Genomic DNA, 57,671 nt, shown 5'->3' with positions numbered 1-57,671 from the left:
GACACGCCTAAAGCGGGGCAGCCGATTCGTGTAAGACCGGCTTAGGTGAGCTCGGGTCCGTGTCTGCCACACCGTCGAAGGAATGCCGACTACGCCGTCGACCAGCCGCCTCGCCGTGCGCAACAGCGCGGCGCTCGGCACTTCAGGCCGCTGCGGGCTTCCGCCGGGCGCGAGCGCCAGGGAGGTCGCGTCGACGGTGCTCGGGAAGCACCTGAAGGAGCGCGCAAGGACATCTAATATTCTTATCGCGCTGCATCGGCTCGGCGTCGGCCCGACACTTTTCTGCCAGAATGGAGGGCGCGAAGATCCCCCCACATCCGCCCGTCTCATGAATCCAGGAGCAGAAGCAAATGGATAAGCGTCAGTTTCTAGCCAGCGCGGCCGTGCTCGGCGCCACCGCGGCTCCTGCGTTCGCCAGCAAGCGTGCCGGCAGTGCAGCGTGCGCCGCATCCCCCGTTGTCCTAACCATTGCGGGCGCCATCAAGCGCAGCAATCGCGGCGCGCTCGATCCGGCGTTCGATCAGTTGCTGGCCAAGCATCAGGTGAAATTTTCGCAGGCATACGGGGTCGATCTTCCGTTGATCGCCAGCATGCCGGTTGTGACGATCAAGCCCACCATCGAATACGACGCCCGGCCGCATACCCTGAGCGGCCCGTTGCTCGGCGATCTGCTCGCACACGTCGGTGCGCCGGCTGCCGGGAGCACCCAGATTGTCATGCGCGCGGTCGACGGCTACGCCGTCATGACGACGCTCGACAAAGTGCACGACTACCGCATGATCGTGGCGACACACATGGACGGCAAGCCGCTACCCCTCGGCGGGTTGGGACCGCTATGGGCCGTCTACGATCCCGACCGCATCCCCGAACTGGCGAGCAAACCGCTCAAGGATCGCTTCGTGTTGTCGCCGTGGGGTTTGTATCAGATGCAGGTAACCGAGGCGTAATAGCCGTGCGCTCGGGCATCGGCCAACCCATGTTGGAGTGGGCGATCGCAGCGTGCCCGCCACGCGGCGGCGCGCTCGTGCAACTCACCACCGGCAAGGGCCGCGGGGATGCGCAGCGGTTCGATGAAAAACGCGGCTTCGTCGCGAGTCACGAGAGCAACAGGATCATTTTCTGGTGCTGCGGCGCTCGCTAGTGGTCTCTACGGCGAATCGCTCCACACACGCCTGCCTCACTCTCTCGACCGTCACGGACCAGCTTTCGCCCATCGCCCGGCGGAACAGCCGCAGCGTGTGCGGATACCACGGCGAGTCGCTGCGCTCGTGCATCCAGCGCCAGTCGATGTCTTTTTCCGGCAGCATCACCCAGCACGGTTTGCCGAGCGACGCGGCCAGATGCGCCATTGACGTATCCACGCAGATCACCAGATCGAGCTGCGCGATGATCGCGGCGCTGTCGGCGAAATCGTTCACCGTCGAGCCGAGTTCGAGCAGCGGTTGACCGGCGGGCGGATGTTGCGCCTCATCCTCCCCCTGGCCTTTTTGCAGACTCACGAAGTTCAGGCCCGGCACGCTCCAGAGCGGCGCAAGCGTGGCCAGCGTGGGGATCGACCGGTTCGCATCGTTATGGTGTTTCGCATTGCCTTTCCAGACCAGCCCGATCTTGCGGCCGGCGGGCAGGGTCTCGAGCATCGGCCGCCACTTATCGACGAGCGACGGCTCGGCCGCGAGACGAACTGCGCGCGGAATCGTGTCCACCGTGGTGCGCAAGTGCAGCGGCGCGCTCAACAGACTTGTCCAGCAGTCGTAGGTGGATGCGGCTACGCCGGTCAATGCCGTATCGTGATCGAGCACGGCATCGACGCCGTCCACGGAAGCCATCAGCCGGTGCAAGGCAGGCACGCACGCGAAGGCGATATGCGTGGCCCCTTGCGCCTTGAGCAAGGCGAAATAGCGGCTGAATTGGACCATGTCGCCGAGTCCGTCCTCCTGCCAGACCAGCAAGGACTTGCCGGCGAGCGTGCCGCCTTGCCATTGCGGACAGCTCAGCATGGCGCGCGTTTTCTGATGCACGAAGCCCGGCTGTTCATAGCGGCACTCGTACAACCGCCAGCCCTCGTCGAAGCGGCCCATGCCGAGCATCAGCACGGCCAGACCGAATCTGGCGTCGCCGTAATCGGGCCGCAGGGCGAGCGCCCGAAGGTAAGCGGCTTCGGCTTCCGGCAGCCGCTTGAGTTGCGCCAGGGCGGCCCCGACGTTGTAGTGGGCCTCGGCCAGATCGGGACAAAGCGCGAGCGCCTGGGCGAAGGCATCGACGGCTTCAGGCAAACGGTCGAGCAGGCGAAGCACGCAGCCGAGATTGTTGTGCGCGTGAACGATGTCGGGCCGAAAGCGAATCGCCTCGCGGTAAGCCATTTCGGCCTCGGGCAGACGCTCGAGGCTGGACAGCGCGAGGCCGAGGTTGTAGTGCGCCTGAGCATAGTCCGGGCGATGCAGGATGGCCTCCCGGTACGCCGCTTCCGCCTCGGGCAGCCGCTGGAGCTCCGCCAGCACCGCACCGAGGTTGAGATGCGCCTCCGCGTAATCCGGGCGAATGGCCAGCGCGAGCCGGCAAGCCAGCTCGGCCTCGGGCAGGCGATGCGTCGCCTTCAGCACGCCGCCGAGGTTATTGAGCGCCTCGGGATACTGCGGCTTGATGGTCAGCGCCTGCCGGTATGCGGTGTCCGCATCGGCAACGCGGCCGAGTTCCATGAGCACGTTGCCCAGGTTGTTATGCGCCTCGGCATGCTCGGGCAGCCCGATCAGCGCCTCGCGATAGGCCGCTTCCGCCTCATGCAGGCGGCGCAGCTCGTGCAATACGATGGCGCGGTTGTAGTGCGCCTCCGCGTAGTCGGAGCGGATCGCGACCGCCTGACCATACGACGCCTCCGCCTCGTCCTTGTAGCCCATTCCGTAGAGCACGGTGCCGAGATTGTTGTGCGCGTCGGCGTGGCTGGGGCACAGCGCGACCAGTTGCCGGTAAACCGCCTTGGCCGCCGACAGGCGCCCATGCGATTTGAGCAGCATGCCGAGACTGCTGTACACCTCGGCGTAATCGGGTTTTGCGCGCAGACACTGGCGCCAGTAGGTTTCCGCGTCGGACACGCTGCCCATGCCGTACCAACAGGCGCCCGCAATGTTCAACGCGTCGGCCCGCGCGTCTTCCGCCACCCCGGCGCGCGGTTCGAGGACCGGCTGAACCAGCGACCATGCATCGGCGAATTGCCCGCTTTTGCAAAGCAATGCCGCCTGCTGGTTGATGTCGGTTATCGAGGGGGCGCGCGTCTGCGGGGCGGTCATGAGTCGTGGTAGCTGGGGTCGGCGGCGCTCAGGCCAGGTCAATCGAATGTTTCGCACCCGGTCCGGCGTTTTCGCGACGCTGCGCATCCGCGCAGAGGGGTCGACGCGCCGACAAGGAAAGCGGGACATTTACCACACAGCTTACGGGAAACGGCAAGGCTGTAACGCCCCGAAATGAGCGGGTTTCGGCCTTCTGATCGAATGCTATAGACGGAATCACACGAGAAACGGGTGCGCGGCGATGCTAGAATCGCCCGCTTCTTTACCTTCACCACCATGACTCCACGCTCCCGTAACCGCATGACCGCATGGCTTGGCCTGATCGCCATGTGGCTCGTCGTGTTCGCGCCGATCGTGAGTCAGATGCTGGTATCGAGCCGCGCGCACGAGCCCTTCGCGGCGCTCTGTTCTGCGCTCCAGCCGCCTGGCCAGAGCCTCGCGAGCCAATCCACGCAGGGTAGCCCCGCACCCGTCCATCTCAGCCACGACGACGCCTTCGGCGCATGCGGCTACTGCCATCTGCTCCAGCATCACGTGGCCATGCCGAGCGTCGCGGCCATCGAACCGCCGGCCGCGCTCGTGCTTGCCGGCACGGTGCCGCCCGCCCTCTCCACCCGCTTCACGCCGCTCGGCGCATTTCCGTCCGGACGCCCAAGAGGCCCGCCCGCCGTTTCCTGATCGCTGTTGTTCCTGATCGCGCATCTAGCCGCACCCGTCGAGGGGGCGCGCGATCGCCTGTTCAATGCATCAAGGAAACATTCATGTTCAACTTCGCCTTGCGAAGGCTGCCCTTTTGCGCCCGCGACGGCGCCCGGCGCATTCGATCCGGCCGGCGGCCGCTGCCGTATTTTCCGGCGCGCTTCTCTGTGCGCTTCTCTGCCCACTTCTCTGCCCACTTCTCTGCCCGCTTCTCTGCGTGCTTCTCTGAGTATTTCCCCGCACGTCTCCCGACGCCTCTCCCGACGCACCTCCAGTCGTATTTTTCCGCGTTGATTCCGGCGCTCGTGCCGGCATTCGTCGCCTCCCCGGCGCACGCGGACAGCGCGCCCGCCGACGCCACGTTGCCTGCGGTCAGCGCCAACGCCGTCGCCACCCCGCGCGCCGTCGACCCTAACCTGCCGGCCTCGGTCGAGACCGTGACGCGCGACCAGTTCGACAACTGGAACGTCGTCAACACCGAAGACGTGTTGAAGTACATGCCGAACCTTGCCGTGCGCAAGCGCTTTATCGGCGATCTGAATTCGATCATCGCCGTGCGCGGCACCAGCAACACGCAAAGCGCGCGCGGTCTCGTCTACGCGGACGGCCTGCTGCTCAGCAATCTGCTCGGCAGCAGCTATTCGTTTCCGCCGCGCTGGTCGATGGTGTTTCCCGATGAGATCCAGCAAGTCGACGTGATCTACGGGCCGTTTTCCGCGCTCTATCCCGGCAATTCGCTCGGCGCCACGGTGCTCGTCAGCACGCGCATGCCGAAGAAGTTCGAAGCCGACGCGGACGTCAAAGCCTTCACCCAGCATTTCAGCCTGTTCGGTGTGAACCGGAATTTCAACGGCACCGAGGCGAGCGCGTCGATTGGCGACCGGATCGGCAAGCTCTCGTATTTTCTGGGCGTGAATCACCTTGAAAACACGAGCCAGCCGCTGCAATTCGCCACGCTGGCCAAGTCGGGCACGCCCGCGAAAGCCGGCGACACGCCGGTGACCGGCGCGACCTTCTACAACAACCAGACCAGCACGCCGACCGCGGTGCTCGGCGTAAACGGCGAAGGAATCGAGCACACGGTGCAGGACCAGTTCAAGCTGAAAATGCAGTACGACTTCACGCCGACACTGCAGGCCGCCTTTACGCTCGGCTACTGGCACCAGACCTACAACAGCGACACGTCGAGCTTCCTGCGCGATGCGAACGGCAACCCGGTATACAGCGGCAAGGTTGCAATCGGCGGCTACGAGTACACGATTCCGGCTGCCGCCTTCGCCCCGAGTCTCGGCCACAGCGAGAACTGGCTATACGGGCTCACGCTGAAAACCCGCCATGCCACCGGCTGGAACGGCGAAGCGATCGCCTCTTACTACGACGTCGGCAATAGCGTGGCGCGCACCGCAAGTTCGGGTGCGCCGGGCAACGGTCCCGGCACGGTGATCTTCGGCGACGGCACCGGCTGGAAAACGCTCGATCTGCGCACCACCTACACCCCCGTCGCGCCGCAGGCGGGATTGGCGAATCACGCGCTGAGCTTCGGCTATCGCTACGACAACTATTTCCTCGACAACCAGAGCTACAACACGCTGAACTGGCGCGACGGCGCGGCCACGTCGTTTGCCAATTCGTTCGTCGGCAAGACGCAGACGCAGGCGCTGTATGCGCAGGATGCATGGCGCTTTCTGCCGCGCTGGAAATTGGTCTACGGCGTACGGTACGAAGACTGGCAAGCCTATGACGGCTCGCAGACGCTGCCCGGCAAAGCCTTCCCGTACAGCAACGCGAACCAGCATCATGTCTCGCCGAAAGCCTCGTTGTCGTTCGATGTCACCGACGATCTGAGCTTGCGCGCGTCCATTGGCCGCGCCTACCGGTTTCCGACCGTGGGCGAGATGTTCCAGGGGCAAATCAACGGCTCGTCGATCATCAACAACAACCCGAATCTGAAACCCGAAGACGATCTCTCGAAAGAGCTGACCGCCGAATGGGCGCACTGGAACGGCGTGTTCCGCTTCTCGCTGTTTCAGGACGACGTGAAGAACACGATCTTCAGCCAGACCGATACGACCGTGATCCCAAATGTGACGAACTTCCAGAACATCGGCAAGGTGCGCTCGCGCGGTGTCGAAACGAGCTACTCGGGGCAGGACGTGTTCATACGCGGCCTGGATCTGCTGGCGAGCGTGGCGCACACGCAGTCGAAGATCATCGCGAACGCGCAGAACCCGGCGACCGTCGGCAAATACTTCTATCGGATTCCGCTGTGGCGCGCGAATCTCGCCGCGACGTATCGCTTCGACGAACGCGCGGCGCTCACGCTTGCCGCGCGCTACTCCGGCCGCCAATACAACACGCTCACCAATACCGACACGAATCCCGACGTATTCGGCGGCACCAGTTCATACACCGTGGCCGACGCGAAGTTCACGTTCAGGCCGACCAGGCTGAGTGAGGTCGGCATCGGCGTCGACAACCTGTTCGACGCGCGCTATTTCGTCTATCACCCGTATCCGGGCCGCACGTTCTACGTCGAAGCGAAGTTACGCATGTGAACACGCGATTGGTACACGCCGTTTGTACTCACCATGTACTCGCCATGTACTCGTCCTGCATTCGATGGTCTCGATGCGAATCGATGTACCCGATGCACTCGCGAGTGGCAAACCGGCGCGTGCCTCGCTGCGCAAACCGATCGACTCACTATTTGCTTCAGGAGGATCGAATGTCCACCACCACCGCTCAACGCGCGAGCTCGGCAACCGGCACGGCAAACGCCGGCTACCGAACGCTCTGGCGCTGGCACTTCTATGCGGGTCTCTTTGTGATGCCGTTTCTGATCGTGCTCGCGATCACCGGCACGCTGTATTGCTTCCAGCCGCAAATCGAGCCGCTGCTTTACCCGCACCGTCTGATCGTCGAACCGCAAGCCACGCCCAGGCTGACTGAAGACGCATTGCTCGCCAAAGCCCGCGCGGCGATGCCGGCCGATGCGCGCGCGGTGACCGCGCCCATCGCTCGCGCACCGGATCGCAGTACCGAGTTCATCTTTCGCCTCGCCGATGGCGAAAAGCAAAGCGTCTATCTGAATCCATACAGCGGCGAAGTTCTGGGCACGTTAAGCGTCGAGCGCCGCTTCATGCAGGTGGACCGCATGCTTCACCGCAAGCTGCTGCTCGGCAAGCCAGGCGAATTGCTGATGGAACTGGCCGCGTGCTGGACGCTGGTGATGATCGGCACCGGCGTCGCGCTCTGGTGGCCGCGCGAAAAAACCACCGCACGCGCGGCGCTGGTGCCACGTTTCTCGCTACAAGGCCGCGCGCTCTGGAAGAACCTCCATGCCGTGATGGGCATCTGGCTCGCGCTCGGTGCGCTCGTTTTCGTGCTGAGCGGCCTGCCGTGGACGGGTTCATGGGGTAAGCAGTTCAAGGCGCTCGCGAGCGCCGCCAATCTTGGTGCGCCGCCGGGTTCGTGGGGTGGTCTGCCGTTACGCTCGACCCTTCCGGGCATCCGCGCCGATAAGCACGCGGGCACGGTAGATGCAGCCGCCGAGACGCAATCGGCTCAAGGCGCACACGCTTCAGCCAATGAAGCATCGGCCAAGGAACACGACGCGCACCCGCCGAGCATGGACTCGATGCCGGGCATGGTGATGGACGACCTGCCGTTGCCGCTCACGCCATGGGCCGTCGGCAACACGCCCGTGCCGCAATCCGCCGACGCACACGCAGCACACGCGCTGCCGCTCGGACGCATCGTTGCGCTGGTCGCCTCGCTCGGCGTCCCGAACGGCTACGACATCGTGCTGCCCACCTCCGCCACGGGCGTCTACACCGTCTCTTACTTTCCCGCCGACCCGCGAGACGAGCGCACGCTGTACATCGACCAATACAGCGGCACGGTGCTGAAAGACATTCGTTACGGCGACTACGGCGCGGTGTCGAAGGCCGTGTCGTACGGCACATCGTTGCATATGGGCCGCTATTTCGGCGTCGCCAATCAGATCCTCTGCGCCGTGATGTCGCTTGGGCTCGCGGGAATGGCCGTGACCGGCTGCGTGATGTGGTGGAAGCGGTGGTGGAAAGATCGGCCACGGCGCTCGCTCGGCGCACCGTCGCGCGAACGTGCCGCACCGCCCATGCGTGGCTGGAAAACCGGCCTCGTTCTGCTCGGCCTCGTCTTTCCATTGATGGGCGCCACGCTGCTCGCGGTGTGGCTTGCCGACCGCACGATTGTTGGCCGCGCCACGCGGCAGGCTGTTTAAAGCCTCATCCCCACTGACAAAACCAGGGAGCCCACCATGAAGACGTCACGCAAACTTCTCCTCGTCGCCTTGTTGTGCGGTTCCTCCATTCAGGTGTTCGCGGGCGGCGCGGCAACCATGAGGGTCCGGATGCCGGCCAAAAGACGGTGAAACGCGTTCGGCCGCCCCGTCCCATGTGCCATTTGCACCACTCGCTCGTTTACGATATATTTTGCTCGATTATGATCGATTTGCAATCAGGCAAGGTGGAGCCATGCAACGAACGCGACAGGATGCAATGGACGGGCTTCTGCCCGAAGAACGGGAGCGGCTGATTCTGGAACGGCTGCGGGCGCAGGGTCGCGTATTGGCGTCCGAACTCGCGGCTGAATTTCAGACTTCCGAGCACACGGTCCGCCGTCATCTGCGCGAGCTCGCCGAGCAGGGCCATTGCAAACGTGTCTACGGCGGTGCGCTGCTGATCTCGCCCTCCGGCAAAAGCGCGCAGGTCCGCATGAGCGAAGCGGTGGACCGCAAGGCCCGTCTTGCCGCCGCCGCTGCGTCCATCGTCCGGCCGAAGCAGATTGTTTTGCTGGACACCGGGTCGACCAATGTCGCCATCGCCGCGGCGCTGCCGGACAACGCGGATCTCACCGTCGTCACGAACTCGCCGGAGTTGTGCGCACGCCTCATCGACCGGCCGGGCTTCGAGATCATCCTCATCGGCGGGCGCATCGCCCGGAGCGCGGCCGGCGCCACCGGCGCCACCGCCTTGCTGCAGATCCAGCAGATCAAGGCCGATCTTTGTTTCCTCGGCGCGTGCGCGTTCGATCCCGATGAAGGACTGGCCGCGTTCGACACCGAAGAGGCCGAACTCAAACGGGCGATGCTGAAGGCAAGCAGCCAGGTGGCCGTCGCCATGACGTCGGAAAAGCTGATGACCGCCGCGCCGTATTGCGTTGCGCCGGCGCGCGCCGTGGACTATCTGTTCGTCGAAGCGGACGTGACGGCCGAGCGGCGCGCCCTGCTCGAAGCGGTCTGCGACAACGTGAGGGTGGCGCGCTCATGAAGGCACTCGCTAATCCGCTCAATACGCCGCTCGTAAAACCAGTCAAGGAGCGTGTGGCCACCCTCGGTGTGTTTCTCGCCAACGGATTCGGAATCGGCGCCTGGGCGGTCGAAGTGCCGCGCATCAAGGAGAGCCTGTCGCTCAGCGACACCTCGCTGGGCATCGCGTTGTTCGCCTTTGCGCTGGGCGCGATCGTGGCAATGCCGCTGGCGGGACAGTTGGCGCCGCGCTTCGGCAGCGGCCGGGCCACGGCGCTGCTCGGCGCCGCATTTGTCGTCACGCTGCCGCTGCCCGCGTTTGCGCCGAATCTGGCGACGCTGTGCCTCGTGCTCCTCGCCCTCGGCGCGGCGAACGGCGCGCTCGACGTCTCGATGAACGGGCACGCCAGCACGATCGAAACACAGTGGAAGTCGCCGATCATGTCCTCGTTTCACGCGGCGTGGAGTGCGGGCGGCCTGCTCGGCGCGGCGACGGGCGCCATGCTCCAGAAAGACGGCGTCGGCGTGATCGGCGGTCTCGCACTGCCGAACCTGCTCATCGCCGTGCTCATGGCTGCCGCCGCGCTGCTGGCGTTGCGCGATCTCGGTCCGCGCGCGGCCGCGTCCTCCGGCGGCTTCGCGTTGCCCAACGCCAAAGTGATGAAACTCGCCCTGCTCGCGTTCCTTTGCATGCTGGTGGAAGGCGCGGTGGCGGACTGGAGCGCGGTGTATTTGCGCGCTACCTTGAGCGAAGCGGCGAGCGTCGCGGCGGTCGGCTACTCCGCGTTTGCGTTCTCGATGGCGGCGTGCCGCATCGTCGGCGATGTGTCCGTGCGGCGCTTCGGTTCGAGCACGGTGGTCGGCTTCGGCGGCCTGCTGGCGGCAGCCGGACTCGCGCTGGTGTTGAGCCTGCCGACCGTGCTCACAGCTTGCGTGGGCTTTGCGATGGTCGGCGTCGGCCTCGCGAATATCGTCCCGGTCATTTTCAGCGCGGCAGGCCGCTCGACCGTGACGCCGGCTGTCGGGGTTTCGATGGCGGCCACGGCGGGCTATGCCGGCTTCCTGGTCGGCCCGCCGCTGATCGGGCTCGGCGCGGGTTGGCTCGGCTTGCGCGTGGCGCTAGGCGTGCTCGTCGTGGCCACCATGATCGTCTGTCTGACGGGCGGCCAGGCGGTGCGCCGGGCGAGCCTCACCTAGAAGACGCCCGGCTTGCGAGCGCAGCGGCCAGCTCAGCGCACCCAGCAGCGAATGCGGTTGCGCGCCGTCGTCCAGACCGGTGGCCGGCCACTCGTGCTTCGCCGGCACCCATAGCGTACCGAACAGGTGATCCCACAGCGGCAGCAGCTGCGTAAAGTTGCGGTCAAAATGCTCGGCGCGGTTCGAGTGATGCAAGCGGTGGAATTGCGGATTGTTGACCCACGTCGTGAAGCGGCCGAAGTCGATGCGCAGGTTCATGTGCGCGAAGTAATTGCCGAACATGAAAATGATCGAGGTCACGGCGACGATCCACGGTTCGACCTTGAACAGCACGCCCACCACCGGATAAAGCAGGCAGCCCTTGATGAGCACCTCGAACCAGTGATGCCGCAACGTCACCGTGACGTTGAACTCGGCGGCGCTATGGTGCAGCGAATGCAGCTTCCACAGCACGGGCCACGCATGCTGCAGACGGTGAAATACATATTCGAGCAGATCGAACGTCAATAGCACGATCACGATGGACGCCAACGCTCCCCACCCCGACGAGGCCAGCACGACCCGGCCGCCGCCGAGCGCATTGACGATCGCGACGCTGGCCATCGCCGTCAGCGGTCGCACGGCTTCGAAGAGCGCCAGATACAGCGCCGCGTAGACGACGTTAAAGCGCATCCCTGCGCGCGATTGCAACAAGTCGGCCGGCCAGCGCCGCTCCAGTGTCACGCCCGCGGCCATCATCGTCAGTACGAGCGCGTAGCTACCCAGCCAGTGGGTCGCATGGTGCAGCAGTTCGGCAAGCGGGCCCGACACAAACATGTGATTCCCCGGAAAATACGGCGCGCGCAATCGCCAGGCCCTCCGGCACGGCGGCCATGGCCGGGAACAGTTGACCCACGGCCTGAATCGCCGACGTGCCGAGCGGCACGGCCAAAGGCGACGGGAAAATGAAACGCATCAGAGGAAGGAGCGGCTTTAACGCGATCTTCGCAGTCTGTTCTGCGCCGCGCAAGCAGCGCTTGGTGCGTAGGTTCCCGGTATTGACACTGGCGATCGACCTCAGGGGGCGCCGCGCGCTCACCGGTCTCGCCGCCTCAATATTCCACGAGGATGGTGACGCGGCGATTCGCAGCGCGCGCCGCGGCATCGTCGCCGATGATCAGCGGGAAGTTATCCGCCCGGCCGATGGCGGCCATTCTGTGCGGTTCGATCCCCTTGTCGGCAAAGAATCGAACCACGGCGCCCGCCCGTGCCGACGACAGCTCCCAGTTGGATTCGTATTTCGCGGTCGATATCGGCACATTGTCCGTGTGCCCCTCGACGAGGATGTTGTTCTTCGATCGATCGCGCAGTACCCCTGCGATCTGCGCCAGGACGCCGAACGACTCCGGCAGCAGGCGCGCGTCGCCCGAGTTGAAGAGAATTTTTGCGTTGATGGCGATTTCCACGCCCTGCGAGGCATTCGAAATCGTGATCTGCCGGTTGTCCTGAAGCGGCGCCAGCAACGAAAGAAGCTGCCGCCGCGCGGCTTCCGGTGCGCCGGACATGGCAACCGGAGTGGGCGCGTTGCCGGCGGCCGTTGCCGTTTTCACCTCGCGGCGCTCGAGCATCTTGATGTCGAGCTCCCGGTTTTTCGCCAGCTGCAGCACGTAAAGCGCGAGGAACAGCACCATCAGCGTGGTGATGAGGTCCGCATAGGAAATCAGCCAGCGGCCGGACTGGGCCTCGCCTTCGCCCTCGTCATCGTCGTGCTGATAGCCGGTTTTGTCCGACGCCAGGCGCTTGTTACCCGAGGAGATAGTCATGCTCGAATCGTCTGCTTCCGAATTGCGTTTGAATGAGCGCCTGGCGCGTTTTCGCCAGCCGGGCGAGGCGGGCTATTCCATGCGATCCCAGGCGATCCCACGTTATGCCTGGCAATCCCAGGCTATTCCGGGTTATCCCAACAACTCCGCCGATCGTTCGCGGACGTCGCCCGCGAGCCGGGTTTCGATCGTATGGGGCGACTCCTTGCGCGAAATCGCGAGCAAGCCGTCGAGATACAAACGTCTGAAGCGCAATTCGCTATCCACCTGCGCCCGGATCTTTCCGTACAGCGGCAAAAAGACCAGATTCGCCAACGCGAGGCCGTACAGCGTCGCCACAAAGGCGACGGCAATACCTTGCCCGAGTTGCGCCGGTTCGAGCATATGGCCGGTGACCTGAATCAGACCGAGCACCGCCCCCAGAATGCCGAACGTCGGCGCATAGCCGCCGGCCTGCTGCCATATCCGCGCCGCCGCCATGTGATTGCGCTCGTAGGCATCCAGTTCTCGCTGCAGGGCGTCCTCGAGCACGGCCGTCGACACCCCGTTGGCCAGAAGCTCCAGGCCTCGTTTGGCAAACGGATTGATGCCGCCCGCGTCGATCGACTCGAACACGAGCATGCCGTTCAGCTTCGCCTGATCGCCCCACTCGAGCAGGACCGACAAGCTTTGCCGGTCGACCTGGCGCGCTTTCACGAACGCGAGCCGCAGTTGCTTCACGCCGTCATAAAACCTCGCCCAGGTGTTCTGGATCATCACCGCGCCTAAGGTGCCGCCCAATACGATGACGAACGCCTCCAGCTGAAACAGCGAGGTGAAATGACCACCCTCGAGCGAAAAACCGGCCACGATAGCCGTCACGCCAAACAGGGCGCCAAATAACGTCAAAAGATCCATACATCCTCTCGAACGGCAGCCGCAGTCGTCGGACCGGACCTGCAAGCGGCCGGTGGTCCGACTACCCGGCGTCAGGCATCCACATTGGAAAGCGGCGCTGCAGCGGCCGACGATTTGATCGCGCGTACGGTCTCGATGAAACGCTCCTCGATCTCGGCAATCTCGAGCGGATCGATCTTGATTTCACGACGCATGACCCACGACACCTCCTTCTTGCGCGCCTCGGTCATCACCGAGAACAGGCGATCGGAGATCGGCTCGCCGGTCACGGCGGACAGCAGTTTCGCGAGGTCGTAGGTGTCGAAAGCGCTCACGGCTTCGAACAAGGTTCGCTGGTCGACGAACTCCAGATCGGCCAGCGACTTCAGCTCGCCGGCGCCACGCGGACTGCGGCGGGAAAAATACGTGATGCCCTTTTCCTCGACGTAGTTCAACACCTTGGTCTTGCGGAACGCGAAGATGTCTTCGGCGATTTCCGCATGCGAGAGCTTGTTGAGAATCAGATTCTTCTCGACGCCGATCAGGGCTTCCAGGTCGGCCAGCTCGATCAGTTCCAGTTCGCTGTTGATCGACACGTCGAGATCGTGGTCGGCCACCTGCTGGGCCCGTTCCGTGATCCGTACGGGATCGAAAGTCACGAGCTGCCGTCCGGCTGCGCCGTCTTGAGCCGAATAGCGCGCCGACAGGGTGCTCAGACGATCGGAGCGGCCGGGTTCGAGCGTGACGAGGTTGAGTTTTTCCATGCGCTTGAGCATCGCCATCACATGCGGACGGGAATGACCGGCAATCGCGTGGCACTTCTTGATGACTTCAGGCAGGGGCACCGAGTACTCCTCCCCTTGAGCGCGGCGCGCGCGTCCGTCCGTCCGGTCCCCGCTCTCGATACCCGCCATCAGCGACAGCACATGCGCGTACGAGAGCACACCGGGCAGAAAATCAGCATGCGTATTGGTGGCGAGGACATCGTCCTTCTTCTTCACGCGCCGAATCATCGTGCGCACGATATGGCGCAGCAGCGGCGATACGCGCTCGAGCTCCTCTTCCACCACGCTTGCCGCGATGACGGTCAATTGACAGAAGCTGAGGGCTTTCGCGGTGTGCGCGCGTGGTTCGGCCGGCAACAACGAGGCCTCGCCAAAAAACTCGCCCTTGCCGAGCGTGGCGAGAACGACCTTCTTTTCGTCGCATTGCGTGGAGATTTCGACTCTGCCGTCTGCGATCACGTAGATGACGGCGTCGCCCGCGAAGCCTTCGGAATAGATGACTTCGCCCGGAGCCGCTGCGCGCGACCATGGCGATCTTTGCTGATTCAAAATTCAATCCCCCGTAGAGCTATTGCCTCGCGCATCCCGCTTCTTCATGAGTCGAAGGTATGTGCGATGGTCCTGACTTATTTGACTGGATAACGACATGCAAAAAGCAAATCTTTAACCTTCTCAATCGTCAGACTAATAGCTACAACGGCGCAAACGTTTGGCAGACAGGCCATTGGCCGCTCAAAGGGATAAGTCTTACCAGCCGTTTCATCCCCGGCGCAATGCACTCGGCCCGGCATGCGGGTGAGGCCGGATCGCGCCGTATCGGGCTCATCGCTGTGCGCCCGTGCGCAGTCGCTGCAGCAACTCACGCCCCTGGCGGGTCAATTGCAGTGTCGTTCCTTGCCGGTCACGCTGCCGGACTTCCACCAACTCGTAACGGCGTAACGCCAGTACGTCCGGATCGAAAGCTTCCAGCCGCTTGTCCGTGTCGCCAAGCAGCATGAGTGTCGCGAGTTCGTGGTGGCTGAGCATCCGGTACCTCCATTGATCGATGCATAGGCAATGGAGGCATCCTAGACAAACGACGCTACGGTTTGGCTACGGCTGTGTTTCTACGGATTACCTGCGGTGTTGTAAGCGTCGGCGGCAAACCGTTGGTGCGTTGCTCGGCACGGGCGACATGCGGAAGGCACGAGTAAAGATGCGCAACACTTTCCCGGCGCGCCGTAATCGGGGCCGGCGCGCGAGTCGGGTTGACTGCTGTTAGTTTGCTGCTGTCAAAGCGTCGTCAGTTCTTCGGTAATAGAAAGAAAGCGTTCGACGTCGCCCGGTGTATGACAGTGCAGCGGCGAGATCCGCACCGCGCCCGCCAGATTGAACGACTTCAGCATGCGGCCGGAGTACAGGCTCGAAGCGATCCGCTCGTAGACGATCACGCCGCGTCTCTCGTACTCGCGCACCGCGTCGGCCGGGCTCAGATTCGTGAAGCCGATCCCCAGGATCAGGTCGCGCTTCGTGAGATCGGCATGATCCCAGAACACGTCCACGCCATCGAGCCGCCGCAAACCGCGCCGTCCACCTTGACCGTCAAGCAGCGCCGCCAGCAGCGCGCGCTCATGCAACTCAATGCGCTCCATCCCCGCCACGAAAAGCTCGCGGCGCGTATCGGCATTGCTGAATTGGCTACCGATCCACGTCACGTACTCGACGATTTCGGTCACGACCGCAAACTGTGCGGGCGCCGGGCTGCCGAGTTCCCACACGCCCTCCTGCTTTGCATCGAGGCGGTGATGCGGCAAAGCGGCCGCACGCGGCGACAGCCACGAGATGCCGGAGCCGCGGCAGCCGAAGAACTTGTAGGGCGCGAAATTGATGCCGTCGACCGGCGTCTTCTGCAGGTCGATGACGCCGTGCGGCGCATGCTGGACCGCATCCACAACGATGAAGAGCCCGGGTTTCTTTTCGCGCGCCCGCTCGACGAGCGTCGCGATATCGAACTTGGCGCCGGAAATATTCGACGCAGCCATCACGCTGAGCAGCGCCGTGTCCGCGTCGATCAACGACAGAATCGCCTCCACGTCCACGCCGCCGGTCTCCGGATTGCTGGGCGCAACCCGCAACGACTTGCCCGTGCGTTGCGCGTAGCAGGTCATTGCGTCGAACGAAGAGGGATGTTCGAGGATCGTCGTGACAGCGTTCGTGCCCGGCACGTTCTCCATGATTGCGCGCACCATGTCGAACATCCCGCCCGACGCGGTCAGCGATGGGTAAATGCTGCCGTCCTTCGCGTTGAGGATCGTGCGGATGTCCGCCTCGCCGCGTGCCTGAACGTCCTGAAGATGGCGGGCGCGCGCGTGGATGCGCTCGGGGCAATCCGGTAGCGCGTCGATTCGCGCGAATGCGTCGACGGCCGCCTTGAGGCGGAACGAGCCGCCCGCGTTGTCGAAGAAGAGTCGCTCGCGCCCGTCGATGTCGTGGTCGACATGGTGAAACCGTGCCTTGATCTCTTCGATCAACGACGCGGAAAGGAACTCGCCTTGGTGACTGCTCATCTGAATGCTCCTGATCTTTCTGCTAAATGAGGGTTGTGCCGCGCACCGTGCCCGCTCACGCGTCGAGCGACGCGAGATACGCCCGGCCCTTCTCCGCGTCGTACCGACGCTCCCATCTGGCGATGACGAGCGGCGCAAGCGCGTTGCCCACCACGTTCAGCGCGGTACGCCCCATGTCCATCACACGGTCCACGCCGGCGATGAACGCGAGTCCTTCGAGCGGTAAGCCCGCACTGGCAAGCGTCGCAAGAAGAATCACGAACATGAAGCCCGGCACGCCGGCCGCGCCCTTCGACGTCACGACCATCGTCAATACGAGGACCATCTGTTCCTGCCAGCCAAGATGAATGCCGTACAACTGCGCGACGAACAGCGTGCCGATGCCGAGATAAATCGATGCGCCGTCGAGATTGAACGTGTAGCCGGTTGGCACGACGAAGGTCGTGATGCTCTTCGGCACGCCGTAGTCCTCCATCTTCTTCATCAGTTGCGGCAGCACGGTTGCCGAACTGCAGGTCGAAAACGCGATGATCAATTCATCCTTGATCACCCGCAGCAACGTGAAGATACGAAAGCCGAACAGCCGGGCGGTGATGCCTAGCACAACCAGCACAAACAGCACGATCGCGAGATACGTGACGGCCACCAGCTTGAGCAGCGGCAACAGCGAACCGAAACCGAAGCTCGCGACGGTCACCGCGATCAGCGCGCACACGCCGATCGGCGCGTAGCGCATCACCATGTTCGTCACCTTGAACATGGCCTCGGCAACACCTTTGAGCATGGCGATCACCGGCTTGCGGAATTCTTCCGGAACCGACTGCAGGCCGAGGCCGAATAGCACCGAGAAAAAGATCACCGGCAGCAGGTCGCCTTTGGCCATCGAAGCAAGGATATTGTCCGGAATCACGCCGAGCAGGAGGGTCATCAGTCCGTGATGGCCCTGCACCTGCTGCGTTGCCTGCTGATAGCGCGAAATGTCGGTGTGGCCGAGTTGCGACATGTCGGTGCCGACGCCCGGCTGCAGCACGTTGCCGAGAATGAGCCCGAGCAGGATCGCGATCGTCGTGATCACCTCGAAGTACACAAGCGTCTTCAGGCCGATACGCCCGAGCGATTTGCCGTCTCCGACACCGGCGATGCCGACCACCATGCTCGTGAATACGATCGGCACCACGATCATCTTGATCAGCTTGATGAAGATGTCGCCGGCAGGCTGCAATAGCCCCGACACGGTCGCGTCCCGCATCTGCGGGAAGTGGTTCAGCACGAGTCCCGTGGCGACGCCGATGACGAGACCGATCAGTATCTGCCACGCGAGGCCGACGCGCGGTTTGCGCTCGATATGGTTGACGGGCGGGCTTTCGACGACGGTATCCATGCTCTCTCCAGATAGGGGGCGGGGCGATGGAGGAACCTTAAGCAGCCGAAATAAGTAAAAAAAGCGATTTTTTTATATGAGAAACTATCGCTTTAATTCATGCAATGGATGGCGCGATGCTGACGTTCAAGCAGATGGAAGCGCTCTACTGGATTGTTCAGCTGGGCTCGTTCGAGGCCGCTTCGAGCCGCCTCAACACCACGCAGTCGGCCGTTTCGAAACGAATTCAGGAACTCGAGCGCGCCTTCGACCTGACGGTATTCGACCGCGCGCACCGCAGCGCACGGCTGACCGAGAAAGGCGCCGAGTTCTTCAACTACGCGAAAGAACTGCTTGAACGGCGCGATCAGATCGTCGAGCGGATCAGCTCAAAGGAGGCGCTGGTGCGACAGGTCCGCATCGGCGTGACCGAACTGACGGCGCTGACGTGGCTACCCCGGCTGATCGGCGCAATCCAGGCGGCGTATCCGAAGGTCGTGGTCGAAGCCGAAGTGGATTTGAACGCGACGCTGCGCGACCGGCTCGCCGACGACACGATCGACATCATCGTCGTGCCGCAAATCCACAGCACCGAATCCTTCGCGACGACACGGGTCGGCGAAGTGGAGAACGCATGGATGTGCGCGCCGGCATTGGCGCCGAGACAGGCCGTCCTTCCGCTCGCCGAAATTGCGCAGTATCCGCTGATCCTGCAGGGCGGCCTGTCGGGGACGGGCTTTATCTACAGCCGCTTTCTGCAGGAGCACGGGATCAGCATGCAAAGAATTCTCGCCAGCAACAGTCTGATCGCGCAGATCGGGCTGACGCTGTCGGGTCTCGGCGTCGGCTATCTGCCGAAGGCGTGCCTGAGCCACATGGTCACACGCGGCGCGCTCGGCATGATTCAGACGCGACCGGCGCTGCCGCCTGTTCCATACGTCGCGATGCATCGGGCAGACCAGCCGCACTCGCTGAATGCAGAGATCGCGCGGCTCGCCGCGCAGTGTTGCGATTTCAGTTCGAACCTGCTCGATCCGGGCCGCGTCTGAGCCCGGCCACGGTCCTGAGTTGCGAGCAATCCGCCCGGCAGTCCCTCAGGTACCCAGAGTTGCAGGCCGGACTGCCTCACGCCACGACAGGCATCCGTTTCAGACTGCGCTTTCCACTTCCGCGCGAGTCGGGATCGACGGCTGCGCACCGGCACGCGTGACCGAAATCGAAGCCGCGCGTTGCGCGAGGCTGATCGCGCCTTCCAGCGGCTGCCGGGCAGCGAGTTGCGCGGCGAAAACGCCGATGAAGGTGTCGCCGGCCGCGGTCGTGTCGACCGCGCGCACCTGCGGCGCGGGAAAATGCATGCCTTCGCCGCCTTCCGGCAACAGGTAGGCGCCTTGCGCCCCGAGCGTGACGATCACGTTGCGGGCACCGCCGCGTTGCAATTCCAGCGCCGCCCTTCTCGCACCGCTTTGCGATTCGACCGGCAGGCCGGCGAGTATCGCGGCCTCGACTTCGTTCGGCACGAGGTAGTCGACGAGGGGCAGCCATTCCGCGGGCAGCGGGCCGGTTGCCGGCGCCGGGTTCAGCACGGTGATCTTGCCCAGGCGCCGAGCGAGTGCAAGTGTCGCGTGGACGGCATCCCAGGGCGTTTCGAGTTGACAGACCACGACGTCGCTAGCCTTGATCGCCGCTTCGTGGTGCGCGACGCCTTCCGGCGTAAGCTCACCGTTACTGCCCGCGACCACGACGATCGTATTCTGGCCGTCGTCCGACACCGTCACCATCGCGACGCCCGTGGGTTGCACGGGGTCGACCTCGATACCCGCGCAATCGATCCCCTCCGCTTCCAGATCCTTGACCCGCTGCGCACCGTTCGCATCTTTTCCCACGCGTCCCACCATCGCCACGCGCGCACCGATGCGCGCGGCCGCCACGGCCTGATTGCCGCCCTTGCCGCCGGCCACCTGCGAGAACTCCTGCCCGCTGATCGTCTCGCCTGGCCGCGGCAAATGCGGTGCACGGGCGACCAGGTCGGTATTGATGCTGCCCACCACGAGCACGCGGCCCGGCTTCACTTCTTTCGACACGTTCACTCTCCTGCTGACCCATCGACGAATGGTCGCCAATGATCAATTTATGCGGCGCGACGCCGGCTTCTATAGGTATCCAGCACGACGGCCACGACGATCACGGCCCCCGTGATGATGCGTTTGGTCGGCTCGGTCGCCCCGATCTGGGCAAGACCCGCGGCCAGCACCGAGATGATCAGCACGCCGAAGAAGGTGCTGATCACCGAGCCGCGGCCGCCCATCAGGCTCGTTCCGCCGATCACGACGGCCGCGATCACCTGCAGTTCGATGCCCGCGCCGGCATTCGGGTCCGCTGCCTCGAGCCGCGAAATCTGGAACAGGGACGCGAGGCCGGCCAACAGGCCCATCATCGCGAAAACAGCAATCTTGTACGGACGCGGGTTGACGCCCGCAAGGCGCACCGCTTCCTCGTTCGTGCCGATGCCGACCAGATAACGCCCGAAGACCGTGCGCGTCAGCACCAGCTGCGCGACGACCATCACGACGATGGCAATCAGGAACGCGGGAGAAATGCCGAACGCAATCGGGTTGGACAGGAAGTCGAACGCATCGCCGATATAGGCCGTGCGGGAGTTGGTCATCTGATACGCGAGACCGCGCGCCGCTTCGAGCACGCCGAGCGACACGATGAACGACGGAATCCGCCAGGCCACGGTGATCGCGCCGGTCACGCAGCCGGTCAAGGCCGCCCCCGCCATGCCGAGCAGGGCGGCGGGCAACGCCGGCCAGTGCCACTGCAAGGCCGCGACGCTCGTGAGCGCCGCGCCGAGCGCGAGCACGGAGCCGACCGACAGATCGATCCCGGCGATGATGAGCACAAAGGTCATGCCGACCGACATCACCACCAGATCGGGAATCTGATTCGCGATCGTGCTGAAGGTGTCGTAGCTCAGGAAGTGCGAGCTCAGCAGCGAGAACAGGACGATCATCCCGAGCAACGCGCCGAGCAGGCCGAGGTAGTTCGAGAATCCAAGGCGCGTGCCGATCGGCTTCGCGTCTTTGGGCGGTTCGTTCTGCACGGTAGGCAGGCTGGTTGGTGCGGTCATGCTTCAATACTCCACAGATTTTTTGTCCGACGCCGCGGCGCCAGGCGCCTTTGCTTGGGGCGCCCCTGCGTCGGGTTCGATCGGATCGTGCAGCAGCGCGTCGCGTTTCGTATAGCCCGCGAACGCCGCTGCGAGCAGCGCGTCCTGGGTCCAGCTTCCGCGCTCGAACAGGCCTGTCATCCGTCCCGCCGACATCACTCCGATGCGATCGCAAATCGACATCAACTCGCGCAGATCGCTCGACACCACCACCAACGCGCGGCCTTCCCGCGCGAGCGCGCCCATCAGGGCATAAATATCGAACTTCGCCCCGACGTCGATGCCGCGCGTAGGCTCGTCGAACAGCAACACCGTGCAATCGCGCGCGAGCCAGCGGCCGATCACCACCTTCTGCTGATTGCCCCCGGAGAGTTCCGACACCGGCTGCGACGGCCCTGAGCTGCGGATGCTCATGGCGTCGATCTGCTTGCGCGCCAGCGCCGCCTCGCGACGGGCATCCACCACGCCGTTCTTCGACACCGCGCGCAAATGGCCAAGCGAGATATTGGCGGCGATAGGCTGCGTCAGCAGAAGGCCCTCGCCTTTGCGATCTTCCGTAATCAGCGCGATGCCGTTCGTCACCGCGTCCGACGGCGACGACACCTTCACGGCCTGGAGCGGGCCGCCGCCTTGTGCGATCGACACCGTGCCGGCATCCGCGCGATCGGCCCCATAGATGAGCCGCATCAGTTCCGTGCGGCCCGCGCCGATCAGGCCGCTGATGCCGAAAATCTCGCCGGCTTTCACTTCGAACGACACGTCGCGCACAACCGGCTCGCGGGTCATGCCCGCGACCGTGAACGCCACGTCGCCAATGCGCCGTTCGCCGAGATCGATTCGCTCGCCGATGTCGCGCCCCACCATCAGGGTGACCAGACGGTCGGCCGAGAGATTCGCCATCTCGTCGACATGCACGAGCCGCCCGTCGCGCAGCACGGCGGCACGCCGCGCGATACGCTTCAATTCTTCCAGCCGGTGCGAGATGTACACCAGCGCGACACCGCGCGCCTTGAGCCGCTCGACCTGCTCGAACAGCAGGTCCACCTCCCGGGCGGTCAGCATCGCGGTGGGTTCGTCGAGGATCAGCACGCGGCAATCGCCGATCAGATTGCGCGCGATCTCCACCATCTGCTGATGCCCGATGCCCAGCGTGCCCACCAGCGTGTCAGGGTCAATCGCGTCGAGTCCGACTTGCGCCATGGCATGCCGGGCGTCCTCGCGCAGTTTGGCGCGGTCGATCCAGCCGAACACGCCGCGCTGCGGCAAACGGTTCAGGAACAGGTTCTCCGCCACCGAGAGGGTCGGCAGCAGATTCAACTCCTGCATGACCATGCGCACGCCGAGCGCCTCGGCGTCCTTGCGGCTGGCCGGCGTGTAAGCCGCGCCGCCCAGCGTCATCGAACCGGTGGTCGGCGTGACGAGACCGCCGACGATCTTGGACAAGGTGCTCTTGCCCGCGCCGTTTTCGCCGGTCAGCGCCAGCACCTCGCCCGCGTACAGGTCCAGCGAGATATCGGCGAGCACCGGCCCGGCGTAGGTCTTGCCGATGCCGTGAACGCTCAGCACGGGCGGGGCATCGGACAAGGATAGGTTGGGAGTGGACATCAGATTGATAAAGCCAGACAAAGATCAGGCGGCGTGGCCCGCGAACGACGCGGGCCACGTGTTACCCCAATCTTACTTGGTGACCAGATCGACAGGCGTTTCGACGACGCCCGACAATTCCGACTGCTTCTTGTGTTCGGCGATTGCCTTCAGCGCGGTATCGATACCGAACACGGCCTGTTTGGCGGCGTACTGATTGGCCGTGGCGAGGACGCGGCCGTCGGCGAGCATCGGCTTGATCGCGTTGATGTCGTCGTAGCCCACCACCTGCACCTTGCCGGCCTTGCCTGCCGCGCGCACGGCCGAGACCGCGCCGATCGCCATGTTGTCGTTACCGCACAGCAGCGCCTTGACGTCCGGGTTCGCATTGAGAATCTGGCTCGCGACGGCGTTGCCCTTGTCGATTTCCCACTCGCCCGATTGCAGCGAGACGACCTTCATGCCGCCCGCCGCCATGGCCTGCTTGAAGCCCGCCGTGCGTTGCTGCGCGTTGGTGGTGGTCGAGACGCCTTCGATGATGGCGACGTTGTCGCCCGACTTCAGGCGGCGAGCGAGGTAGTCGCCCACCTTCAGTGCGCCCTTGGCGTTATCCGGGCCGACGAACGGGATGTTCAGGTCTTTCGACTTGAGCACGTCCGGGTCCAGCTTGTTGTCGATGTTGACCACGATGATGCCGGCGTCGACCGCCTTCTTGAGAACCGGCACCAGCGCCTTGGAATCGGCCGGGGCGATCACGAGTGCGTCGACCTTCGACACGATCATCTGTTCGACGATGCGAATCTGGTTAGCCGTATCGGTTTCGTCCTTGATGCCGTTCGTGACGAGATCGAATTTCGTGGCGTTCTGCTTCTGATAGTCTTTCGCGCCGGTTTCCATGGTCAGGAAAAACTCGTTCGCCAGCGACTTCATCACCAGCGCGACTTTCGGCTTGTGAGCCGCCTGGGCGAACGCCGCGCCCGGCAGAATCGACACGGCGAGGAAAGCTGCGCTGGCTACGATAGCGCGACGCCGCGCCAGTTGGAAATGACGAATCATGGATGTCTCCGTATCGCTCGTTCGGTCTACGTAGTGACTGATAGCCGTTGAGTCGCGTGATGGGCAGGTTCGCCACACTTGCCGCCAGCCGCCGATGAATCCCCTCGGGTTTCCTTGCCAGATGCTGGGACGAGTATGGCCAGGTCCAATGCTATCCTCGCAATCCACGTTATGCTATGCCTAATTTCAAAATCGAGCGTTTCAAAAATGGAACACGTAGACTGGGACGACCTGCGGATTCTGGTGGCGATTGCGCGCGGCGGCACGATGCGAGCCGCCGCGACGGCATGCGATCTGAGCCCGCCCACCCTGTCGCGCCGCCTGACCGAGCTTGAACGGCGGCTGGGCGAGCCGCTCATCGACCGGGTGCCGTCAGGCTGCACGGTGACGGCCTTCGGCGCGCGCGTGCTGGCCTGGGCCGAGCAGATGGAAGACCTCGCTCACCAGATCGAGCGCGCCGCGGACGTGACCGGCGGCGCCGCGGCACATGGCACGGTGCGGATCAACGCCGTCGAATGGCCGTCTTACATTCTGCTTAAATTGCTTGGCTCGTTCCAGGACCGGCTGCCCGGCCTCGCCATCGAGGTGCTGACCTCACGGCGGCCGTATAGCCTTGCGCGCCGTGAAGCGGACATCGCTCTGTGGTCCGAATGTCCCGACGAAGGCGATCTGTATGTCCGGCGTATCGGCCGGATCCGCTTCGGGCTGTTCGGTTCGCGCGACTACTATCTGCGCCACAAGGCAGCGATTACGAGGAAAGAGTGGGACAAGCTGTCGTTCGTCGGCTATGACGACCGGCAGCCCGATCATCCGGCCACGCAATGGCTGAAAACCCTGCCCGGCGCGCCCGCGCCTTCGCTTCGAAGCAGCTATGGCATGGGCGTATTCGATGGTGTGCTGGGCGGCTCGGGGCTCGGCGTGCTGGCCCAGCTCGCGGGCGACACCACGAGCGATCTCGTCTGCATCGAGAAGCACATCAAGGCGCTCGACCAGGATGTGTGGATGGTGCTGCATCCCGCCCTGCGCGATAGCGAGCGCATCCGCACGGTTGCCAACCTCATCGCCGAGATCTTCCATTAGGCCGGGTGCTGGCGCTCGCGATGAGCCGGCAGTTTCACCGGGCATTGGCGCAGGATGCCCGGCCTCCGGATACGAACGGCCAGGTGCGTCATGAGGCATCCCGCCGCGCCGGCGACCCGGTCATAAGCGGCGCTATTTTAGTTTTCCCTTGATCGGCACGGCCCAATTAACTCCAATCGAATATCCATTCCATTAAATTCAAAATTCCTCAAATTCCGGCTCGCCGCCATTGAATAAGCATAAAAGAAATGTTTTTGTAATTAATGACAAGGCGGCGTCTCAATAAAATAAATTAGAGTTCCGCCTCCATTTCTTCACGCCATACGCGCGGATTTCATCGAACGAGTCATCATTTCGTAACTACATGATAATAATCATATTTATGAATAATTTTTCGCAATCACCAACGCGCTCCGCCTCCCTCCAAACTATCTATTCTGATAGGTACCGATAATCTGTAATGAACGGTAATTTAGCGGCGCTCACGGATTCAACTGAGTATCCCTATTAACCATTCAGAACAGCGCCTCCAGACGAAATTCCTGTTTATTTGACTCGACCGGACATAGCCACCGGAAGATTCGGCGTCTCGTTGCGCTGTTATCTCAGGAGGTCACATGAAGTCGTCAACCGCAAAACAAACGGTCCTGTGTTTGAACCGTTACGCGGTCGTTGCTTTGCCTCTCGCTATTGCGTCGTTCGCTGCGTTCGGCGCAACCTCATCTGCGTCCACGCTGTGGGCGCCCACCGACACGAAAGCGTTTGTCACACCCTCCCAGATCGAGGCGCGCAGCGCGGCGCCATTGCTCGAACTCGCCGCCGGCGAGACGGCGCATGTCGTGGTCAGTCTCAAGCTTCGCGATGAGGCGCAACTGAAGCAACTCGCGCAGGCAGTCAACCAGCCGGGCAACGCGCAGTTCGGCAAATTCCTCAAGCGTCAGCAATTCCTCGCGCAGTACGCGCCGACCGAAGCGCAAGTGCAGGCCGTCGTCGCGCATTTGCGGAAGAACGGCTTCGTCAACATTCGCGTCGCGCCGAACCGCCTGCTGGTTTCCGCCGACGGCAGCGCCGGTGCCGTCAAAACAGCCTTCAACACGCCGCTGGTTCGCTATCAGCTGAACGGCAAGGCCGGCTACGCGAACACGGCGCCGGCCCAGGTGCCGCAGGATCTCGGCGAAATCGTCGGTTCGGTGCTCGGCTTGCAGAACGTCGCACGTGCCCATCCGATGCTGAAGGTCGGCGAGCGCTCCGCCGCGAAGACGCTGGCCGCCGGTACGGCCAAGGGCCACAATCCGACCGAGTTCCCCACGATCTACGACGCCACCAGCGCGCCCACCGCGGCGAACACGACGGTCGGCATCATCACGATCGGCGGGGTCTCGCAGACGCTGCAGGATCTCCAGCAGTTCACCGGCGCGAATGGCCTCGCGTCCGTCAACACGCAGACGATCCAGACCGGATCGTCGAATGGCGACTACAGCGACGATCAGGAAGGCCAGGGCGAGTGGGACCTCGACAGCCAGTCGATTGTCGGTTCCGCCGGCGGCGCGGTGCAGCAACTGCTGTTCTATATGGCCGATCAAAGCGCGTCCGGCAACACCGGCCTCACGCAGGCGTTCAATCAGGCGGTGTCCGATAACGTCGCGAAGGTGATCAACGTGTCGCTCGGCTGGTGTGAAGCCGACGCCAATGCGGACGGCACGCTGCCGGCCGAAGACCGCATCTTCGCCACAGCGGCGGCGCAAGGGCAGACCTTCTCGGTGTCGTCCGGCGACGAGGGCGTGTACGAGTGCAACAACCGCGGCTACCCTGACGGCAGCACGTATTCGGTATCGTGGCCGGCGTCGTCGCCTAACGTGATCGCTGTCGGCGGCACGACGCTTTACACGACGTCGGCGGGCGCCTACTCGAACGAAACCGTCTGGAACGAAGGACTCGACAGCAACGGCAAGCTCTGGGCGACTGGCGGCGGCTACAGCGTGTACGAGGCGAAGCCGTCGTGGCAGTCGGTGGTGAGCGGCACGCCGGGCCGGCGCCTGCTGCCCGACATCTCCTTCGACGCGGCGCAGAGCACCGGTGCACTGATTTACAACTACGGCCAGCTTCAGCAGATCGGCGGAACGAGCCTCGCTTCGCCGATCTTCGTCGGGCTGTGGGCACGTTTGCAGAGCGCGAATTCGAATGGCCTGGGCTTCCCCGCAGCCAGCTTTTACAGCGCCATTAGCTCGACGCCTTCGCTGGTGCGCGACGTGAAGTCGGGCAACAACGGCTACGGCGGCTATGGTTACAAGGCGGGCGCCGGTTGGGACTATCCGACCGGCTGGGGAAGCCTCGATATCGCGAAGCTGTCCGCTTATATCAAGAGCAACGGCTTTGGACATTGAGCCCGCTGGCACGTTGATGTAAATGCCTGAACGCCCGCCGATGGCTTCGCGGCACGCGAGTCATCGGCGGCTGCGGGCAAACCGTGTGTCGACATCGCATGCCGCCACCGGTGCCATGGAAACCGGATGTGCGACCGGTACAAAGCGTTGCCCCCGCTCAAACGGCCACGCCGTCCTGCGATGCAAGCCGGACATCCCGTCGAAAGCCGGCAGGACATCCGCGTGCATTTCAATGTGCACTAGCCCGACCGTCGCCTGCGTCACCCCTTCGTCGCCCCGAAGGTCAACCCGGCCACGAAATGCTTCTGCATTGCAAAGAACATCGCGACCGAAGGCAACGCGGCAAGTATCGACCCTGCCGACACCAGATTCCACGCCGTCGTCCACTGCCCTTTCAGCGCGGCGACGCCTACGGTAATCGGCGCAGCTTCGTCACCCTGCGTGAGACACAACGCCCAGAAATAGTCGTTCCACACGAACGTAAACACGAGAATCGCCAGCGCCGCGAGCGCGGGACGGATCAACGGCAACACAATCCTGAAGAACACCGTCCATTCGTTCGCGCCTTCGATCCGCGCCGCCTCGACCAGTTCGAACGGCAACTGCTTGATGAAATTGCGCAGAAACAGCGCGCAGAATCCGGTCTGAAACGACACGTGGAACAGAATCAGCGCGCTCACCGTATTGAACAGACCAAGCTGCAACGACAGATCCCGCACCGGAATCATCAGCACCTGCACCGGCACGAAGTTGCCCGCGACAAACGTCGCAAACAAGGTCGAATTCCCGCGAAACCGATAGATCGCCAGCGCGAATCCGGCCATCGCCGCAAGCGCGATCGAACCCACCACGGCGGGCACCGTAATCAGCACGCTGTTCCAGAAGTAATGCAGCATCGGCGAAGTCGTCAGCGCTTCGCGATAGTTATCGAACATCGCGAAGTGCTTCGGCCAGCCCCAATAGTTGCCCTCGCTCAGCTCTTCCGTCGAACGCACCGAGGTGACGAGCACCGCGAGCATCGGCAGCAGCCAGATCAGCAGCGCGAGCGGCAACGTCAGTTTGTACGCACGGCGCGTCACCGGCTTCCATTTGTCGATCGGGATCGGAAACATGACCGGCTCCTTATTGCTCGGTGCGCAGCATGCGGCGCAGGTGATAGACGATGTACACCAGCATGATGGCGAACAGCACGACCGCCACCGCCGCGGAATAGCCAATGCGGTAATACTTGATCGCCTGGTCGTACATGTAGTACGCGAGCACGGTCGAGCTTTCGAACGGTCCGCCGCCGGTCATGACCGAAATCAGATCGAAGCTGCGCAGCGCGCCGATCACCGTGACGACGATCGCCATGAACGTGGTCGGCCGCAATTGCGGCAGGATCACGTGCCACAGCATCGACCAGCCGCGCGCGCCTTCCATTCGCGCAGCCTCGATCTGCTCGGCGTTCAGCGACGTCAGGCCGGTCAGGTAAAGAATCATGCAATACGCGGTTTGCGGCCACAGCGCCGCGAACACGATCCCGAGGGTCGCGTAGCGAGGATCGCCGAGTACCGGCACGCCGTGTCCGAGAATCACCGCGAGCAGGCCGAAGGTCGGGTCGTAGAACCACGAAAAGATCAGGCCGACCACCACGCCCGACAACACGAACGGTGCGAAGAACAGCGATTTGACGATGCGGATGCCGGCCACGGCCTGGTTCAGATAAAGCGCGACGGCGAGTCCCATCGGCGGCGCAAGCAGGAACAGCAGCAGCCAGATGAGGTTGTTCTTCAGCGCCGTGTAGAACGTCGGCGCATGGAACAACTCGATATAGTTTGCGAGACCGACGAAAGATGCGTCGGTCATCCCGTCCCAGTTGAAAAGGCTCAGGCGGAAGGTCGAGATGATCGGCCACACCACGTAGATCGCCACCATCACGCAGGCCGGCGCAAGGAACAGAAAAGCGGCTCGCCGCTGCCGGCGCGCAGTCGGCGACGGCCCGCGCCGGCGCGCCGCGCCTGGCTGCCCGCCACGGAATGCACCGCCCGATGCCGGTACACCCGACGCGGGCAAGCCAGGACCGCCCGGTTCGGCAGGGCCGCCAACAGTGTGACGGGTGACGGAGTGCGACACGATCATTCTCCTGTGTCGATCGGAGTTAGTGCTTCAGCACTTACTCCGATCCCATGCAACATGGTTGCCAATCTGATGCAACGAGTAGCGGCCCAAGCCCGGGCCGCCACCGCTCACTTCTTGTAGATCCGCTTGCGCGTCTGCTCGAGTTGCGCGAGCACGTCGTCGAGCTTCGAAGGATCGGAGATGAATTGCTGCATCCCCTTCATCCCTTCATCGGCCATTTCCTTCGTCATGTCACGATCGTAGAACTGCGCAATGCCGCCCTTCGTATTCGCGAGAATCTGGAAACCGATCTTCGAAATCGGATCCTCGGGTTCAGGCGACTTGCTGTTCGCCGACAGCGAGCCCAGCCCGGTCGCCAGCTTCGCACCATTTTCCGGCGTCTGGACGAATGCAAGGAAGGCATGCGCATCCGCCTTGTTCTTCGCCTTCGACGGAATATGCAGCGATTCGACCGGACCGTCTTCGGCAGTCGGCACGTTCGCGTCGATGATCGGGAACTGGAAGTAACCCATCTCCGATTTCACGTTCGGCGGAAAACCGCCGGTGATGAAGGTGCCCATCAGCATCATCGCGGCCTTGCCCTGGAACAGGAACGGCTGCACCGCATCCAGATCGTAGGAGAGCGAGTTGTCGATGAAATAGCCGGCGTCGATCAGCTGCTTCCACGTCGTGTAGACCTTCTTCACACGCGGATCGGTGTACGCAATCTCGCCCGCCATCAGTTTCTGATGGAACGCATTGCCGTTCAGGCGCAGGTCGAGATAATCGAACCAGCCGGCCAGCGTCCATGCATCACGGCCGGCCACGGCAATCGGCGCAATGCCGGCGGCTTTCAGCTTCTTGCAGTCGTCGAGGAACTGGTCCCACGTTTTCGGTTCACCGGCAATGCCGACCTTCTGGAACAGGTCCTTGCGATAGAACATGCCCCACGAGTAATACACGGTCGGAGCGGCGTACTGCTTGCCCTTATACGACGACGCTTCCTTGGTCGACGCATACATGTCGTTCCAGCCGTTCTTCGCCCAGTCGCCGCTCAGATCGTCGAACAGGCCGCGCTGCGCGTAATACGCCATGCGCTCGCCGTCATGCCAGTTGACGATATCGGGCGCGACGGTGGAGAGCCAGCCGGGCAACTGGACTTTGTACGCTTCTTCATCGACGAACGACACCTTCACGTCGGTGCCGGGATGCGTTTTCTTGAAGTCGTCGATGATCGACTGCCAGACGGCGCGTTGACTTGCGCCCTTGAACGCGATGTTGACCGCGAGCGTGCCGGCCTGCGCCGTGCTGACGACGGATGTCCCTGCGGCCGCCGCGGCCAGCGCGAGTGCCAGCAGAATCTTGCGAGGTTTCAGTGCCATGTTGCTGTCTCCTTTATGCCTTGATTTTGCGTCGTTGTCGTTACTGCATGGAATCCTTCGTTTAGCGCCTCAGATCACTTGCCCGATCGATAGACGGCCACACCCTGCGGCCCGATCGCGCGTGAACCGATCACGAAAGCATCGTCGGCGACATCGGCAAGCGTGTGCGTCCGATCGCCGTAGTTGAACACGTAGGTCAGCGCGCCACGCCGGCTGACCCGCACGCTGTCGCCGAGCGGTGTCGCGTCGATGCCCGCCTCTTCGGCGATCTGCTTCAGAAGGCGAACCGTCAGCCCATCGTCGAACAGGCTGGCGAGGTAGTGAAACTGACCGCTTTTCACATAGGCGGGATGGCCGTCGGCGAAACGGGCACGTACGTCGAGCGAAGCCGCTGGACCAGCGGCGCCGTCGACGTCGATGAGATCGCGCCAGTGGCGCGCGACGCCGTCGTCCACAGCCGCGTCCCTGTTATCCACGAACCGCACGGCTTCGGTCACATTCGGCCGCATCGATTCGACGCGCCACACGCGCAACGGCAGCACGGCGGCGAGCGCGCCTGGCGGCAGGTTCGCCGGAATCTGCAGGTCCACCGTCTTCGAACCGGTGCGAGGACCGAGCACAACGTGCGCGCCCGAGCCCGCCAGTCTGGCGGCGAAATCCGCCGGCACGACCGGCAGCGGCGGCACGACGATCAAACGATAGCCGTCGAGGGCTGCATCGACCGGTACGATATCGACGTCCAGGCCGAGCGCGCGCAACGCCGAGTAATACTCGAATGCGAAACGCGGATAGTGAAAGTCCGCGCCCTGCGGATGAATCTCGAAGAGCCACTTCGCTTCGTAGTCGTAGACCAGCGCGACTTTCGAGCGAATCCCGGCATTGGCGTCGGCGTCGGCTGCGAGCACCGCGCGAATGTCGTCGGCAACCTGTGCCGCTTCACTACCGCCGACATCGAGCCGGTTATCGGGCGTATTCAACCCCGCATGCATCTGCTCCTGCGCAAACGGCGCCTGGCGCCAGCGGAAATACGACACGCAGCCCGCGCCGTGCGCGAACGCCTCCCAACTCCATAGCCTCACCATGCCGGGCAGCGGCGCCGGATTCCACTGCGCCCAGTTCACCGGGCCCGGTTGCTGCTCCATCACCCAGAACGGCAGCTTCGACATGCCGCGGTACACGTCATGGTTGAACGACGCGAAGTCGGGGTGCCCGCTGCGCAGCCAGCGTGCTTTCACCTCAGGCGCAAACCACTGCTCTTCGAGCGCGCCGAGCGGATAGCTGTCCCACGCGGCGACGTCGAGATCGGCCGCCACCTTGTAGTGATCGAACTCGGTAAAGAGCTGCATGAAATTGTGCGCGACCGGCCGGCCCGGCGAATGCGCACGGATGATCTCGACCTGCATGCGGTTGTAGCGCGCCACTTCGTCGGAGGCAAAGCGCCGGTAATCGAGCCGGTGCGATGGATGCGCTTCGGTGACGGTCGCCACCGGCGCGTCGATCTCGTCGAAGCTGCGGTACTCCATGCTCCAGAACACCGTGCCCCATGCACGGTTCAGCGCATCGATCGTTTGATAGCGCGCCTTCAGCCACTCGCGAAAGCGCCCCACTGCGGCCGGCGAATAGCTGACCACCGTGTGATGGCAGCCGAATTCGTTATCCGTCTGCCAGTAGGCAACGGCCGGATGCTTGCCGTAACGCTCGGCGACTGCCGTGCAGATTCGCTGCGATGCAGTGAAATACGCAGGCGATGAGAAATCGTAATGACGGCGTGAACCGAAGGCGCGAGGACGGCCGTCCGCACCGATCGGCAGAATGTCCGGATGACGGTCGATCAGCCATTTGGGCGGCGTCGCGGTGGGCGTGCACATGACGACCTGCAGACCGGCCGCGCCGAGTACCTCGATCGCGCGATCGAGCCAGCCCCAGTCGTACTCGCCTGGCGTCGGCTCCATCCGGCTCCATGCAAATTCGGCGATTCGCACCTGATCGATGCCGAGCGCTTTCATCCGGCGGGCGTCGTCTTCCCACATCGACTCCGGCCAGTGTTCCGGGTAATAACAGACTCCAAGGCGCATCCGAATGTCCTTTATGCGTAGTGTTCGACGGATTCGAGCGAAGCGGCGGCAAAGCCGTCCTCGGTAAACAAATGACAGGCGCGGCTGGGGACGCGCAAGCTCGCGCGCGCGCCCGGCACGAGGCGTGTGTCGCCAGGCGCCTTGGCGACCAGCGCGACGCCGCCGGGCTGATCGAGGTGGACATAGCTATGCTCGCCGAGCTGTTCGACGAGGGACACGGTGCGGGTCAAAACGCCGTCATGCGAGTTGTCGGAAGCGGTCGCGTCGATGAATTCCAGGTGTTCCGGACGCACGCCGAGGGTGACCGGCTGCGCCACCTGCAGACCATCGCCGCTGACCGGCACGCGCACGGTTTCGGACGTATCGTCGAGCGTGACGATCACGCCCAGCGGATCGACCGACGCCACCCGCCCCGGCAAAAAGTTCATGCGCGGCGAACCGATGAAGCCGGCGACGAAACGACTCTTCGGACGGTGGTACAACTCGAGCGGCGCGCCGATCTGCGCGATGCTGCCGTAGCGCTCCGTGTCCTTGCCCGCGTGCAGCAGCACGATCTTGTCGGCGAGCGTCATGGCTTCGATCTGGTCGTGGGTGACGTACACGACGCTGGCTTTGGCGAACTGCTTATGCAGCCGCGCGATTTCGATGCGGGTCTGGCCGCGCAGCGTCGCGTCGAGATTGGAGAGCGGTTCGTCGAACAGAAACACGCCCGGTTCGCGCACGATCGCCCGGCCGATCGCCACACGCTGCCGCTGGCCGCCGGACAGCGCCTTAGGCCGGCGCTCGAGCAACGCCTCCAGCTGCAGGATGCGCGCGGCTTCCCGCACCTTGCGGTCGACTTCGTCTTTCGGGGTTTTGGCGAGCTTGAGGCCGAATGCCATGTTCTCGAACACGGTCATGTGCGGAAACAGCGCATAGCTCTGGAACACCATCGCCACACCGCGCTGCGCCGCCGGGACGTCGTTGACGAGGCGGCCGGCGATGGACAGGTCGCCGTCGGTCACGTCTTCGAGACCGGCGATCATCCGCAGCAAGGTGGACTTGCCGCAGCCGGACGGTCCGAGAAACACGCAGAACTCGTTCTCGCCGATCTCCAGATCGACGTCGCGGATCACCAGCGCGCCGTCGCCATACGCCTTCTGCACGCCTCTCAACGAAATGCTCGCCATTGCATCGACTCCGTGATTTAATCGGCTCGATGTCGGAGATTAAGCGCTTAATCAGCAGACCAGAAAAAACCGATCGCGTGCGATCGTTTGGCCTTGCCTGTCTCCGATATCGTTTTGTCTGTGCGGCAAATGGTGCCGCGACTTTGGCTGCGATGCAAATATCGAACAGCCATCCCAAATATTGATGAGCCATGACCACCCTTAGCGAAGTCGCCCGTCACGCCGGCGTCACCCCTGCCACGGTGTCGAACGTGTTGCGCAATCGCGGCCGGGTCGGCGCGAGCACCCGCCAGCGGGTGCTGGACGCGGTCGACGCGCTCGGCTACCGCCCGCACCTCGCGGCCCGCGCGCTCGCCGAGGGCCGCGCGCCGACGCTGGCCTTGATGGTGTCGAGCATTGCCAATCCGTTCTATCCGGAGTTCGCGCTCGCGGTCGAACACGCGGCGCGCAACAGCGGCCACTTCGTGATCATCTGCAATACGAACGAAGATCCGCTGGCCGGGCGGGCCTATCTCGACCAGATCGCGGGCACGCTTTCCGAGGGCGTGCTCGTCACGAATGCGAACCTGGACTTCGCGGACCTGCATACAACCGAATCGCGCGGCACGCCGGTGGTGCTGTGCATGTGGGAGCGGCCCAATGAGCCGCCGGGGCTGCCGTGCGTCGCAGTCGATTTCCGTCTGGCAGGCGAATTGGCCGCCACGCATCTGCTGGAACTCGGCCATCGGCGAATCGGCGCGATTGTCGGCAGCAAGGCCTCGGGTATTCACGCAGCCCGTTACGAAGGCTTTGTCGATGCGCTGCGAGCGGCCGGCGCGCCGAAAAGCCGGGTCAAGCATGCGCCCGATACGATACAAGGCGGCTACTCGGCGGCGCGCGCGCTGCTGGAAGCCGATCCGACACTCACCGCGATCTTCGCGACCAACGACTTGCCGGCACTCGGCGCGATGCACGCCGCCGCCGATCTCGGCTTGAATGTGCCGGGCGATCTGTCCGTGATCGGCATTACCGACATCCAACTGGCGCGCGAGTCGCGGCCCGCGTTGACGACGGTTGCCGTTCCGACCGTCGAAGTCGCCGGTCTCGCGGTATCGCTGTTGCGCGAGTTGATCGAGTCGTCGTATGGACAAGCGGGTCGCCAGGTCGCGGCGAACGTGCAGATGCGGATTTCCTCGGCGCCGAAACTGGCTGTGCGCGCATCGACCGGCGCGCCGCGGCAGGGGCGTTGAAGATGGGAGCGTCGAAGGTTATATGAGGCCGGGCGCGCCGACCAGCCGGTACGGCGGAATCTGCCGAATCGCGCTTTCGCCGGCGGGAGCGCCCGTGAGCAGATGGACGGCAAGATCGAACGTCGTCGAGCGGCGCGTCAGCATGAGGCACGTCACTTCGTCCTGCAATGCACGCGTGGTGTGCCAGCAGCGCGGCCGCATGCAGATGCCCTCCCCGACGGGCACCTTGAACGCGGCCAATGATTCGAGGTCAGGGTGCCCGTCCGGCGTACTCGTCGCGACAATCTGCACGAGCGGTCCGGTGAGCGGCACCACCGCCTGCTCAGTCAGCCAATGCGCCTCGAGCTTCATCACCTCGGCTTCGCAATCGCGGTATCTGACCCACAGGATTTCAGGGTCTCCGGACAGTCCGGCATCGAACAGATGCTCACGCCAGAAATCGGAAGACCGGCTGGTAAACGAGGGCACCTCGGAAGACGCCGCGCTAACCTCCGGAAAGGGCTTGCCCAACATCCATCCATAGGGTTCGAAAGCGCCGGCAGTAAGCGCTTGAATGGTCAGCGGCGTGGCAGTCGGCATCTCGGTTCGGGCCTTTGATAATCGAAGAAAAACATCGCAGTGCGCAACTCAATGAGGCGTCGGCGCTTCGTCGGTGTCTGGAAAAAGCGCGATATCAGGACCGTTCTCCAGGCTGAACTCTCGCATGACCTTGAGCGCCAGATGCGTGATCGACTCGCATAGCAAGCTGTCCGGACTTCGCCGGAAGGATGCGAATAGCGGGAGTTCCGGGACTCGATGCGTCACTTTCAGCAGTTGCAGATGACCGGACTCCAACTCGCGGGTCACGAACGCTGTCGGCAGAACGGCAATACCGAAACCGTCGAGTACGAGCCTGATAATCGCCGCGACCGAAGACACGCAATTGATTTGCACGTGCGGCTCGCCGGCGGCTGCAAACAGGCCGGCGACAAACACATGCGGCGACGAATGGCGGGCAAAACTCACAATCGGGAAGCTCGCCAGTTCGGCTTCCGAAAGTGCTTCAGCCGACAGATTCAGCGACGGACTCGCCACCCATCGCATCGGCAACGCGCCGAGCGAAACATTCTCCGCGTCGGCACCCGCAACCACGGTGCTAAGAAAAGCGATATCCACGTTGCCGTTGACCAGTTGCACGGACAGATTCGTCGAGGTGTCGCAGGTCAGCTCGATCGTCAGGTTCGGATATTCGTCCCGCACGCGCCGGAGCAACTCGGGCAGCCACGTATGCACGACGGACTCCATCACGCCGACCCGCAACAACCCGCTCACATGCGAACGGTCGCTTACGCTGGCGAGCATGTCGTTCGTGAGTTTCAGAATCTGCTCGGCGAAGGCCAGTGCCTTGGTCCCCTCCTGGGTCAGCTTGACGTCGCGCGGTCCCCGATCGAACAGACGCACGCCGAATTCCTGCTCGAGCGCGGATATCCGGCTGGAAATAGCGGCCTGTGTCGCATGCAGGCGCTCCGCTGTCAGCCGGAAATTGCGCAGCTTTGCAAGCCATACAAATGTTTCTAGAAAACGGACATTCATCAGACACCTTGTACAGTCGACGGACGCACAACCCGCTTCCACGTATTGCGCCCGCGCAAACGGACAGCTTCAGTGCATGGGCAGAGTGTAGCGCCGCAAAGTCAGGCCGGTGACAACAAAAACTGGCCACCTGGAACAATTTTTCCTTGTGGCCATGGCGGCTCGGCGCGCAAGGCGCGGCTTCTCGGGAAGGCCCCGAGGGGCAATCAGATTTATCTATCGCCGGTCAATAAAATAAGTCGTTGGACGGAAGAATTTGGCCTTCGAATACTCATTGAACCGAAAACCAAGGAGCCGCCCATGTCCCCCTCGTTCAATAAACTGAATCGAACGCTGCACATATCCACCGCCGCGCTGCTGCTGGGCGCGGGCTGCACGAGCTTCGCCGCGGAGCCGGCCGTGATCCTGATCGGCCATGCCGCGCCGTTGACAGGACAGCTCGCGCATATGGGCAAGGACAGCGAAAATGCGGCGCGGCTTGCCATCGACGAGATCAACAGCCAGCATCCGGTGATCGGCGGCCAGGCGGTCCGCCTGCGACTCGACGCCCAGGACGACGCCGCCGACCCGCGCACGGGTACTCAAGTCGCCCAGAAGCTCGTCGACGATGGCGTGGTCGCCGTGGTCGGCGATATCAACTCCGGGGTGTCGATCCCGGCCTCGAAGATCTATAGCGAGGCCAGTCTGGTGCAGATCTCGCAGGGCTCGACCAATCCCACCTATACGCTGCAAGGCTTCAAAACGACCTTCCGCGTCGTCGCGACGGACGCACTGCAAGGGCCGGCGCTGGCTCGCTACGCAGTCGACTCGATGCACGCGAGGCGAATTGCCATCGTGGACGATTCGACCGCATACGGCCAGGGGCTCGCGCAAGAATTCGAAAAAGCGGCAAAAGCACGAGGCGCCGTCATCGTGACCCACGAAGCGACGACCGACAAAGCCGTCGACTTCCGGGCGATTCTGACGAAAATCAAAGGTCTGCAACCCGACGCCATCATGTATGGCGGCTCGGACGCAACGGCCGGCCCGCTGGCCAAACAGGCGGCCAACCTCGGCATCGCCGCAAAGGTGTTGGGCGGCGACGGCGCCTGCACGGATAACATGACTCAACTTGCCGGCAGCGCGATTAGCAACGTGACGTGTTCAGAAGCCGGACTTGCCTTGTCAAAAATGCCAAAGGGTCAAGACTTTGACAAGCGCTACGTGGCGCGCTTCAGAACGCCGATCGACGCCTACGCTCCGTTCACGTATGACGCCGTCTACGTGATCTATGACGCAATGAAGCGAGCGAACTCGACCGACCGATCGAAAATTCTCGCAGCAATGCCTGCCACCAGCTATGACGGCGTGATCGGGCACATTGCGTTCGACCCGCACGGCGACCTGCGGGACGCGGCGATCACGATCTATCAGTTCAAGGACAACAAGAAGACCGTGATGGATGTCATCAGAATGTGATCCGCCAGGGGACGGATATTGCGTGCGTAGCGTGATGTTCGGCCAACCCGAATTACCTTCGCGACGGCAGCCCACCCTGTCGCGACAGACCGCTTAAGACTTCAATTCGCTTACAAGCGAGCCAGGACTTTCCCGAAGTCCCGGCTCTCGACTTTGCATCGCACCACTCCCGCCAAGCCCCGTCACGTAAGGTCTACCGCCCTGGCGGCGGCTTCGGCGCGTCGACCTCCTCCCCGATCGCTTCCTTGACGAGCGTCTCCGCGTCTGCTGTACTAAATCAACCAAAGTGATTTAAGCGGCCGATTTCGAACCGCCTCGGAGCCGGAGCAGGCTCCAATCCAGATTGCGAACAGATTGCACGCGCGCAGCGTTCGTGTGTGCATCCGCCCGCAGTTCACAACGTCGTGGCCAATTACCGGAGGAGCGTCCCATGAATCTGAATTCCCGCAGGCATCCTGTCGCCAGGAAAATCGTGTCGATGTGCGTCGCCGCATCGGCGGTGTGGTGTGCGAGCGCGAGCCAGGCGGCCGACCAGCCTGTTGTCGGCCTCATCACCAAGACGGACACCAATCCGTTCTTCGTCAAGATGAAACAGGGCGCCGAAGCGGCTGCCTCGAAAGACGGCGCCAAGCTGTTGACCGCCGCCGGCAAGTTCGACGGCGACAACGCGAGCCAGGTCACCGCCATCGAAAACATGATGACGGCCGGTGCGAAAGCGATTCTGATCACGCCGAGCGATACCAAAGCGATCGTGCCGAGCATCAAGAAAGCCCGCGCGGCGGGCGTGATGGTGGTCGCGCTCGACACGCCGACCGATCCGCAAGATGCCACGGACGCCCTCTTCGCCACCGACAACTTCAAGGCCGGCGTGCTGATCGGCAAGTACGCGAAAGCCGCCATGAACGGCAAGCCCGCAAAGATCGCGACGCTCGATCTCGCGCCCGGCGTCTCGGTCGGCGTGCTGCGTCACAACGGCTTCCTGGAAGGCTTCGGCGTGAAGGAAGGCGATCCGTCGATCGTCTGCAGCCAGGACACGCGCGGCGATCAGTCGAAGGGCCAGACGGCGATGGAAAACTGCTTGCAGAAATCGCCGGACATCAACGTGGTCTACACGATCAACGAACCGGCCGCAGCGGGTGCGTATCGCGCGCTCAAGGCGGCGGGCAAGGACAAGAGCGTGATGATCGTGTCGATCGACGGCGGCTGTGAAGGCGTACGCAATGTGAAGGCCGGCGCGATTGCCGCGACCTCGCAGCAGTATCCGCTGAAGATGGCCTCGCTCGGCGTGACTGCGGGCGTGGACTATGCGAAGACCGGCAAGAAGGTCTCCGGCTATCAGGACACGGGCGTGACGCTGGTCACCGATAAACCCATGTCCGGGGTCGACAGCAAGGATACGAAATACGGCCTCGACAACTGCTGGGGCAACAAGTAACGCGCGTTGAGTGGCGGCCCGCGACGCCGGGCCGCCGCCGGGCGCCGCATCACCCGCTCCCGTATTCGCCGCGTGGCCCACTCGCCACGCTCATGCATCAAGGACACCTATCATGTCGACACCTTCCGCGCCCGCCGGACACCCGCGCCACTTCACCGACCGCTTGCCATCGCTCGCTGAAATCGGACCGTTGATCGCCCTGCTGCTGGCCTGCGGCTTCTTCATTTCGCAGAGCAACCGCTTCCTGTCGTTCCAGAACCTCTCGCTAATCCTGCAACAGACGATGGTGGTCGCCGTCATCGCCATCGGCCAGACGCTGATCGTGCTGACAGGCGGAATCGATCTGTCGTGCGGGATGGTGATGGCGTTCGGCTCGATCATCATGACCAAATTCGCCGTCACGCTCGGCGTGCCGCCCATTCTCGCGATTCTGTGCGGCGTCGCCGCGAGCACGCTGTTCGGCGCGCTCAACGGCGTGCTGATCACGCGCATCAAGCTGCCCGCCTTTATCGTCACGCTCGGTACGCTGAACATCGCGTTCGCGCTCACGCAGATCTATTCGAACGCGGAGAGCGTCTCGAATCTGCCGGACGCGATCATGTTCCTCGGCAACACGTTCAAGCTCGGCCCCGCCGACGTCACCTACGGCACGGTGCTCACGCTGCTGATGTACGGGGCAACGTGGTTCGTCCTGCGCGACACCGTGCCTGGCCGGCATCTGTATGCGCTCGGCAACAACCCTGAAGCCGCGCGCCTGATGGGCCTCTCGTCGCAGAAGATTCTGCTTACCGTGTACTCGCTGGCCGGCGCGATCTACGGCATCGCCGCGCTGTTGTCGGTGTCGCGCACCGGCGTCGGCGATCCGCAGGCGGGACAAACCGAGAACCTCGACAGCATCACGGCCGTGGTGCTGGGCGGCACGAGCCTGTTCGGTGGACGCGGCTCGATTTCCGGAACCCTGCTCGGCGCGTTGATCGTCGGCGTGTTTCGCAACGGCTTGACGCTGATCGGCGTCTCTTCGGTATACCAGGTCTTGATCACCGGCATGCTCGTGATTCTCGCGGTCGCCGCGGACAAACTTTCCCATCGTCGCGGTTGAGCAATCAACAGGAGCCCGTCATGTCATCACCTACTTCCGCCTCCACCGCGATGCCCGTTCTGCAGGCTCGCGGACTCGTCAAACGCTACGGCAACGTCACCGCGCTCGACGGCTGCGATTTCGAAGTGCTGCCCGGCGAGATTCTCGCCGTGATCGGCGATAACGGCGCAGGCAAATCGTCGTTGATCAAGGCGCTTTCCGGCGCCACGGTCCCCGACGAAGGCGAAATCCTGCTTGACGGCAAGCCCGTCAAATTCCGCAGCCCGCTGGATGCGCGCGCTCAAGGGATCGAAACCGTGTACCAGGAACTCGCGGTGGCGCCCGCCATGAGCATCGCCGAAAACCTGTTTCTCGCCCGTGAACTCGTCAAGCCAGGCTGGCGCGGGTCGATCTTCAAGATGATCGACAAGCGCCGCATGCTCGAGGAAGCCACTTCGCACATGAAGGATTTGCAGATCGGCATCCGCTCGATGCGCCAGGCGGTCGAAACCTTGTCCGGCGGCCAGCGTCAAGGCGTGGCTGTCGCGCGTAGCGCGGCGTTCGCGCGGCATGTGGTGATTCTCGACGAGCCCACCGCCGCACTCGGCGTCAAGGAAGGCAACATGGTGCTCGAATTGATCCGGCGCGTGCGCGATCGCGGCCTGCCGGTGATCCTGATCAGCCACAACATGCCGCACGTATTCGAAGTCGCGGATCGTATCCATATCCAGCGGCTCGGCAGGCGTGCCGCGGTGGTCAACACCAAAGACATCCACATGTCGGAGGCCGTGGCGATCATGACGGGCGCGAAGACAGCGGACGTCAAGGCGATTGCATGATGCATGCACCCCGTTGAGAGGCACACGACGATGGACACCACCGGCACACGCTCGCCTCTCAAACGCACGGTCGGCTCGAACCAGGTCGGCATGCGGCAATTCAACGAACGGATCGTCCTGCAGACGATCCGTTTGCATGGGCCGCTGCCGAAAGCCGAAGTGGGCCGTCTCACGCGTCTGTCGATGCAGACCGTGTCGATGATCGTCGACCGTCTGATCGACGACGGCTTGCTCGAGAAGCAGGCGCGCGTACGCGGCCGCATCGGTCAACCCTCGGTACCGATCGCACTGCGCGCCGACGGTGCGTACACCATCGGCATCAAGGTGGGCCGACGCAGTCTCGACGTGCTGGCCATGGATTTCGCGAACCACGTGGTGTGCCGCGACGTATTCGAGTATGCCTACCCCGATCCGCGCACGCTGTTCCCCGCGCTCGAAAGCAAACTGGCGCGCGTGAATCAGACGCTCGGCGCGAAGGCGAGCAAAGTGGTTGGCGTCGGCGTGGCGGCGCCGTTGTGGCTCGGCGGCTGGCGCGACTTTCTCGGCGCGCCGCAGGATGCGCTGGAAGCGTGGCACGAGATCGACTTGCGCAGTCGCATCGCAACGATGACGGGCTTGCCTGTCGAGTTCGCGAAAGACACCACGGCCGCCTGCGCAGCCGAACTCGTGATGGGCCAGGGCCGCGGCATTCACAATTTTCTATACCTGTTCGTCGGCACTTTTATTGGCGGCGGTCTCGTGATCGACGGCCGTTTGCACGGCGGACCGCATGACAACGCAGGCGCGGTGGGCTCGATCCCGTTGAAAGACGGCAGCGCGCGCAAACCGGCGCGGCAACTGCTGCACGCGGCATCGGGCTTCGTGCTGGAACAACTGTTGAGCAATGCGGGGGCGCCGGCCGCCGCCGCGCACGACCATCGCGCGTTGTCGCCCGAACTGTGGCGGCAGACCGAACAGTGGCTCGACACCGCGTGTCCTGCGATCGCCAATGCATTGACCAATGCGGCTGCGTTGCTCGATCTGGAAGCGGTAGTGATCGACGGCGAGCTCGACCGGCAAGTGGTCCGCGAAATCATTCGCCGGACCGAACGCGTGCTCGATCGTTTCGAATGGGAAGGCATGGTGCGCCCGCAACTGCTGGAAGGCACCATCGGCGCCGATGCGCGAGCGATGGGCGGCGCGATTCTGCCGCTGTACGCGCACTTCGCGCCCGTGCACGAGCTGTTTCTCAAGCCGGCGACGGACGCGGGATATTAGGCGCCGTCGCTCATTGCGCGGCCGCCTTCGCTATCGAAGCCGTTTGAGCGGGCAGATTTTGCAGCAACGGCTGCAACACCGGCGCCAGCGACTTCAGCAACTGCACCGAGAGCGCGCTCGTGAACTCGTAATGGGCCGCATACGGCTCATGCACCCAGGCGGTCAGCGTGCCGTAGAAGCGGTCTCCCATCACAAACACGAACGTTGCGCTGCGGTTCACCTTGCGCGACTCGATCAGGCGCGCGCCTTTGGCCCACACATTGAAGCGCTGATCGCCGGTGCCGGTCTTGCCGTAAATCTCGAGCGTCTGACCATTGGGGAACGTCATGCCCTGCGCCAGACGCCTCGCCGTACCGCCTGATACGACATCACGCAACAGTCCCCTGACCACCCCGGCAATCTCCGGCGACAACTGCTGCTGCGGCGCCACCGCCGCGCGTTGAAAATGCGTTTCGTACGGCGTGTTTTTCGCGAAGTCCAGTTGCGTGAGGCTTTCGGTCGGCACCTTGTTGCCGCCGTTGGCAACCACGCCAATCAGTTGCGCGAGCGCAGCCGGCCGGTCACCGGAGGCGCCGATCGCCGCCGCAAACGACGGTGTGAGCGTCGCGAACGGATAGCCGAGCGCCTGCCACGATTTGCCGATCGCATCGTATGCGCGCAACTCGACCATGCGCTTGATGCGGCGATCCTGGGTGGCGTGATAGCGAGTCTTGAAGAGCCACGAATAAGTCGACAGGCGCACCTCGCGGCTCGCGTTCTGTATCTGGTCGAGGGTCGTGTCGGGATGAGCGCGCAGATAGTTGAGGGTCCACAGTTCCAGCGGATGCACGCTCGAAATGTAGCCGCGATCGTTCAGATTGAAGCGGTCGATCGCATATTTGTCGTACAGGTTCGCCAGGTCCTCGTCATCCAGGATGGAGGCCGCCGGCGTGTTCTTCAACGCCGCGCGCATCTTCGCGTTGAACCATGCGTTCGATTCGTCCGGCGCGACGCTGCGCAACACCGTCGCTACTTTAGGCGGCGATTTGCGCACGCCGAGCAGCAATAAGGTGAGTTGCTGCTCGGGTGTTTTGCCGTGGTACTTCGTGTAGAAACGATTCATGTACACGCGGCTTTCCTGATCGGCGAAACGCGTGAGATACATCTTGCGGATCGCCGGATCGTTCAGCCATTGCGACGACGGCCCGGTAGTCTGCACCGTCTCGTAGTGGACGATATCGCGCATCAGCCGCACGAACACCAGATTCACCGAATGCTGGAATGCGCGGTGCACGGTGAGAATGCGGCTGTTGTCGTCGGATTCGAAGTTGTTGAACGTCTGGGCGCCGCCGCCCGTGTAAAACGTTTCGCCTGGACTGGCCGAATACTTGCGTTCCACGGCTGCGTCGAGCATGGCTTGCAGCGAGCGGTCTGAAGTATGCGCCAGATAGTCCAGCGCCCAGCGCGTGAGCTGATCGTTCGGATCGGGCTTCACGGCTTTCAGCTCCGCTGTGCTCAGCGAGGAATAACGCGCATGCAACTCAGAGACAATCTGCAAATACGTCACCACGGTGCGCATTTTCGCAGTCGAACCAAGATTCAGCCGCGCGCCGGAGTTGATGTCGAACGGTTGGTTGACGCTATCGGTTTGCACCCGCACGAGATTCGCGCCGTCACGCCGCTCGAACAGTGTGAAGCTATAGGCGATTTTCGATGGATCGTCGGAGGCGCGCAGCATTTCATAGCCAACGAGCCCAGCGGCTTTTGCACCGTCGCGCGTCGCGGCGGCGGCAAGACGCTCGCTCACGGCCTGTTGCACGGCGTTGTTGAGCGTGCCCGTTGCCTGCAGGTCGAGCCGGTCGAGTTCATAGAAACTCGACACGCCGAGCGCCGTTAATAGATGCGAACGCATCGATGTCACAGCCTTGCGCGACACGAACGAGTCGGTGTTCTGCATTTTTTCCGGTGCGCGGCGCAGATCCACTTGCGCGGACAGCGCGGCATCGCGCAGCGCGATCGTGATAACACCATTGCTTGCCAGCAAGCGCAGATAGCTATCCGTCAGACGTTCAAGTTCGGCGTAGCCGTGATGCAGGAAATACGACGGCGCACGTTGCGCGATCATCAACGAAAGCACCTGACGAAACGCCACGCCCTGCTCCGCGAGATTCGCTTCGGTCGGCGGTGCGTTGAGAATGCGGTTGACGTCGTTGAAATCGCGACTGTACCAGGCGGCCAGACCGTCGCCGATGCCATTGATCTCACCAATACCCGGTTGCGCGGCAAGCGGCACCGAGTTGAGATAATGGACGACGATCTGCTGGCGCGCAGGCAGGGTTTGCGGGCCGTTCAGATACGCGCGGACCGAAGCGGAGGCGATTTGCCGCAATTTCTCAGGCGGCGTTGCCGTACGCCCACCCGTCGAGTGGCGGAACTTCTCAATCTGCGTAGCGAGCGTGCTGCCGCCAGGCGTCGATTGATGCCGGTTGAACACGCGCGCGCCCTGGTCGACGAGCGCGTGGCTAAAACGTCCCCAGTCGATCGCCGGATTGCGGTTCGGCTGATCGGGGTCGAGCAGATAGCGGTCTTCGATAAAAAGCAGCGAATTGACGATCAACGGCGGGATCGAATCGAAGCTGTCATAAACACGGCCCGGATACTGCGCACCAAAAAGCGGCGCGCCGGTGCCGTCGAAGAGTTGCAGCCCCGCCTGATCTTTTTCGGCGTAGGGAATAAATAGACCGCTATCGGCCAGCCACAGCATTCGCTCGGAGTCGCGCGACTGTGCGCCGATTTCAAATCCGCGTTCGAGTAAGCGCTGCTGGAACGACGGCAGCAACGCGTAGCCGAGGCGGCTGTCGTAAGGGCCGTTGTCTGCCTGCGGGAAGCGGATGGAATGACTTGGACCGTTCTCGACGGAGAAACCCACGTCGCGCGTGAGTTCGGAGAGATAGCGCGCCTGCAGTCGAGACGTTTCGATCTCGACCTGCACAAAGCGGGCCGCAAAAGCCAGCGCAAGCAGAAACGCTGCTGCCAGCCCCCATTTAAGCCACTTCCTGACGGGCGCCATGCCCGCCGCGCGAAGTGGTAACCGAACCAGTGGCCGATTCATGGCTGCTCTCCCCGAGCGTGCGCCCCATGCTCTTGATTCTGGCGCACCTTCAATCAAGTGTAGCGCGGAAAACGAGCATGCAATCGGTTCGGATTTACCCGAGAGTGTCGCCGCCGCAACACCCTTTCACAGCGCATGGCGAAGCGCTCATTGCCATGAGATATTGAAGATCTTTCGCGTGTCGAAAGAAAGCCGGTTCAGGCGTTTTTTTGCGCAGACGCCGCTTGCTCTTCCACCAATCCGATCGTCCGTTCACGCAATAATTCGATGAATTGCTGAGCCGGTGGCGACAGCACGCCGCCTTTGCGGGTCACAATGCCAAAGGTCTGTGACGGCGACTTCAGTTTGACCGGCACGATGCGTAACATTTTCTGACGCACGAACAATTCCGCGATCGCCGTCGGTAACAACGAAACCAGCTCGGCACTGCTTTGCAGTAACGCGACTGTCACGAAAGTAGAGGCGGTCGAGACCGGGTTGTCAGGCATCTCGAGCCCCGCCAGATCCATCTCCCGTTCGAGCAACGCATGCAACGGCATATGCGACGGATACATCACCCAGCGGTGGCCGGCCAGATCGCGCAATTTCACTTCCTTCCTCGGCAATGGCGGATGGCCATAGCCCACCACCACGGATAACGGCTCGTCCCCAAGCGGACGATAGTGATATTTCGACGGATCGGCGGCGACCGCCGCGCGGCCGATCACCAGATCGAGCCGGCCTTCGTCGAGTTGCAGCAGCATGCGTGCGCTGGTGTCCTCCATCACTTCGATCGACAAACCCGGCTGGCCGGCATGCAACGCGTTCAGCGCCGGCACGACGCATTCGGGAATCGCGCCCATGATCGCACCGATCGCGAGACGCCCGCCGCGCCCCGAGCGTATCTCGGCGACGTCCTGGCAGAGCGCGGTAAGGTCCGTTGCAAGAAGCCGCGCGTAGCGGATCACGCAATGGCCGAGCTGGTTCGGAATCATGCCACTCTTCGAGCGCTCGAAAAGCGGCGCCTCGAGCATCGACTCCAGCTCCTGTAGTGCCTTGCTGGCGGCCGATTGCGTCATCGACATCGCGCCGGCTGCCTTGTGCAGCGACTTGTGGTCGTCGAGCGCGATCAGCAATTGCAACTGCTTCATGCGCAGTCTCGATAGCAGGACGTTCAGGGTGTCTTTCATGAATTGCCGGGCAGCCGTTGGGTAAGTCGCAAAAGCGATCACAAGATGGAAACAATTCAATATACCCGCCGCGCACGCCGCCGTATAGTCAACGACGGAGACACTCAAAGAGCCACACCACACCGCATCGCGTCATCACCTCACCTCGGCACAACGCACATCACCATGACCCACACCCACAACTCTGCTCCCATGCGCGGCGTGTTCCCCGTCGCGCCGACCATCTTCGACGAAGCCGGCCGTCTCGACCTGGAAGGCCAGAAGCGCTGCATCGATTTCATGATCGACGCGGGTTCCAACGGCCTGTGCATTCTGGCGAACTTCTCCGAGCAGTTCGCGCTGTCCGACGACGAGCGCAACACGCTGATGCACCTGGTACTCGAACACGTCGCCGGCCGCGTGCCGGTGATCGTCACGACCACGCATTTCAGCTCGCACCAGTGCGCTGAACGCAGCCGCAGCGCGCAGGCCGCGGGCGCCGCGATGGTGATGATCATGCCGCCCTATCACGGCGCGACGATCCGCATCGGCGAGCGCGGCATCTATGAGTTCTATCGCACCGTGTCCGATGCAATCGGGATTCCGATCATGATCCAGGACGCGCCCGTCAGCGGCACGGCGTTGTCCGCACCGTTTCTCGCCCGCATGGCGCGTGAACTGCAGAACGTGTCGTACTTCAAGATCGAAACGCCGCAGGCGGCGAACAAGCTGCGCGAGCTGATCGAACTGGGCGGCGAAGCCGTCGTTGGTCCATGGGATGGCGAAGAAGCGATCACGCTGATGGCCGATCTCGATGCGGGCGCAACCGGTTCGATGACCGGCGGCGGCTACCCGGACGGCATCCGCCTGATCGTCGACGCCTATGCGGCGGGCGACACCGAAGCGGCCGCCACGCACTATCAGCAGTGGCTCCCGCTCATCAACTACGAAAACCGCCAGGGCGGCCTCGCGTCGTGCAAGGCGTTGATGAAGGAAGGCGGCGTGATTCGATCGGACGCCGTGCGTCATCCGCTTCCGCCGATGCATCCGGCCACGCGCGCAGGCTTGCTGAAGGTCGCCCGGCGGCTCGATCCGCTGGTATTGCGCTGGGGCGTCTGACGCAACCTACGGAGGGAAAACCACATATAAGGTCAGGAGGAAATTGAGTAACATAGGCCCGCAAGCCCATCACGCCACTTTCCATGACCGCCGATCCTCGAGAACTGACGCCGGAAACCCTCGCCGAGTTGCTCGAACGCATTGCCAAAGAGGACGCGGCGGCACTGCGCGAGCTATATGATCTCGCCGCCCCGAAACTGTTTGGTCTCGCGCTCCGTATATTGAGCAGGCACGAGTGGGCCGAAGAAGTATTGCAGGACAGCTTCGTCAACATCTGGCGCTTTGCGGGCGACTATCGCCGGGCACTCTCCGCCCCCATGACGTGGATGTCGGCGATCGTCCGGAACCGTGCTCTCGATCACCTGCGGCGGGTCAACAAGCAGGAAACGGAATGGAGCGATGCGTTGGACGATCTTGTGGCAAGCGGCGATCCGGATCCCGAAGCACTGAGCGCGCTCAGCCTGCAGGCACGTCTGCTCGCCGGCTGCATGCAGCAGCTGGAGCCGGCGCAGCGTCAGGCGGTTGCGCTCGCCTACCTGCGCGATCAGAGCCATAGCGAGATCGCCGAAGCGCTGACGGTGCCGCTCGGCACGATCAAATCCTGGATCCGGCGCGGCCTTGCCAAGCTGAAGACCTGCCTGGGAGGCGAGTGATGAATCTCCATCGCTATCCTCAACTGGTCGACATGCTGGCTGCCGAGTATGTGCTCGGCACGCTGCGTGGCGGCGCCCGGCGCCGCTTCCAACGCTACGCGGATCACGATGCGGCGATTCGCCAGGCCGTCGAGGCATGGCAGCGGCGCATCTCGCCGTTGGCCGAACTCGCCGAGCCGCGCATGCCGCCGGCTGCCGTATGGGATGCCGTCGAGCGGCGTCTCGGCCTGCCGCCGGCACGCGAGGCGGCGCACGAGTCGGCACGTGAGGCAGCACGTGAGGCGGCGAGCGAGGAAACGCATGTGGAAACACGACCGCGCACCGCGGCCGAAAAACCCGCGCGCCCATCGGGCAGCATCTTCGAGAACCTCGCGTTCTGGCGCGGCTGGGCGATCGGCGTGACGGCGTTCGCCGCTATCGCCGTGGTGGTTGCCGTGCGCTCGCTGCTGCCTTCTGGCGCGACGCCGTCCACCGCGCCGACCGTCGCGCAACAGCCGGAAGCGGCCGTCTCGCATGTCGCGGTGCTGAACGACAAGGATGCGCATCCGGTCATGCTGGTCGCATGGGATGAAGCCCGCTCCACCATGACGCTGCATCCGCTCGGCAAGGTCGACTTGCCGGCCGGCCGGGCGATGGAGCTGTGGGGCATCCCGGCCAGCGGCCATCCGGTGTCGCTCGGCATGCTGCCGGACAGCGCCAACGGCAAGGTCACGGCCGCCCAGCAGAAGCCGGAGAATTACGCGGCGCTGGCGGTCTCGATCGAAGCGCCGGGCGGCTCGCCCGATCACAATGCACCTACCGGTCCGGTCGTGTTCAGCGGCAGGCTGCTGCCGGTCTCCTGATCTACCTTTAACTTCATGCAAAGCTACTACGAAGCCACCGTTGCCCGCGCTGCCGGGCGCTCGTCCGCTTACGCGCCGCTAACCGGCCGGCGCAGCGTCAATGTCTGCATCATGGGTGGCGGCCTCGCGGGTTTGTCCACGGCGTTGGGACTCGCCGAGCGGGGCGTTGCCGACATCGCCGTGCTCGAAGCCGAGCAGGTGGGCTTCGGCGCCTCGGGCCGCAACGGCGGCTTCGTGTTCGGCGGCTACAGCCTCGATTGCGCGGATCTGCTGAAAGCCCTCGGGCCGGCTCGCGCGCGCGAACTCTATGCGCTAACAACAGACGCCGTCGATCTGATGAGAAAGCGTATCCAGCGCTACCGCATCGATTGCGACATGACCGATGCCGGCGTGATCCTCGCCAACTGGTTCGACGAACCGGCAAGGCTCGACACGCAGCGGCGTCTGATGCGGGACGCGTTCGGCGTCGAGTGGGAACCCGTGGCGGCCGCGGCGCTCGCTTCACAATTGAAGACAAGCCGTTATCACGGCGGCCTGTTCGAGCGCAACGCGTTCCACTTTCATCCGCTGAAATATGTGCTCGGTGTCGCCGGCGCCGCGGCCAACGCAGGCGTGCAGATTCACGAGAAGTCGCCCGTTGTGCACCTGGAGCGGAGCGGCGCCGGTTTCGTCGTGCATACGCCACAGGGCGCGCTCGAAGCACGCCACGTGGTGATGGCCGGCGGTGGTTATGCGCGCAACGTCTATGCCCCGGTCGAACGCGCAGTGCTGCCGATCGCCACCTACGTGATGGCCACCGAGCCGCTCGGCGCCCGCCTGAAGGACGCAATGAACACCCGCGCCGCCGTCTACGACACCCGCTTCGCCTTCGACTACTATCGCCCGCTGCCCGACACACGCATCCTGTGGGGCGGGCGCATCTCGGTACGCGACCGTGCCCCCGACGTCATCGCGCGACTGCTGCGGCGCGATCTGCTGAAGGTCTATCCGCAACTGCGTGATGTGCGGGTGGAGTACGCATGGGGCGGCCTGATGAGCTATGCACGGCATAAGATGCCGCAAATCGGCCGCAGTCAGGACGGCGTCTGGTACGCGGTCGGTTTCGGCGGCCACGGCATGGCGCCCACCACCGTCTCGGGCGAATTGCTGGCGGCAGCCATCTCCGGCGAACGGCCGGTGCCCGATGCATTCGCGGCTTTCGGCCTGACGCCCACCTACGGCGCGCTCGGTCTCGCAGCCGCGCAACTCACCTACACCGCCATGCAGACGCGCGACGCCCTCGCCGCCCGGCGTCTCTCAACCCGGCCGGCACCGTGACGCGATTCGATGGCGGGTTCAATACGCCGCCGCTTATGCCCGCAACCCGCTCCGGAGGCTGGTTTCGCCATGCTAGAATGCGCCGTCACTGCCGCTCGAATACACAATGAAAAAGGGAAGCAAGGCTGCCGAGCCTGATACCAACGGCATCGCGTCCGACGCCCCGCGTCCCGACGCCCGACGCAAGTACGATCCCGAACAGACGAAGCGCAATATCCTCGACGTCGCGACCCAGGAATTCTCCGCGATGGGGCTGACCGGCGCGCGCGTCGATGCGATCGCGGAGCGCACCAACACCACCAAGCGCATGCTGTACTACTACTTCGGCAGCAAGGAAGGGTTGTACCAGGCCGTGCTGGAAAAAGTGTATGGCGACATTCGCGCGCTCGAACAGGATCTGCACGTCAGCGAACTCGATCCGGTCGAGGGCATGCGTGCGCTGGTCGAGTTTACGTTCGACTATCACGACCGCCAGCGCGACTTTGTCCGCCTCGTGACGATCGAGAACATTCACGGCGCGAAGTACGTCGAGCAGGTGAAGAGCTTCAAAGGCCGCAACGTCACCGTCATTCATACGATCGAAGATCTGCTCTCGCGCGGCATCGCGGCGGGACAGTTCCGCAGCGACGTCGACGCGATCGACCTGCATCTGATGATCAGTTCGCTGTGCTTTCACCGCGTCGGCAATCGCCATACCTTCGGTACGGCGTTCGGCCGCGATCCGTCGCACCCGCGCCTGCGTGCGCGTCATCGCGCGATGATCGTCGACGCCGTGCTGCGTTTCGTGCGCAAGGAAGACTGAGGCAAGCCTGAAACGAAAAAGCGGGACATGGCGTTAGCCATGTCCCGCTTTTTTTTGCTGCATGAAAGCCGTTCGAGCGATACGCGCCGTTCAATCCACCAGCACGATCCGCTTGATATCGCCGACGATAAAGATGTACGACAGCGCGCCGATCAACGCGACCGCGCCGATGAACACCAGCGCGCCGACAAACGAGCCGGTCGCCGCGACGATGAAACCCACCACCAGCGGCGTCACGATGCCGGCCAGATTGGCGGCAAAGTTGAAGATGCCGCCGGTCACGCCAAGCAGGCCGTCGGGTGCGATGTCCGACACCAGCGTCCAGCCCAGTGCCGCCATCCCCTGTGCGAAAAACGCCACCGACAGAATCGCGATCACCGCCACATTGCTCTCGACATAGTTGGCGAGAATGATCGTCGAGGCGAGCAGCAGGCCGGAGATGATCGGCAGCTTGCGCGCCACATTCGGCGACGTGCCGCGGCGCAGCAGCCAATCGGAGAAGAGGCCGCCGAACATCACGCCGATCGACGCGGCAATGAACGGCATGATCGCGAAGAAGCCGATCTTCAGCCATGCCATATGACGTTCGGTGGCGAGATACGTCGGGAACCAGGTGAGGAAGAACACCAGCGTCGAGTTGCCGGCGAACTGGCCGAGGCAGATGCCGCTCAACTGACGGTGCTTGAGCAGGCGCCCGATGGTGCGCCACTCGAAGCCGCTCTTTGCCGGTGCAGCCGACGCGCCGGAAGAATCGGCGTCCTTCTTCCGGTGCGTCAGACCGCCGCCTGCTTCGATATAGTCGAGCTCCGCCTGATTGACGGACGGATGCTCGTGCGGCTCGCGATAGAACAACCACCAGATCCCGCCGAATACGATGCCCACGCCGCCCACCACATAGAAGAGCGAGCGCCAGCCGAACGCGCCCATCAGCATGAACAGGAACGGGCTGAAAAACGCGAGGCCGATATATTCGCCAACGGTGTACGTGGCCGTCGCCATTGCGCGTTCGCTCTGCGGGAACCACGTGGCGACCACGCGGCTATTGGTCGGAAAGCACGGCGCCTCCGACACCCCGAGGCCGAGGCGGAACGCGAACAGCGCGCCGATGCCGTGCACCAGGCCCTGCGCGAGCGTGCACAAGGACCAGAACGTCATCGACAGGAAATACGTCACCTTGCTGCCGAAGCGGTCGAGAAACAGGCCGCCCGGAATCTGCGAAGCCGCGTAGCTCCACGAGAACACCGAGAACAGCAGCCCCATCAGCGCGGCATTGATGCCGAGCTCCCTGGTCAACTGCGGCGCCGCGATGCCGAGCACCGTGCGGTCCAGATAGTTGATCATCGTGCCGACTGCCAGCAGCGAGAGGATCTGATAGCGGGCTTTAGTGCGGCGCGCGGTGCCCGCCGTCGCATTCGTTTGGCGCGTCGAGTCGGCGCGCGTGGATTGAATCGGTTGCGACATGTCGTCTATGTCTCCTCTGTCTGGTTATGTGCCGGTTGTGTACGGCTCGAGTGCTACCCGTTTAGCGTTGCAACAAGGACTGGAAATGCGTGTAAACGCGCTCGGCGTCGGGTTCGAGGCCCGTGAAGATGCGCATCGCGTCGACTGCCTGATACACCGCCATGCCGCCGCCGCTCAGCGTGCGGCAGCCGAGCGCTTCGGCGGCCTGCAGCAGCGCGGTGCGGATCGGGAAATAGACGATGTCCGCCACCCACAAATCGCGGTGCAGCAATTCAGCCGGCAACGGCAAGCCCGGCAATTTCGCCATGCCGGTGGGCGTCGCATGAATCAGGCCGTTAGCGGCAGCGAGCGATTCGGCCAGCGAGTTGCCGGCGCTGACGGTGGCGGCAGGGAAACGCTTTTGCAATTCCGCCGCGAGCGATGCGGCGCGCGTGGCGTCCACGTCGAATAGCGTGAGTGTTTGCGCGCCCATCGTCAGCGCGGCATGCGCGACCGCCGCGCCCGCACCGCCCGCGCCCAGTTGCACGACGCGTTCCAGCGAGACGTCCGGCAGGCCGCGCTGGAACGCGCGGGCGAAACCGGACCAATCGGTGTTGTGGCCGATACGTTTGCCGTCCTTGAACAGCACCGTGTTGACCGCGCCGAGTGCGCGCGCGTCGTCGGACAGTTCGTCGAGCAGCGGAATGACGGCCTGTTTGCACGGATACGTGATGTTCAGCCCGTTGTATCCCATGCGTTCGGCGGCGACGAGCAAATCGGCAAGCGCAGTCGTATCCAGCTTCAGCGCTTCCAGATCGATGCGGCGGTACACATAGTGCAGGCCGAGTTTGCTGCCCTCTTCCTCATGCATCGCGGGGCTCAGCGATCCGCCGATGCCCGAGCCGATCAGACCGACGAGAAACGATTGCGGGCTCGCCTGTGCGTTCGCTTGAGCTTTTGCTTGTGAGTTCGCTTGTGAGTTCACTTGTGCGTTCATTTGGCCGCCCTATTCTTAAGGATGACCGCCATCCGCTCCAGCGCGAGCACGTAGCCTTGCGTACCGCAACCGACGATGATCGCATCGGCCACCGCCGACACGTACGAGTGATGCCGGAACGCTTCGCGGCGATGCACGTTTGAAATATGCACTTCGATGACGGGCTTTTCGATCGCGGTGAGCGCATCGGCGATCGCCACCGAGGTATGCGTGTAAGCCGCCGGATTGATCACGATGCCGTCGACCTTGCTGCGCGCCGCATGCAGCCAGTCGATGAGTTGGTGTTCCGCATTCGATTGGCAGAAATCGACCGACAGATCCAGCCGATCGCCCGCATCGCGGCAGAGCTTCGCGACGTCGTCGAGCGTTTCCGATCCATAGATGGCCGGCTCACGCGTGCCGAGCAGATTGAGATTCGGTCCGTTGAGGACCAGCACCGATGCAAAACTCATGACAACCACTCCTGCAAAAGTAAGGCATAAAGCGGGCCGCGGCACGCGCCGCGGCTCTACAACGTGAGCGCAGTGTGCGCGCATTGCGCGAAATCGTCATTCGGGGTTTATACGAATTTGTACCATCTAGTTAGTTTGTATAGACTATCGAAAAATTCCGTCGCTGTATGCGTTTCCGGCCTGCACCTGGTTAGTCGACGGTAACCAGCTAGACCATTTTGCGCATTGCAGCATGGCGGATCGCAAGGCATGCAGCCGTCGCACGGCAGCCGCCTCGCATCGCCCCAACAGCCGTTTCATTGTTTTTGCAGGAGCCGTTCATGCAACGTTCGATTGCCACCGTGTCGATCAGCGGGACCCTCGTCGAGAAGCTGGCCGCAATCCAGGCGGCGGGCTTCGAAGGCGTCGAAATCTTCGAGAACGACCTGCTGTACTTTGACGGCTCGCCCGCCGACGTCCGGCGCATCGCCGAGGATCTCGGGCTGAAGATCATGCTGTTCCAGCCGTTCCGCGATTTCGACGGAGTAAGCCCGGAGCGCCTCGAGCGCAATCTGGATCGGGCGAAGCGCAAGTTCGACGTGATGCACGAACTGGGTACGGACCGGATTCTGGTGTGCAGCAACGTCTCGCCCGACACCATCGGCGACGATTCGCTGATGACCGACCAGCTGGGCGCGCTGGCCCGCGCGGCCGAAGCGGCCGGCGTGATCGCCGGCTATGAGGCGCTCGCGTGGGGCAGGCACGTCAAGACCTACCGCCATGCGTGGAAGCTCGTGAACGCGGTGAATCATCCGAATCTCGGCCTCGTGCTCGACAGCTTCCATACGCTGTCGCTGAACGATACGGTGGACGGCATTGCCGATATTCCCGGCGACCGCATCGTCTTCGTGCAAATCGCCGACGCGCCGAAGCTCGCCATGGACGTGCTCGAATGGAGCCGCCACTACCGCTGCTTCCCGGGCCAAGGCGATTTCGATCTGGCCGGCTTCACCGCGCAGGTCGTGAAAACCGGCTACACAGGGCCGCTCTCGCTCGAAATTTTCAACGACGGTTTTCGCGCCGCACCCACCGCCATCACCGCGGCGGACGGCCATCGCTCGCTGCTGTTCCTCGAGGAACAGACTCGCGCGCAGCTTGAATCCGCCAGGCAGCCGGTCGGCGAGCTCTATCGATCGCCCGCCGCGCCCGCGCACGTCGGCTACCAGTTTCTCGAGTTCGCGGTCGATCACACCACCCGCGCGCACCTCGTCGACTGGCTCGGCAAGCTGCGCTTCCGTCAGGCCGGCCAGCATCGTTCGAAAGATGTGACGCTGTTTCAGCACGGCGCGGCGTCGATCGTGCTGAACGCCGAGCCGGACTCATTTGCCAACGCCTTCTTCCAGCAGCATGGTTTGTCGCTGTGCGCGTCGGCATTTCGCGTGGACGACGCCAATCAGGCGTTCGAGCGCGCCGCCGGGTTCGGCTACGCGCCGTTCTCGGGCCAGATCGGCCCGAACGAACGCGTGCTGCCCGCCGTGCAGGCGCCCGACGGCAGCCTGAACTACTTCGTCGACGAGACGCCGGACCAGCCCACCCTGTTCGAAGCCGATTTCGTGCTCACCGACATCAACGGTCCGAGCGAAGTGGGGCCGCTCGCGCGCATCGACCATGTCTGCCTGTCAGTACCGGCTCCTTCGCTGGATACGTGGGTTCTGTTTCTGCGTACCGCACTCGGCTTCCAGGCCGAGCCGGGCGTGCTGGTGCCCGACCCTTACGGACTGGTGCGCAGCCGCGCGCTGCGCAGTCATGACGGTTCGGTGCGCATCGTACTGAACGCGTCGGTGGACCATCACACGGCGGTCGCCGAGGCATTGCACACCTATCACGGTTCGGGCCTGAATCACGTCGCGTTCAGCACCGGCGACATTTTCAGCGCGATTCCCGAATTCGTCGCGGACGGTCTGCCGGTTCTGCGCATCCCGCGCAATTACTACGACGACCTTGCCGCACGCTATGCGCTGCCGGACGAAACGCTCGAGGCGCTGCGCGCGCGCAACATCCTGTATGACCGGGACGAGCGCGGTGGCGAGTTCTTCCACGCTTACACCGAACAACTGGATCAGCGCTTTTTCATGGAGATTGTCGAGCGGCGCGGCGGCTACGACGGCTATGGCGCGGCCAATGCGGCCGTTCGGCTCGCAGCGCAGGCGCAGCGCCGCAAATAGCCGTTTGCGGCCGGCAACGCAGGCGAGGGGTTGCGGGTTGCGACGGATTGGGCACGGCCCGTGCTGCATCGGCTTGGCGGGTGCGGCGCACCGATATAATGGCGCTTGATCCTCGGCCCGGTGCCGCGCGCACTCAGCCCCATGCGGGCGTGGCGCGCACCGTCGGCCGAATGAAACGCCAGGAGAGATATGAAGAAGTTTGCCGTAGTCCTGTCAGTTCCCCTGCTTCTCAGCGCTTGTGCGTACTTCCAGAAGAATCCGGACGCCGGCGAACCTGTCACGGACACCACGACGCAGCGCTCGGTCAACGATGTGGTTGCCTGCCTGACGCAAGTGGCGACCAGCCACAACGCCGCGTTCAAATCGACCGGCATCCCACAGGGTCAGATGCTCGACTTCGGCGACTCGAATATCGTCAAGGTGCGCAGCGACAACGGCGCGACGACTTATCGCTTCTACGCCGGCAAGCGCCACGTGAGCAACCTGTGGATCGAATCGGCCAGCAAAACCTGCGCGCCGTGAGGTCAGCAAAGGGAAAAATCGGCCGGGCGTAACGATCGGTAACTTGTTCCGGCGCAATGATAGTGTCACGGTGTTACATCACAATGCTGTCTTAAGAATCGTTTAAGACTTCATCCGCATCATCCACCCGACACTATCCCGCACAAGGTGCGCTCCATGAATCACCCCGATCACAACCCGAACGACACGCCGGCACCGGCGAAGCGGCCCACCATTCTGCGTCGCCTGCTGAGCCACCATGAGCTGGCGACGCTTCTGCTGTTGCTGCACGCACCGATCGACGCGTCCGCGAAACCCGAGATTCCGCAGCTTCACGAAGCCGGCCTGGTCGAAACGGTCTCCGGCGACGCAGGCGGTTCGCACATCCGTCTGACGCCT

At 63.4% G+C, this 57,671-nt stretch carries 47 protein-coding genes (1 of these 47 cut by a window edge); 23 read left to right on the top strand and 24 right to left on the bottom strand.

Annotated elements, in window-relative coordinates:
- The first annotated feature begins 350 nt into the window (after positions 1 to 350).
- The gene (locus tag DSC91_RS04645; RefSeq protein WP_115777046.1) at positions 351 to 947 is read left to right on the top strand and encodes a putative pterin-binding protein; all 597 of its coding nucleotides are present in this window, start codon (positions 351 to 353) and stop codon (positions 945 to 947) included.
- Positions 948 to 1,112: 165 nt separating this feature from the next.
- On the opposite strand, the gene DSC91_RS04635 is transcribed toward DSC91_RS04645, so the two are convergent.
- On the bottom strand, positions 1,113 to 3,284 hold the full coding sequence (locus DSC91_RS04635) for a tetratricopeptide repeat protein (RefSeq protein WP_115777044.1): 2,172 nt from the start codon (positions 3,282 to 3,284) through the stop codon (positions 1,113 to 1,115).
- A gap of 276 nt (positions 3,285 to 3,560) precedes the next feature.
- Between DSC91_RS04635 and DSC91_RS04630 the strand changes: the two genes are divergently transcribed.
- The 5 genes from DSC91_RS04630 to DSC91_RS04610 all read left to right on the top strand — a co-directional run bounded on the left by DSC91_RS04630 (position 3,561) and on the right by DSC91_RS04610 (position 10,470).
- Complete coding sequence (locus DSC91_RS04630; RefSeq protein WP_115779691.1) at positions 3,561 to 3,962, top strand: DUF2946 domain-containing protein; 402 nt, start codon at positions 3,561 to 3,563, stop codon at positions 3,960 to 3,962.
- An 83-nt stretch (positions 3,963 to 4,045) separates the two neighbouring features.
- Positions 4,046 to 6,538 carry a TonB-dependent receptor gene (locus tag DSC91_RS04625; RefSeq protein ID WP_229758289.1) on the top strand — a complete coding sequence of 831 codons (2,493 nt, stop codon included), beginning with the start codon at positions 4,046 to 4,048 and terminating at the stop codon, positions 6,536 to 6,538.
- A 170-nt stretch (positions 6,539 to 6,708) separates the two neighbouring features.
- A complete protein-coding gene (locus tag DSC91_RS04620; protein WP_115777043.1) occupies positions 6,709 to 8,247 on the top strand; it encodes a PepSY-associated TM helix domain-containing protein in 1,539 nt (512 codons plus the stop codon).
- A gap of 277 nt (positions 8,248 to 8,524) precedes the next feature.
- On the top strand, positions 8,525 to 9,295 hold the full coding sequence (locus DSC91_RS04615) for a DeoR/GlpR family DNA-binding transcription regulator (RefSeq protein WP_229758288.1): 771 nt from the start codon (positions 8,525 to 8,527) through the stop codon (positions 9,293 to 9,295).
- Positions 9,292 to 10,470 carry an MFS transporter gene (locus DSC91_RS04610; RefSeq protein ID WP_115777041.1) on the top strand — a complete coding sequence of 393 codons (1,179 nt, stop codon included), beginning with the start codon at positions 9,292 to 9,294 and terminating at the stop codon, positions 10,468 to 10,470. The genes DSC91_RS04615 and DSC91_RS04610 overlap by 4 nt, the downstream gene beginning before the upstream one ends.
- On the opposite strand, the gene DSC91_RS04605 is transcribed toward DSC91_RS04610, so the two are convergent.
- The 7 genes from DSC91_RS04605 to gltP form a co-directional block, all read right to left on the bottom strand.
- Entirely contained in the window at positions 10,393 to 11,286 is an 894-nt protein-coding gene (locus DSC91_RS04605; protein ID WP_115779689.1) for a sterol desaturase family protein, read from the bottom strand. The two genes, DSC91_RS04610 and DSC91_RS04605, sit on opposite strands and share 78 nt — an antisense overlap.
- A gap of 275 nt (positions 11,287 to 11,561) precedes the next feature.
- On the bottom strand, positions 11,562 to 12,272 hold the full coding sequence (locus tag DSC91_RS04600; RefSeq protein WP_115777040.1) for an OmpA family protein: 711 nt from the start codon (positions 12,270 to 12,272) through the stop codon (positions 11,562 to 11,564).
- A gap of 132 nt (positions 12,273 to 12,404) precedes the next feature.
- Positions 12,405 to 13,169, bottom strand: a complete 765-nt coding sequence (locus tag DSC91_RS04595) for a flagellar motor protein (protein WP_115777039.1) — start codon at positions 13,167 to 13,169, stop codon at positions 12,405 to 12,407.
- A gap of 71 nt (positions 13,170 to 13,240) precedes the next feature.
- The gene (locus DSC91_RS04590; RefSeq protein ID WP_115777038.1) at positions 13,241 to 14,482 is read right to left on the bottom strand and encodes a Crp/Fnr family transcriptional regulator; all 1,242 of its coding nucleotides are present in this window, start codon (positions 14,480 to 14,482) and stop codon (positions 13,241 to 13,243) included.
- Between the two features lie 273 nt (positions 14,483 to 14,755).
- Positions 14,756 to 14,959 carry a hypothetical protein gene (locus DSC91_RS04585; protein WP_115777037.1) on the bottom strand — a complete coding sequence of 68 codons (204 nt, stop codon included), beginning with the start codon at positions 14,957 to 14,959 and terminating at the stop codon, positions 14,756 to 14,758.
- Between the two features lie 245 nt (positions 14,960 to 15,204).
- Positions 15,205 to 16,479 (bottom strand): aminotransferase class V-fold PLP-dependent enzyme, encoded by a 1,275-nt coding sequence (locus tag DSC91_RS04580; protein ID WP_115777036.1) that lies wholly within the window; start codon positions 16,477 to 16,479, stop codon positions 15,205 to 15,207.
- Between the two features lie 55 nt (positions 16,480 to 16,534).
- Complete coding sequence (gene gltP, locus DSC91_RS04575) at positions 16,535 to 17,860, bottom strand: glutamate/aspartate:proton symporter GltP (protein ID WP_115777035.1); 1,326 nt, start codon at positions 17,858 to 17,860, stop codon at positions 16,535 to 16,537.
- 116 nt (positions 17,861 to 17,976) lie between these two features.
- Here gltP and DSC91_RS04570 point away from each other — a divergent pair, with 116 nt between their 5' ends.
- Complete coding sequence (locus DSC91_RS04570; RefSeq protein WP_115779688.1) at positions 17,977 to 18,888, top strand: LysR family transcriptional regulator; 912 nt, start codon at positions 17,977 to 17,979, stop codon at positions 18,886 to 18,888.
- A gap of 99 nt (positions 18,889 to 18,987) precedes the next feature.
- Here the strand turns inward: DSC91_RS04570 and rbsK are convergent, their stop codons facing one another.
- The 4 genes from rbsK to DSC91_RS04550 all read right to left on the bottom strand — a co-directional run bounded on the left by rbsK (position 18,988) and on the right by DSC91_RS04550 (position 23,648).
- Positions 18,988 to 19,920 (bottom strand): ribokinase, encoded by a 933-nt coding sequence (gene rbsK / locus DSC91_RS04565; protein WP_115777034.1) that lies wholly within the window; start codon positions 19,918 to 19,920, stop codon positions 18,988 to 18,990.
- A gap of 47 nt (positions 19,921 to 19,967) precedes the next feature.
- Positions 19,968 to 20,969: an ABC transporter permease gene (locus tag DSC91_RS04560; protein WP_115777033.1), complete on the bottom strand. Its 1,002-nt coding sequence runs from the start codon at positions 20,967 to 20,969 to the stop codon at positions 19,968 to 19,970.
- 3 nt (positions 20,970 to 20,972) lie between these two features.
- A complete protein-coding gene (locus tag DSC91_RS04555) occupies positions 20,973 to 22,613 on the bottom strand; it encodes a sugar ABC transporter ATP-binding protein (RefSeq protein ID WP_115777032.1) in 1,641 nt (546 codons plus the stop codon).
- A 72-nt stretch (positions 22,614 to 22,685) separates the two neighbouring features.
- Positions 22,686 to 23,648, bottom strand: coding sequence for a sugar ABC transporter substrate-binding protein (locus DSC91_RS04550; RefSeq protein WP_115777031.1), 963 nt, complete (start codon positions 23,646 to 23,648; stop codon positions 22,686 to 22,688).
- A 207-nt stretch (positions 23,649 to 23,855) separates the two neighbouring features.
- Here DSC91_RS04550 and DSC91_RS04545 point away from each other — a divergent pair, with 207 nt between their 5' ends.
- Positions 23,856 to 24,728: a LysR family transcriptional regulator gene (locus tag DSC91_RS04545; protein ID WP_115777030.1), complete on the top strand. Its 873-nt coding sequence runs from the start codon at positions 23,856 to 23,858 to the stop codon at positions 24,726 to 24,728.
- Between the two features lie 617 nt (positions 24,729 to 25,345).
- Complete coding sequence (locus DSC91_RS04540; protein ID WP_115777029.1) at positions 25,346 to 27,112, top strand: S53 family peptidase; 1,767 nt, start codon at positions 25,346 to 25,348, stop codon at positions 27,110 to 27,112.
- 260 nt (positions 27,113 to 27,372) lie between these two features.
- Here DSC91_RS04540 and DSC91_RS04535 read toward each other — a convergent pair whose 3' ends face one another.
- The 5 genes from DSC91_RS04535 to DSC91_RS04515 all read right to left on the bottom strand — a co-directional run bounded on the left by DSC91_RS04535 (position 27,373) and on the right by DSC91_RS04515 (position 33,838).
- Positions 27,373 to 28,224 carry a carbohydrate ABC transporter permease gene (locus DSC91_RS04535; RefSeq protein WP_115777028.1) on the bottom strand — a complete coding sequence of 284 codons (852 nt, stop codon included), beginning with the start codon at positions 28,222 to 28,224 and terminating at the stop codon, positions 27,373 to 27,375.
- Between the two features lie 10 nt (positions 28,225 to 28,234).
- The gene (locus DSC91_RS04530; RefSeq protein ID WP_115777027.1) at positions 28,235 to 29,233 is read right to left on the bottom strand and encodes a carbohydrate ABC transporter permease; all 999 of its coding nucleotides are present in this window, start codon (positions 29,231 to 29,233) and stop codon (positions 28,235 to 28,237) included.
- Positions 29,234 to 29,340: 107 nt separating this feature from the next.
- Positions 29,341 to 30,594: an ABC transporter substrate-binding protein gene (locus DSC91_RS04525; RefSeq protein ID WP_115777026.1), complete on the bottom strand. Its 1,254-nt coding sequence runs from the start codon at positions 30,592 to 30,594 to the stop codon at positions 29,341 to 29,343.
- 74 nt (positions 30,595 to 30,668) lie between these two features.
- The gene (locus tag DSC91_RS04520) at positions 30,669 to 32,669 is read right to left on the bottom strand and encodes a beta-galactosidase (RefSeq protein WP_115777025.1); all 2,001 of its coding nucleotides are present in this window, start codon (positions 32,667 to 32,669) and stop codon (positions 30,669 to 30,671) included.
- Between the two features lie 11 nt (positions 32,670 to 32,680).
- Entirely contained in the window at positions 32,681 to 33,838 is a 1,158-nt protein-coding gene (locus tag DSC91_RS04515) for an ABC transporter ATP-binding protein (protein ID WP_115777024.1), read from the bottom strand.
- A gap of 191 nt (positions 33,839 to 34,029) precedes the next feature.
- Here DSC91_RS04515 and DSC91_RS04510 point away from each other — a divergent pair, with 191 nt between their 5' ends.
- Complete coding sequence (locus DSC91_RS04510) at positions 34,030 to 35,067, top strand: LacI family DNA-binding transcriptional regulator (protein WP_115777023.1); 1,038 nt, start codon at positions 34,030 to 34,032, stop codon at positions 35,065 to 35,067.
- Positions 35,068 to 35,085: 18 nt separating this feature from the next.
- Here the strand turns inward: DSC91_RS04510 and DSC91_RS04505 are convergent, their stop codons facing one another.
- Both DSC91_RS04505 and DSC91_RS04500 read right to left on the bottom strand, forming a co-directional pair.
- Positions 35,086 to 35,646, bottom strand: coding sequence for an ureidoglycolate lyase (locus DSC91_RS04505; protein WP_115777022.1), 561 nt, complete (start codon positions 35,644 to 35,646; stop codon positions 35,086 to 35,088).
- A gap of 48 nt (positions 35,647 to 35,694) precedes the next feature.
- Complete coding sequence (locus DSC91_RS04500; RefSeq protein ID WP_115777021.1) at positions 35,695 to 36,639, bottom strand: LysR family transcriptional regulator; 945 nt, start codon at positions 36,637 to 36,639, stop codon at positions 35,695 to 35,697.
- Between the two features lie 300 nt (positions 36,640 to 36,939).
- Between DSC91_RS04500 and DSC91_RS04495 the strand changes: the two genes are divergently transcribed.
- The 5 genes from DSC91_RS04495 (at position 36,940) to DSC91_RS04475 (ending at position 42,706) form a co-directional block, all read left to right on the top strand.
- A complete protein-coding gene (locus DSC91_RS04495) occupies positions 36,940 to 38,097 on the top strand; it encodes a branched-chain amino acid ABC transporter substrate-binding protein (protein ID WP_115777020.1) in 1,158 nt (385 codons plus the stop codon).
- 430 nt (positions 38,098 to 38,527) lie between these two features.
- Entirely contained in the window at positions 38,528 to 39,532 is a 1,005-nt protein-coding gene (locus DSC91_RS04490) for a sugar ABC transporter substrate-binding protein (protein ID WP_115777019.1), read from the top strand.
- Between the two features lie 112 nt (positions 39,533 to 39,644).
- Positions 39,645 to 40,631, top strand: coding sequence for an ABC transporter permease (locus DSC91_RS04485; RefSeq protein WP_115777018.1), 987 nt, complete (start codon positions 39,645 to 39,647; stop codon positions 40,629 to 40,631).
- Positions 40,632 to 40,651: 20 nt separating this feature from the next.
- Entirely contained in the window at positions 40,652 to 41,449 is a 798-nt protein-coding gene (locus DSC91_RS04480) for an ATP-binding cassette domain-containing protein (RefSeq protein ID WP_115777017.1), read from the top strand.
- 30 nt (positions 41,450 to 41,479) lie between these two features.
- Entirely contained in the window at positions 41,480 to 42,706 is a 1,227-nt protein-coding gene (locus DSC91_RS04475; protein ID WP_115777016.1) for an ROK family transcriptional regulator, read from the top strand.
- Positions 42,707 to 42,716: 10 nt separating this feature from the next.
- Here the strand turns inward: DSC91_RS04475 and DSC91_RS04470 are convergent, their stop codons facing one another.
- Complete coding sequence (locus DSC91_RS04470; protein WP_115777015.1) at positions 42,717 to 45,797, bottom strand: transglycosylase domain-containing protein; 3,081 nt, start codon at positions 45,795 to 45,797, stop codon at positions 42,717 to 42,719.
- A gap of 197 nt (positions 45,798 to 45,994) precedes the next feature.
- The gene (locus DSC91_RS04465; protein WP_115777014.1) at positions 45,995 to 46,966 is read right to left on the bottom strand and encodes a LysR family transcriptional regulator; all 972 of its coding nucleotides are present in this window, start codon (positions 46,964 to 46,966) and stop codon (positions 45,995 to 45,997) included.
- A gap of 165 nt (positions 46,967 to 47,131) precedes the next feature.
- On the opposite strand from DSC91_RS04465, the gene DSC91_RS04460 reads away from it, so the two are divergent.
- The 5 genes from DSC91_RS04460 to DSC91_RS04440 all read left to right on the top strand — a co-directional run bounded on the left by DSC91_RS04460 (position 47,132) and on the right by DSC91_RS04440 (position 51,678).
- Positions 47,132 to 48,064: a dihydrodipicolinate synthase family protein gene (locus tag DSC91_RS04460; RefSeq protein WP_115777013.1), complete on the top strand. Its 933-nt coding sequence runs from the start codon at positions 47,132 to 47,134 to the stop codon at positions 48,062 to 48,064.
- 83 nt (positions 48,065 to 48,147) lie between these two features.
- Entirely contained in the window at positions 48,148 to 48,717 is a 570-nt protein-coding gene (locus DSC91_RS04455; RefSeq protein ID WP_115777012.1) for an RNA polymerase sigma factor, read from the top strand.
- Positions 48,717 to 49,559: an anti-sigma factor gene (locus DSC91_RS04450; protein WP_115777011.1), complete on the top strand. Its 843-nt coding sequence runs from the start codon at positions 48,717 to 48,719 to the stop codon at positions 49,557 to 49,559. Before DSC91_RS04455 ends, DSC91_RS04450 begins: the two co-directional genes overlap by 1 nt.
- Before the next feature lie 15 nt (positions 49,560 to 49,574).
- A complete protein-coding gene (locus DSC91_RS04445; RefSeq protein WP_115777010.1) occupies positions 49,575 to 50,876 on the top strand; it encodes an NAD(P)/FAD-dependent oxidoreductase in 1,302 nt (433 codons plus the stop codon).
- A 106-nt stretch (positions 50,877 to 50,982) separates the two neighbouring features.
- Positions 50,983 to 51,678 carry a TetR/AcrR family transcriptional regulator gene (locus tag DSC91_RS04440; protein ID WP_115777009.1) on the top strand — a complete coding sequence of 232 codons (696 nt, stop codon included), beginning with the start codon at positions 50,983 to 50,985 and terminating at the stop codon, positions 51,676 to 51,678.
- Between the two features lie 90 nt (positions 51,679 to 51,768).
- On the opposite strand, the gene DSC91_RS04435 is transcribed toward DSC91_RS04440, so the two are convergent.
- The 3 genes from DSC91_RS04435 to aroQ form a co-directional block, all read right to left on the bottom strand.
- A complete protein-coding gene (locus DSC91_RS04435) occupies positions 51,769 to 53,139 on the bottom strand; it encodes an MFS transporter (protein WP_115777008.1) in 1,371 nt (456 codons plus the stop codon).
- 61 nt (positions 53,140 to 53,200) lie between these two features.
- The gene (locus DSC91_RS04430; RefSeq protein ID WP_115777007.1) at positions 53,201 to 54,115 is read right to left on the bottom strand and encodes a shikimate dehydrogenase; all 915 of its coding nucleotides are present in this window, start codon (positions 54,113 to 54,115) and stop codon (positions 53,201 to 53,203) included.
- Entirely contained in the window at positions 54,112 to 54,567 is a 456-nt protein-coding gene (aroQ, locus tag DSC91_RS04425) for a type II 3-dehydroquinate dehydratase (protein WP_115777006.1), read from the bottom strand. The genes DSC91_RS04430 and aroQ overlap by 4 nt, the downstream gene beginning before the upstream one ends.
- Before the next feature lie 320 nt (positions 54,568 to 54,887).
- Here aroQ and DSC91_RS04420 point away from each other — a divergent pair, with 320 nt between their 5' ends.
- The 3 genes from DSC91_RS04420 to DSC91_RS04410 all read left to right on the top strand — a co-directional run.
- On the top strand, positions 54,888 to 56,771 hold the full coding sequence (locus DSC91_RS04420) for a bifunctional sugar phosphate isomerase/epimerase/4-hydroxyphenylpyruvate dioxygenase family protein (RefSeq protein ID WP_115777005.1): 1,884 nt from the start codon (positions 54,888 to 54,890) through the stop codon (positions 56,769 to 56,771).
- A gap of 189 nt (positions 56,772 to 56,960) precedes the next feature.
- On the top strand, positions 56,961 to 57,293 hold the full coding sequence (locus DSC91_RS04415) for a hypothetical protein (protein ID WP_115777004.1): 333 nt from the start codon (positions 56,961 to 56,963) through the stop codon (positions 57,291 to 57,293).
- 156 nt (positions 57,294 to 57,449) lie between these two features.
- Positions 57,450 to 57,671 carry the 5' portion of a hypothetical protein gene (locus DSC91_RS04410; RefSeq protein WP_115777003.1) on the top strand. It continues 39 nt past the right edge of the window, so only the first 222 of its 261 coding nucleotides appear in the window; its start codon is at positions 57,450 to 57,452; its stop codon lies off the right edge, out of view.

This window comes from Paraburkholderia caffeinilytica, from assembly GCF_003368325.1.
GTDB classification, from domain to species: domain Bacteria; phylum Pseudomonadota; class Gammaproteobacteria; order Burkholderiales; family Burkholderiaceae; genus Paraburkholderia; species Paraburkholderia caffeinilytica.
The sequence above is the reverse complement of the archived record's forward strand: the minus strand, read 5'-3'. Positions and strand labels throughout refer to the sequence as shown.

What these genes read in the sequence shown, in the direction of transcription:
- DSC91_RS04645 (WP_115777046.1), top strand. Translation starts at nt 351, where the DNA reads ATGGATAAGCGTCAGTTTCTAGCCAGCGCGGCCGTGCTCGGCGCCACC.
- DSC91_RS04635 (WP_115777044.1), bottom strand. Translation starts at nt 3,284, where the DNA reads ATGACCGCCCCGCAGACGCGCGCCCCCTCGATAACCGACATCAACCAG.
- DSC91_RS04630 (WP_115779691.1), top strand. Translation starts at nt 3,561, where the DNA reads ATGACTCCACGCTCCCGTAACCGCATGACCGCATGGCTTGGCCTGATC.
- DSC91_RS04625 (WP_229758289.1), top strand. Translation starts at nt 4,046, where the DNA reads ATGTTCAACTTCGCCTTGCGAAGGCTGCCCTTTTGCGCCCGCGACGGC.
- DSC91_RS04620 (WP_115777043.1), top strand. Translation starts at nt 6,709, where the DNA reads ATGTCCACCACCACCGCTCAACGCGCGAGCTCGGCAACCGGCACGGCA.
- DSC91_RS04615 (WP_229758288.1), top strand. Translation starts at nt 8,525, where the DNA reads ATGGACGGGCTTCTGCCCGAAGAACGGGAGCGGCTGATTCTGGAACGG.
- DSC91_RS04610 (WP_115777041.1), top strand. Translation starts at nt 9,292, where the DNA reads ATGAAGGCACTCGCTAATCCGCTCAATACGCCGCTCGTAAAACCAGTC.
- DSC91_RS04605 (WP_115779689.1), bottom strand. Translation starts at nt 11,286, where the DNA reads ATGTTTGTGTCGGGCCCGCTTGCCGAACTGCTGCACCATGCGACCCAC.
- DSC91_RS04600 (WP_115777040.1), bottom strand. Translation starts at nt 12,272, where the DNA reads ATGACTATCTCCTCGGGTAACAAGCGCCTGGCGTCGGACAAAACCGGC.
- DSC91_RS04595 (WP_115777039.1), bottom strand. Translation starts at nt 13,169, where the DNA reads ATGGATCTTTTGACGTTATTTGGCGCCCTGTTTGGCGTGACGGCTATC.
- DSC91_RS04585 (WP_115777037.1), bottom strand. Translation starts at nt 14,959, where the DNA reads ATGCTCAGCCACCACGAACTCGCGACACTCATGCTGCTTGGCGACACG.
- DSC91_RS04580 (WP_115777036.1), bottom strand. Translation starts at nt 16,479, where the DNA reads ATGAGCAGTCACCAAGGCGAGTTCCTTTCCGCGTCGTTGATCGAAGAG.
- gltP (WP_115777035.1), bottom strand. Translation starts at nt 17,860, where the DNA reads ATGGATACCGTCGTCGAAAGCCCGCCCGTCAACCATATCGAGCGCAAA.
- DSC91_RS04570 (WP_115779688.1), top strand. Translation starts at nt 17,977, where the DNA reads ATGCTGACGTTCAAGCAGATGGAAGCGCTCTACTGGATTGTTCAGCTG.
- DSC91_RS04560 (WP_115777033.1), bottom strand. Translation starts at nt 20,969, where the DNA reads ATGACCGCACCAACCAGCCTGCCTACCGTGCAGAACGAACCGCCCAAA.
- DSC91_RS04555 (WP_115777032.1), bottom strand. Translation starts at nt 22,613, where the DNA reads ATGTCCACTCCCAACCTATCCTTGTCCGATGCCCCGCCCGTGCTGAGC.
- DSC91_RS04550 (WP_115777031.1), bottom strand. Translation starts at nt 23,648, where the DNA reads ATGATTCGTCATTTCCAACTGGCGCGGCGTCGCGCTATCGTAGCCAGC.
- DSC91_RS04545 (WP_115777030.1), top strand. Translation starts at nt 23,856, where the DNA reads ATGGAACACGTAGACTGGGACGACCTGCGGATTCTGGTGGCGATTGCG.
- DSC91_RS04540 (WP_115777029.1), top strand. Translation starts at nt 25,346, where the DNA reads ATGAAGTCGTCAACCGCAAAACAAACGGTCCTGTGTTTGAACCGTTAC.
- DSC91_RS04535 (WP_115777028.1), bottom strand. Translation starts at nt 28,224, where the DNA reads ATGTTTCCGATCCCGATCGACAAATGGAAGCCGGTGACGCGCCGTGCG.
- DSC91_RS04530 (WP_115777027.1), bottom strand. Translation starts at nt 29,233, where the DNA reads ATGATCGTGTCGCACTCCGTCACCCGTCACACTGTTGGCGGCCCTGCC.
- DSC91_RS04525 (WP_115777026.1), bottom strand. Translation starts at nt 30,594, where the DNA reads ATGGCACTGAAACCTCGCAAGATTCTGCTGGCACTCGCGCTGGCCGCG.
- DSC91_RS04520 (WP_115777025.1), bottom strand. Translation starts at nt 32,669, where the DNA reads ATGCGCCTTGGAGTCTGTTATTACCCGGAACACTGGCCGGAGTCGATG.
- DSC91_RS04515 (WP_115777024.1), bottom strand. Translation starts at nt 33,838, where the DNA reads ATGGCGAGCATTTCGTTGAGAGGCGTGCAGAAGGCGTATGGCGACGGC.
- DSC91_RS04510 (WP_115777023.1), top strand. Translation starts at nt 34,030, where the DNA reads ATGACCACCCTTAGCGAAGTCGCCCGTCACGCCGGCGTCACCCCTGCC.
- DSC91_RS04505 (WP_115777022.1), bottom strand. Translation starts at nt 35,646, where the DNA reads ATGCCGACTGCCACGCCGCTGACCATTCAAGCGCTTACTGCCGGCGCT.
- DSC91_RS04500 (WP_115777021.1), bottom strand. Translation starts at nt 36,639, where the DNA reads ATGAATGTCCGTTTTCTAGAAACATTTGTATGGCTTGCAAAGCTGCGC.
- DSC91_RS04495 (WP_115777020.1), top strand. Translation starts at nt 36,940, where the DNA reads ATGTCCCCCTCGTTCAATAAACTGAATCGAACGCTGCACATATCCACC.
- DSC91_RS04490 (WP_115777019.1), top strand. Translation starts at nt 38,528, where the DNA reads ATGAATCTGAATTCCCGCAGGCATCCTGTCGCCAGGAAAATCGTGTCG.
- DSC91_RS04485 (WP_115777018.1), top strand. Translation starts at nt 39,645, where the DNA reads ATGTCGACACCTTCCGCGCCCGCCGGACACCCGCGCCACTTCACCGAC.
- DSC91_RS04480 (WP_115777017.1), top strand. Translation starts at nt 40,652, where the DNA reads ATGTCATCACCTACTTCCGCCTCCACCGCGATGCCCGTTCTGCAGGCT.
- DSC91_RS04475 (WP_115777016.1), top strand. Translation starts at nt 41,480, where the DNA reads ATGGACACCACCGGCACACGCTCGCCTCTCAAACGCACGGTCGGCTCG.
- DSC91_RS04470 (WP_115777015.1), bottom strand. Translation starts at nt 45,797, where the DNA reads ATGAATCGGCCACTGGTTCGGTTACCACTTCGCGCGGCGGGCATGGCG.
- DSC91_RS04465 (WP_115777014.1), bottom strand. Translation starts at nt 46,966, where the DNA reads ATGAAAGACACCCTGAACGTCCTGCTATCGAGACTGCGCATGAAGCAG.
- DSC91_RS04460 (WP_115777013.1), top strand. Translation starts at nt 47,132, where the DNA reads ATGACCCACACCCACAACTCTGCTCCCATGCGCGGCGTGTTCCCCGTC.
- DSC91_RS04455 (WP_115777012.1), top strand. Translation starts at nt 48,148, where the DNA reads ATGACCGCCGATCCTCGAGAACTGACGCCGGAAACCCTCGCCGAGTTG.
- DSC91_RS04450 (WP_115777011.1), top strand. Translation starts at nt 48,717, where the DNA reads ATGAATCTCCATCGCTATCCTCAACTGGTCGACATGCTGGCTGCCGAG.
- DSC91_RS04445 (WP_115777010.1), top strand. Translation starts at nt 49,575, where the DNA reads ATGCAAAGCTACTACGAAGCCACCGTTGCCCGCGCTGCCGGGCGCTCG.
- DSC91_RS04440 (WP_115777009.1), top strand. Translation starts at nt 50,983, where the DNA reads ATGAAAAAGGGAAGCAAGGCTGCCGAGCCTGATACCAACGGCATCGCG.
- DSC91_RS04435 (WP_115777008.1), bottom strand. Translation starts at nt 53,139, where the DNA reads ATGTCGCAACCGATTCAATCCACGCGCGCCGACTCGACGCGCCAAACG.
- DSC91_RS04430 (WP_115777007.1), bottom strand. Translation starts at nt 54,115, where the DNA reads ATGAACGCACAAGTGAACTCACAAGCGAACTCACAAGCAAAAGCTCAA.
- aroQ (WP_115777006.1), bottom strand. Translation starts at nt 54,567, where the DNA reads ATGAGTTTTGCATCGGTGCTGGTCCTCAACGGACCGAATCTCAATCTG.
- DSC91_RS04420 (WP_115777005.1), top strand. Translation starts at nt 54,888, where the DNA reads ATGCAACGTTCGATTGCCACCGTGTCGATCAGCGGGACCCTCGTCGAG.
- DSC91_RS04415 (WP_115777004.1), top strand. Translation starts at nt 56,961, where the DNA reads ATGAAGAAGTTTGCCGTAGTCCTGTCAGTTCCCCTGCTTCTCAGCGCT.